The 56535-nt window shown below is 63.3% G+C and carries 52 protein-coding genes, 1 tRNA gene and 1 pseudogene (1 of these 54 only partly in view); 34 read left to right on the top strand and 20 right to left on the bottom strand.

Going from position 1 to position 56535, the window contains the following annotated elements:
- The 6 genes from AC07OK_RS17585 to AC07OK_RS17560 form a co-directional block, all read left to right on the top strand.
- Positions 1-1628 carry the 3' portion of a putative bifunctional diguanylate cyclase/phosphodiesterase gene (locus AC07OK_RS17585; RefSeq protein WP_494691518.1) on the top strand. The gene continues 46 nt to the left of window position 1, outside the view, so 1628 of the gene's 1674 nt are visible here — the last part of the coding sequence; the start codon falls outside the window, past its left edge; its stop codon occupies positions 1626-1628.
- Positions 1629-1632: 4 nt separating this feature from the next.
- Positions 1633-2994: a tetratricopeptide repeat protein gene (locus tag AC07OK_RS17580; RefSeq protein WP_494691517.1), complete on the top strand. Its 1362-nt coding sequence runs from the start codon at positions 1633-1635 to the stop codon at positions 2992-2994.
- A 109-nt stretch (positions 2995-3103) separates the two neighbouring features.
- The gene (locus AC07OK_RS17575) at positions 3104-5929 is read left to right on the top strand and encodes a xanthine dehydrogenase family protein molybdopterin-binding subunit (protein WP_494691516.1); all 2826 of its coding nucleotides are present in this window, start codon (positions 3104-3106) and stop codon (positions 5927-5929) included.
- A complete protein-coding gene (locus AC07OK_RS17570) occupies positions 5926-6477 on the top strand; it encodes a (2Fe-2S)-binding protein (RefSeq protein ID WP_494691515.1) in 552 nt (183 codons plus the stop codon). Before AC07OK_RS17575 ends, AC07OK_RS17570 begins: the two co-directional genes overlap by 4 nt.
- Positions 6474-7688, top strand: coding sequence for a c-type cytochrome (locus tag AC07OK_RS17565; protein ID WP_494691514.1), 1215 nt, complete (start codon positions 6474-6476; stop codon positions 7686-7688). The genes AC07OK_RS17570 and AC07OK_RS17565 overlap by 4 nt, the downstream gene beginning before the upstream one ends.
- A 187-nt stretch (positions 7689-7875) precedes the next feature.
- Complete coding sequence (locus tag AC07OK_RS17560) at positions 7876-8715, top strand: PEP-CTERM sorting domain-containing protein (RefSeq protein ID WP_494691513.1); 840 nt, start codon at positions 7876-7878, stop codon at positions 8713-8715.
- Here the strand turns inward: AC07OK_RS17560 and AC07OK_RS17555 are convergent.
- Together AC07OK_RS17555 and AC07OK_RS17550 are read right to left on the bottom strand one after the other, a co-directional pair.
- The gene (locus AC07OK_RS17555; protein WP_494691512.1) at positions 8706-10469 is read right to left on the bottom strand and encodes an allantoate amidohydrolase; all 1764 of its coding nucleotides are present in this window, start codon (positions 10467-10469) and stop codon (positions 8706-8708) included. The two genes, AC07OK_RS17560 and AC07OK_RS17555, sit on opposite strands and share 10 nt — an antisense overlap.
- 57 nt (positions 10470-10526) lie before the next feature.
- Positions 10527-11462 (bottom strand): LysR substrate-binding domain-containing protein, encoded by a 936-nt coding sequence (locus AC07OK_RS17550; protein WP_217942973.1) that lies wholly within the window; start codon positions 11460-11462, stop codon positions 10527-10529.
- 118 nt (positions 11463-11580) lie between these two features.
- On the opposite strand from AC07OK_RS17550, the gene AC07OK_RS17545 reads away from it, so the two are divergent.
- Genes AC07OK_RS17545 through AC07OK_RS17535 form a run of 3 tightly spaced genes read left to right on the top strand, consistent with a single transcriptional unit; the run spans position 11581 to position 14498 of the window.
- Positions 11581-12798, top strand: a complete 1218-nt coding sequence (locus AC07OK_RS17545) for a urate hydroxylase PuuD (protein WP_494691511.1) — start codon at positions 11581-11583, stop codon at positions 12796-12798.
- Positions 12799-12820: 22 nt separating this feature from the next.
- Positions 12821-14053: a M20/M25/M40 family metallo-hydrolase gene (locus AC07OK_RS17540; RefSeq protein ID WP_494691510.1), complete on the top strand. Its 1233-nt coding sequence runs from the start codon at positions 12821-12823 to the stop codon at positions 14051-14053.
- A 1-nt stretch (position 14054) separates the two neighbouring features.
- Positions 14055-14498, top strand: coding sequence for a thioesterase family protein (locus AC07OK_RS17535; protein ID WP_332851433.1), 444 nt, complete (start codon positions 14055-14057; stop codon positions 14496-14498).
- A 1-nt stretch (position 14499) separates the two neighbouring features.
- Here the strand turns inward: AC07OK_RS17535 and AC07OK_RS17530 are convergent, their stop codons facing one another.
- Complete coding sequence (locus tag AC07OK_RS17530) at positions 14500-15237, bottom strand: substrate-binding periplasmic protein (RefSeq protein WP_494691509.1); 738 nt, start codon at positions 15235-15237, stop codon at positions 14500-14502.
- An 86-nt stretch (positions 15238-15323) separates the two neighbouring features.
- Between AC07OK_RS17530 and AC07OK_RS17525 the strand changes: the two genes are divergently transcribed.
- Genes AC07OK_RS17525 through AC07OK_RS17515 form a run of 3 tightly spaced genes read left to right on the top strand, consistent with a single transcriptional unit; the run spans position 15324 to position 18800 of the window.
- Positions 15324-16580 (top strand): paraquat-inducible protein A, encoded by a 1257-nt coding sequence (locus tag AC07OK_RS17525; protein WP_494691508.1) that lies wholly within the window; start codon positions 15324-15326, stop codon positions 16578-16580.
- On the top strand, positions 16573-18204 hold the full coding sequence (locus tag AC07OK_RS17520; protein ID WP_494691507.1) for a PqiB family protein: 1632 nt from the start codon (positions 16573-16575) through the stop codon (positions 18202-18204). The genes AC07OK_RS17525 and AC07OK_RS17520 overlap by 8 nt, the downstream gene beginning before the upstream one ends.
- The gene (locus AC07OK_RS17515; RefSeq protein WP_494691506.1) at positions 18201-18800 is read left to right on the top strand and encodes a PqiC family protein; all 600 of its coding nucleotides are present in this window, start codon (positions 18201-18203) and stop codon (positions 18798-18800) included. Before AC07OK_RS17520 ends, AC07OK_RS17515 begins: the two co-directional genes overlap by 4 nt.
- On the opposite strand, the gene AC07OK_RS17510 is transcribed toward AC07OK_RS17515, so the two are convergent.
- Complete coding sequence (locus AC07OK_RS17510) at positions 18797-19705, bottom strand: LysR family transcriptional regulator (protein WP_494691505.1); 909 nt, start codon at positions 19703-19705, stop codon at positions 18797-18799. The genes AC07OK_RS17515 and AC07OK_RS17510 overlap by 4 nt on opposite strands.
- A 92-nt stretch (positions 19706-19797) precedes the next feature.
- On the opposite strand from AC07OK_RS17510, the gene AC07OK_RS17505 reads away from it, so the two are divergent.
- From AC07OK_RS17505 to AC07OK_RS17490, 4 genes are read left to right on the top strand one after another with little or no spacing between them, the layout of a single operon-like run.
- Positions 19798-20502 (top strand): histidine phosphatase family protein, encoded by a 705-nt coding sequence (locus AC07OK_RS17505; protein WP_494691504.1) that lies wholly within the window; start codon positions 19798-19800, stop codon positions 20500-20502.
- A 10-nt stretch (positions 20503-20512) separates the two neighbouring features.
- Positions 20513-21745 (top strand): acyl-CoA dehydrogenase family protein, encoded by a 1233-nt coding sequence (locus AC07OK_RS17500; protein WP_494691503.1) that lies wholly within the window; start codon positions 20513-20515, stop codon positions 21743-21745.
- Between the two features lie 52 nt (positions 21746-21797).
- The gene (locus AC07OK_RS17495) at positions 21798-24170 is read left to right on the top strand and encodes a DNA polymerase II (RefSeq protein ID WP_494691502.1); all 2373 of its coding nucleotides are present in this window, start codon (positions 21798-21800) and stop codon (positions 24168-24170) included.
- A gap of 13 nt (positions 24171-24183) precedes the next feature.
- The gene (locus AC07OK_RS17490) at positions 24184-24981 is read left to right on the top strand and encodes an isocitrate lyase/PEP mutase family protein (protein ID WP_494691501.1); all 798 of its coding nucleotides are present in this window, start codon (positions 24184-24186) and stop codon (positions 24979-24981) included.
- Between the two features lie 38 nt (positions 24982-25019).
- On the opposite strand, the gene AC07OK_RS17485 is transcribed toward AC07OK_RS17490, so the two are convergent.
- Positions 25020-25436, bottom strand: coding sequence for a DoxX family protein (locus tag AC07OK_RS17485; protein ID WP_494691500.1), 417 nt, complete (start codon positions 25434-25436; stop codon positions 25020-25022).
- A gap of 25 nt (positions 25437-25461) precedes the next feature.
- Positions 25462-26274 (bottom strand): pirin family protein, encoded by an 813-nt coding sequence (locus AC07OK_RS17480; RefSeq protein ID WP_494691499.1) that lies wholly within the window; start codon positions 26272-26274, stop codon positions 25462-25464.
- A 105-nt stretch (positions 26275-26379) separates the two neighbouring features.
- Between AC07OK_RS17480 and AC07OK_RS17475 the strand changes: the two genes are divergently transcribed.
- From AC07OK_RS17475 to AC07OK_RS17465, 3 genes are all read left to right on the top strand, one after another.
- Positions 26380-27270: a LysR family transcriptional regulator gene (locus tag AC07OK_RS17475; protein WP_494691498.1), complete on the top strand. Its 891-nt coding sequence runs from the start codon at positions 26380-26382 to the stop codon at positions 27268-27270.
- 85 nt (positions 27271-27355) lie between these two features.
- Positions 27356-28954 carry a methyl-accepting chemotaxis protein gene (locus tag AC07OK_RS17470; RefSeq protein ID WP_494691497.1) on the top strand — a complete coding sequence of 533 codons (1599 nt, stop codon included), beginning with the start codon at positions 27356-27358 and terminating at the stop codon, positions 28952-28954.
- A 400-nt stretch (positions 28955-29354) separates the two neighbouring features.
- Positions 29355-30104, top strand: a complete 750-nt coding sequence (locus AC07OK_RS17465) for a PEP-CTERM sorting domain-containing protein (RefSeq protein WP_494691496.1) — start codon at positions 29355-29357, stop codon at positions 30102-30104.
- 58 nt (positions 30105-30162) lie between these two features.
- On the opposite strand, the gene AC07OK_RS17460 is transcribed toward AC07OK_RS17465, so the two are convergent.
- From AC07OK_RS17460 to AC07OK_RS17450, 3 genes are all read right to left on the bottom strand, one after another.
- Complete coding sequence (locus AC07OK_RS17460; RefSeq protein WP_494691495.1) at positions 30163-30963, bottom strand: hypothetical protein; 801 nt, start codon at positions 30961-30963, stop codon at positions 30163-30165.
- 124 nt (positions 30964-31087) lie between these two features.
- Positions 31088-32740, bottom strand: coding sequence for a TonB family protein (locus AC07OK_RS17455; RefSeq protein WP_494691494.1), 1653 nt, complete (start codon positions 32738-32740; stop codon positions 31088-31090).
- Between the two features lie 101 nt (positions 32741-32841).
- Positions 32842-33831: a fused MFS/spermidine synthase gene (locus AC07OK_RS17450; protein ID WP_494691493.1), complete on the bottom strand. Its 990-nt coding sequence runs from the start codon at positions 33829-33831 to the stop codon at positions 32842-32844.
- Between the two features lie 421 nt (positions 33832-34252).
- Here AC07OK_RS17450 and AC07OK_RS17445 point away from each other — a divergent pair, with 421 nt between their 5' ends.
- The 4 genes from AC07OK_RS17445 to AC07OK_RS17430 all read left to right on the top strand — a co-directional run bounded on the left by AC07OK_RS17445 (position 34253) and on the right by AC07OK_RS17430 (position 36065).
- Complete coding sequence (locus AC07OK_RS17445; protein WP_494691492.1) at positions 34253-35098, top strand: fused MFS/spermidine synthase; 846 nt, start codon at positions 34253-34255, stop codon at positions 35096-35098.
- Positions 35099-35222: 124 nt separating this feature from the next.
- Positions 35223-35423 carry a CopG family transcriptional regulator gene (locus AC07OK_RS17440; RefSeq protein ID WP_494691491.1) on the top strand — a complete coding sequence of 67 codons (201 nt, stop codon included), beginning with the start codon at positions 35223-35225 and terminating at the stop codon, positions 35421-35423.
- An 80-nt stretch (positions 35424-35503) separates the two neighbouring features.
- Positions 35504-35695 carry a CopG family transcriptional regulator gene (locus tag AC07OK_RS17435; protein ID WP_494691490.1) on the top strand — a complete coding sequence of 64 codons (192 nt, stop codon included), beginning with the start codon at positions 35504-35506 and terminating at the stop codon, positions 35693-35695.
- A gap of 16 nt (positions 35696-35711) precedes the next feature.
- On the top strand, positions 35712-36065 hold the full coding sequence (locus AC07OK_RS17430; protein ID WP_494691489.1) for a YkgJ family cysteine cluster protein: 354 nt from the start codon (positions 35712-35714) through the stop codon (positions 36063-36065).
- 9 nt (positions 36066-36074) lie between these two features.
- On the opposite strand, the gene AC07OK_RS17425 is transcribed toward AC07OK_RS17430, so the two are convergent.
- The 3 genes from AC07OK_RS17425 to AC07OK_RS17415 all read right to left on the bottom strand — a co-directional run bounded on the left by AC07OK_RS17425 (position 36075) and on the right by AC07OK_RS17415 (position 37555).
- A complete protein-coding gene (locus AC07OK_RS17425; RefSeq protein WP_494691488.1) occupies positions 36075-36860 on the bottom strand; it encodes a fused MFS/spermidine synthase in 786 nt (261 codons plus the stop codon).
- A gap of 43 nt (positions 36861-36903) precedes the next feature.
- The gene (gene rpsK, locus AC07OK_RS17420) at positions 36904-37308 is read right to left on the bottom strand and encodes a 30S ribosomal protein S11 (RefSeq protein WP_494691487.1); all 405 of its coding nucleotides are present in this window, start codon (positions 37306-37308) and stop codon (positions 36904-36906) included.
- Positions 37309-37478: 170 nt separating this feature from the next.
- Positions 37479-37555, bottom strand: a tRNA-Pro gene (locus AC07OK_RS17415).
- Positions 37556-37784: 229 nt separating this feature from the next.
- On the opposite strand from AC07OK_RS17415, the gene AC07OK_RS17410 reads away from it, so the two are divergent.
- The 3 genes and pseudogenes from AC07OK_RS17410 (at position 37785) to AC07OK_RS17400 (ending at position 41622) form a co-directional block, all read left to right on the top strand.
- Positions 37785-40121, top strand: coding sequence for a TonB-dependent receptor (locus AC07OK_RS17410; RefSeq protein WP_494691486.1), 2337 nt, complete (start codon positions 37785-37787; stop codon positions 40119-40121).
- 41 nt (positions 40122-40162) lie between these two features.
- Positions 40163-40507 (top strand): annotated as a pseudogene (gene arsC, locus AC07OK_RS17405) (arsenate reductase (glutaredoxin)); the annotation flags it as partial.
- A gap of 5 nt (positions 40508-40512) precedes the next feature.
- The gene (locus tag AC07OK_RS17400) at positions 40513-41622 is read left to right on the top strand and encodes a hypothetical protein (RefSeq protein WP_494691485.1); all 1110 of its coding nucleotides are present in this window, start codon (positions 40513-40515) and stop codon (positions 41620-41622) included.
- A 43-nt stretch (positions 41623-41665) separates the two neighbouring features.
- On the opposite strand, the gene ispB is transcribed toward AC07OK_RS17400, so the two are convergent.
- Positions 41666-42655 carry an octaprenyl diphosphate synthase gene (ispB, locus tag AC07OK_RS17395; RefSeq protein ID WP_494691484.1) on the bottom strand — a complete coding sequence of 330 codons (990 nt, stop codon included), beginning with the start codon at positions 42653-42655 and terminating at the stop codon, positions 41666-41668.
- 294 nt (positions 42656-42949) lie between these two features.
- Here ispB and rplU point away from each other — a divergent pair, with 294 nt between their 5' ends.
- The 6 genes from rplU to AC07OK_RS17365 all read left to right on the top strand — a co-directional run bounded on the left by rplU (position 42950) and on the right by AC07OK_RS17365 (position 48876).
- Positions 42950-43261, top strand: a complete 312-nt coding sequence (gene rplU, locus AC07OK_RS17390) for a 50S ribosomal protein L21 (protein WP_008445658.1) — start codon at positions 42950-42952, stop codon at positions 43259-43261.
- A gap of 39 nt (positions 43262-43300) precedes the next feature.
- Complete coding sequence (gene rpmA, locus AC07OK_RS17385) at positions 43301-43558, top strand: 50S ribosomal protein L27 (RefSeq protein ID WP_116993343.1); 258 nt, start codon at positions 43301-43303, stop codon at positions 43556-43558.
- Positions 43559-43670: 112 nt separating this feature from the next.
- The gene (gene obgE / locus AC07OK_RS17380; protein ID WP_217942923.1) at positions 43671-44780 is read left to right on the top strand and encodes a GTPase ObgE; all 1110 of its coding nucleotides are present in this window, start codon (positions 43671-43673) and stop codon (positions 44778-44780) included.
- A gap of 202 nt (positions 44781-44982) precedes the next feature.
- Complete coding sequence (gene proB / locus AC07OK_RS17375) at positions 44983-46101, top strand: glutamate 5-kinase (protein WP_494691483.1); 1119 nt, start codon at positions 44983-44985, stop codon at positions 46099-46101.
- 123 nt (positions 46102-46224) lie between these two features.
- On the top strand, positions 46225-47433 hold the full coding sequence (locus AC07OK_RS17370) for an alginate O-acetyltransferase AlgX-related protein (protein ID WP_494691482.1): 1209 nt from the start codon (positions 46225-46227) through the stop codon (positions 47431-47433).
- A gap of 21 nt (positions 47434-47454) precedes the next feature.
- Positions 47455-48876: an MBOAT family O-acyltransferase gene (locus tag AC07OK_RS17365; RefSeq protein ID WP_494691481.1), complete on the top strand. Its 1422-nt coding sequence runs from the start codon at positions 47455-47457 to the stop codon at positions 48874-48876.
- Here the strand turns inward: AC07OK_RS17365 and nth are convergent.
- The 7 genes from nth to fdxA all read right to left on the bottom strand — a co-directional run bounded on the left by nth (position 48873) and on the right by fdxA (position 55502).
- Positions 48873-49520 (bottom strand): endonuclease III, encoded by a 648-nt coding sequence (gene nth / locus AC07OK_RS17360; RefSeq protein WP_494691480.1) that lies wholly within the window; start codon positions 49518-49520, stop codon positions 48873-48875. The genes AC07OK_RS17365 and nth overlap by 4 nt on opposite strands.
- Positions 49520-50230: an electron transport complex subunit RsxB gene (gene rsxB / locus AC07OK_RS17355; protein WP_494691479.1), complete on the bottom strand. Its 711-nt coding sequence runs from the start codon at positions 50228-50230 to the stop codon at positions 49520-49522. The genes nth and rsxB overlap by 1 nt, the downstream gene beginning before the upstream one ends.
- Before the next feature lie 34 nt (positions 50231-50264).
- Positions 50265-52025, bottom strand: coding sequence for a chloride channel protein (locus AC07OK_RS17350; protein ID WP_494691478.1), 1761 nt, complete (start codon positions 52023-52025; stop codon positions 50265-50267).
- Positions 52018-52449 carry a MarR family winged helix-turn-helix transcriptional regulator gene (locus tag AC07OK_RS17345; RefSeq protein WP_494691477.1) on the bottom strand — a complete coding sequence of 144 codons (432 nt, stop codon included), beginning with the start codon at positions 52447-52449 and terminating at the stop codon, positions 52018-52020. The genes AC07OK_RS17350 and AC07OK_RS17345 overlap by 8 nt, the downstream gene beginning before the upstream one ends.
- 106 nt (positions 52450-52555) lie before the next feature.
- Positions 52556-53791 carry a polyhydroxyalkanoate depolymerase gene (locus tag AC07OK_RS17340; RefSeq protein ID WP_494691476.1) on the bottom strand — a complete coding sequence of 412 codons (1236 nt, stop codon included), beginning with the start codon at positions 53789-53791 and terminating at the stop codon, positions 52556-52558.
- 215 nt (positions 53792-54006) lie between these two features.
- Positions 54007-55074 carry an NAD(P)/FAD-dependent oxidoreductase gene (locus tag AC07OK_RS17335; RefSeq protein ID WP_494691475.1) on the bottom strand — a complete coding sequence of 356 codons (1068 nt, stop codon included), beginning with the start codon at positions 55072-55074 and terminating at the stop codon, positions 54007-54009.
- Between the two features lie 104 nt (positions 55075-55178).
- The gene (fdxA, locus tag AC07OK_RS17330; protein ID WP_494691474.1) at positions 55179-55502 is read right to left on the bottom strand and encodes a ferredoxin FdxA; all 324 of its coding nucleotides are present in this window, start codon (positions 55500-55502) and stop codon (positions 55179-55181) included.
- Between the two features lie 242 nt (positions 55503-55744).
- On the opposite strand from fdxA, the gene AC07OK_RS17325 reads away from it, so the two are divergent.
- Complete coding sequence (locus tag AC07OK_RS17325; protein ID WP_494691473.1) at positions 55745-56026, top strand: polyhydroxyalkanoic acid system family protein; 282 nt, start codon at positions 55745-55747, stop codon at positions 56024-56026.
- A 280-nt stretch (positions 56027-56306) separates the two neighbouring features.
- The coding region (locus tag AC07OK_RS17320; protein WP_494691472.1) for an IS110 family transposase at positions 56307-56535 on the top strand (229 nt) is incomplete at its 3' end.

The following is a 56535-nucleotide window of genomic DNA, read 5'->3' as shown; positions in this document are numbered from 1 at the left end:
GCCTGACGGCCACGCTGGAAAGCATCTCCGATGCGGTCCTGATGCTGGACCGCAGTTGGAATATCCGCTACATGAACGGCAATGCGGAACGGCTGCTGAAAGTGCAGCGCCGCGAGGTGGCGGGCAAGAACGTCTGGACGGTATTCCCCGAAGCGATCGACGGCCCTTACTACCGCGCCTATCACCTGGCGGTGGAGACCAACAGCCTGGTGGAGTTCGAGGAGCATTACGCGCCGCTCGACCTGTGGACCGAGATCCGCGCGTATCCGTCGCAACAGGGCGTGACGATCTATTTCCGTGACATCAGCGAGCGCAAGGCCATCGAGGCGCAGATCCACAACATGGCCTTCTACGACAAGCTTACCGGCCTGCCGAATCGCCAGCTGCTGCTGGACCGCGCCGGTCATGCGCTGTCGCTGGGCCACCTGGGCGCCATGCTGTTCATCGACCTGGATAACTTCAAGACCATCAACGACACGCGTGGCCACGACAAGGGCGACATGCTGTTGCAGCTGGTGGCAGCCCGACTGCTTGCCGAAGTGCGCGAATGCGATACGGTAGCCCGTTTCGGTGGCGATGAGTTTATCGTGCTGCTGGAGGATTTGGGGAGCACCGAGAACGACGTCGCCAAGGTGGCGCAGGACATCGCGCTCAAGATCGTCCGCGCGTTCGCCGAGCCGTTCGTTATCGAAGGGATGGAACAATACAGCACGCCCAGTATCGGCATCACGGTTTTCAGCGGCGCTTGCGGCGGTGTGGACGAAGTGCTGAAGCGCGCCGACCTGGCCATGTACCAGGCCAAGGCGGCGGGGCGCAACACCGCATCGTTTTTCGATCCGACGATGCAGGCGCGCGTTAGCGCTCGGGCCGCGCTGGAAGCCGACATGCGGCGCGCCCTGGGCAATGACGAATTCGTGCTGCACTACCAGCCGCTGATGAGCGTAGACGGAACCATGGCCGGCGTCGAAGCGCTGGTGCGCTGGAAGCATCCGCAGCGTGGCCTGGTGCCGCCCGCCGAATTCATCCCGGTGGCGGAGGAATCGAACCTGATCCTGCCGCTGGGGCGCTGGGTGATGCGTGAGGCATGCAGCCGACTGGCGCAGTGGTCCGGCGACACGCGCACGGCCGGACTGGAGGTTGCGGTCAATGTCAGCGCCGCACAATTCCACCGGCCGGACTTCGTCGAACACGTGCTGGAAGTGCTGGCGCAGACCGGCGCCCGCGCCGACCGGCTGCGGCTGGAGCTGACGGAAAGCCTGCTGTTGAAAGATGTCGAGGGCACGGTAGGTAAGATGCAGCAGTTGCGCGCCGCCGGCGTCAGCTTCGCGCTGGACGATTTCGGCACCGGCTATTCGTCGCTGTCCTATCTGCACCGGCTGCCGCTGGACCAGCTGAAGATCGACCGTTCCTTCATCTGGAGCGCAGTCAAGGAAGACAGCGGCGCCGCGATCGTGCGCATCATCGTCTCGTTGGGCAAGGCGCTGAACATGTCGGTGCTGGCCGAGGGCGTGGAGACGCAGGAGCAGCTCAACTTTGTCATCGCCGAAGGCTGTCAGTATTATCAAGGTTATTTATTCAGCAAGTCACTGCCTGAGCCGGAGCTGCTGACACTCATCGCAGGCCTATAGTTCAATGCACTCAGATCCACGGCAAGCCTACCTCGATGGAAATCACCACATGGCCGCCGGCGACTTCGCCGCTGCGGAGCATTGCTTTTTGCTGGCACTGGTGCAGGAGCCCATGCATGGCGCCGCGCGCGCCAATCTCGGCTATCTGAAGGAGCAGCAGGGCGCGCTGGCGGAGGCGGAGTTCCATTATCTCCAGGCGATCTCGCTAATGCCCGACCATGCGCAGCTTTACCAGAATCTCGGCGTGCTGCTGTTGAAGGCGAAGCGCTTCGAGGAATCGGAGGCGGCGACGCGCATGGCGCTGGAGTTGGCGCCGGAATCCTTATCCGCGTGGAGCCAGCTGGGCGTGCTGCTGGCATGCGTAAAGCGTGAGCACGAGGCCGAGCAATGCTACCGCCGCGCGCTGGCGCTGGACCCGGCGCATGCGCGGACGCGCTTCAACCTGGCCTACGTGCTGCTGCGGCAAGGGCGCTTTGAGGAAGGCTTGCCCTTGCTGGAAGAGCGCTGGCAGTTCGATTCGTTGGCCCAGACCTTCGCTTACCCCCGCTGGGATGGTGAGCCTTTGCATGGCAAGTCGGTGGTGATTGTGCTCGAGGCGGGGCAGGGCGACATGATCCATTTCTGCCGCTACGCCGTGGAGCTGAAGGCGCGAGGAGCGTCGCGCGTCGCCGTGATATGCCACGCGCCGTTGAAGCGCCTGTTCGCCACGCTGCAGGACGTCGACCGGCTGTATGCCCTGGGCGATCCGCTCCCGGATGAGCCATGGGACTACTGGACGCATCCGATGCGCCTGGCCGCCACGCTTGGCGTCAGCCTGCCCAGCATGCCGGCCGCGACTCCTTACCTCACTGCGGAGCCAGAACTGGTGCGATTCTGGGCCGGCCGCCTGCCGCAGAAAGGCTTGCGGGTCGGCCTGGCATGGAAGGGCAATCCCGATTTCGAGAACGATGCCGACCGTTCGCTGCCGTCGCTAAAGACCTTGGCGCCGCTGGCCGCCGCGGGATCGGTGCATTTCGTCAGCCTGCAAAAAGGCAGGGGCGAGGAAGAGGCGCTTAACCCGCCCGACGGCATGTCGCTGTACGCGGCCGGCCCGCAGCTGCGCGACTTTGCCGACACCGCGGCCGTCATCGCCAATCTCGATCTGGTGATCAGCGTGGATACGGCGGTAGCTCATCTGGCGGGCGCCATGGGCAAGCCGTGCTGGCTGCTGCTGCCCGACTATCGCTGCGACTGGCGCTGGCTGACGGAGCGTAGCGATACACCGTGGTATCGGGCGATGCGCCTGTTCCGGCAATCCGCAGCCGGCGACTGGGCGCCGGTGATCGAGGCCGTCAGGCGCGAACTGGCCCTGTTGCGCGGCGATTAACTGTAGCGGCGCCCCGTTTGAAAGATGTTGACTCGTCCCCCGCTCTCTGGTCAACTAGATTACTCGAAAAAGAAGAAACGCTTGACCTGACTCTCTGAGAGGTTACAAGATGAATGGGGACATTACACGCCGCAGTTTCTTGAAGGCCAGCGTGGTCGCTGGTGTTTCTGTCTACATCGCGCCCTTGGGCGGCAAAGCGCTTGCCGCCCTGTTCGAGGAAAAAATCCTCACGCCAGTCGCCTGGGACGGCAAGGCCGGACTGGCCAAATTCCGTATCGACGGCCTGTCCAAGGTGACCGGCGCCAAAGTCTTCGCGCGCGACATCCGTTCGCGCGACATGCCGCACTGGCCGCAACAACAAGCCCACGCCCTGATGCTGCGCACGACCCGCACCGACGCGCTGTTTGACGGCATCGATCTGTCCCTGCTGGGGGAGGGCCTGAAGCCGGACCGCATCGTGACGGCGGAAGACCTGGTGCGCGACGGCGTCGCCTTCCCCAGTTTTTATGGCGCCGACATGCTGCTGCCAGCCGGGAAGCAGCCGGCCTATCTGGGACATGCGGTGGCGGTCCTGATCTTCAACGACTTCGCCCGCTTCCGCGCGGCCAAGGACGCGCTGCAGTTCAAGGAGGGCGTGGTGCGCTACGGCGCCGCAGCGCAGCCGATGGAACGCGACCCATGGGGCACCTTCCGCTTCGTGCGGGTGGGTGGCGCCACCTCGGCGGACATGGACGTTTTCTCCAGCCTGAAAAACGCGCCGGTGTTCCCCAGCGCGATGCGCAAGCAGCAGCCGGTCTGGCCGGACGGCGTAGAACACGGCAAGCTGGGCGAGCAGGGCATGTACTACGCCAACCAGATCAAGGAGGAACTGGATCGTCCGCCGGCCGACTGGCTGGTGCTGGAACGCGACTACAACACGCAGTCGGTGGACACGGCCGCGATGGAGCCGGACAACGCCAATTGCTGGTACGACGCCGCCGCGCAAACGCTGCACATGGTGGTGCCGACGCAGTCGCCGCAAGAGGTCATCGACAGCACGATAGAAATGCTCAAGAAGAGCAAGTTCCCGCTCAAGAAGCTGTTCCTACATCCGTGCTACACGGTGGGCTACGGCTCCAAGGATCACTACAATTTTCCGTTCTACGGCCTGATGACGGCGCTCTACGCGAACGGCGTTCCGGTGCGGCTGGCCAACGACCGCTACGAGCAGTTCCAGTCGTCGATCAAGCGCCATGCGTTCAAGATGAAGTACCGCATCGCGGTCGACCGCAAGAGCGCGATGCTGCAATCGTTCCAGGGATATTTTGAGGCCAACGGCGGCGGGCGCTGTAACTTCTCGCCATCGGTGGCGATGGTGTCGGCGACGGCCGCGCAGTCGATCTACTATTTTCCAAAGAACGATTTCGCCGCCGTCGCCATCGCTACGCGCGCCATTGACGCCGGCTCGGCACGCGGCTACGGCACCTTGCAGAGCATGGCCGCGACCGAAATGATGATCGATGAATTCGCGGAAAAGCTGGGACTGGACGCGATTGATTTCAGGCTGAAAAACGCGCTGCGGTCGGGGATGAAGAACACGCAGGGCGCGATTCCGGCCGGCGCGGTGCGGGTCGACGAGGTGCTGCAAAAAGCCAAGGTCCATCCGCTGTGGGCCGGCCGCACTAGCGCCAAGCGCGCGTTCGAGGCCGCGCATCCCGGCCACCGCTACGGCGTGGGCTTCGCCTGCGTGCAGAAGGACTTCGGCACCGGCGCCGAGAGTTCCTTCGCCAAGGTGCAGATCAACGCCGACGGCGTAATCGAGCTATCGCACAGCGGCACCGAGATCGGCACCGGCATGTCGACGTCGCAGGCGGTGGCTTGCGCCAAATGGCTGGGCAAGCCGGCCGGCCTGGTACATACCGCCGTCACCGAATGGGATGACCTGCCGGTGGTCAGCAGCGGCGATCCCTACATCATGAGCCAGGCCGACCAGGACAAACTGTCAGCTAACCCGCGCTGGTCGCCGACCTACAGTTCTCCCGCCAGCGCCACCAACTCGGCCTACTACTTCACGCACAGCACGCGCGAAGCGGCGCGCGTGGTCTTCATGCACGGCCTGTGGCCTGCCGCCATGGCCATCTGGAGCGAGGGCTATGCGGGCGGCCAGGCGGCATCGCTGGTGATACGGGTGGAGGATGCGCGCTGGGTCGACGGCAAGCTGTCCGCCGGCGGCCTGCAGGCGCTGTCGTACGAGCAGCTGGCGAGCAAGGCGCACGAGCTGGGATTGGTGACCGGCGCCACGGTGCACGTGTTCAACCGCTGGCAGTGGACCGAAGCGGAGTTCGACGTCAACGGCGCCGGCGTGCGCCTGCCGATAGACGGTCTGTCGTTGCGCTACGGCGACGGTGCGGACAAGGGCAAGAAGGCCAGCATGAGTTCCACCGGCGGCTACCATGTGCTGAACCGCAAGCGCGTGTTCATCCCGCCGGTGCAGCGCAATAACGCCACTGTCACGTATTACAGCGCGATTGGCACGCTGGTCGAATTGTCGGTGCATGAGGCCAGCGGCAAGGTCGAGCTGCTCAGCCATCATTCCATCATGGAGTGCGGCAGCATGCTGTCGCCGCAGCTGGTGTCGAGCCAGTTGCAGGGCGGGCTGGCGATGGGCATAGGCCATGCGCTATACGAGTACCTGCCGTTGTACGAGGACGGCCCGGGCAACGGCAGCTGGAACTTCAACCGCTACCAGCTGCCGCGCGCGCGCGATGTCGCGGTGTGGCGGCAGACGGCGGAGATCCTGCCGCCGTTGACGGAGACCGATACGCCCAAAGGCATTGCGGAAGTGGTGATGATTCCCGTAGTCGGCGCCATCGTCAACGGCATCGCGCACGCTATCGGCCACCGCTTCACCGACTTGCCGGTCACGCCGGAACATATCCAGGAGGTGCTGGCATGAGCATCGCGACCAAACCAATCACGCTCACCATCAACGGCAAGACGGTCGGCCCGTTGCCGGCGCCGGAAGGTGTGATGATGATCGACTTCCTGCACGAATACCTGGACCTGACCGGCTCCCGCCTGGGTTGCGGACAGGGCGTCTGCCATGCCTGCGTGGTGATCCTGGATAAAGCCGACGGCACCAGCGAGGAAGTCCGCTCGTGCATCACCGGCGCGCATTTCTTCGATGGTAAAAAAGTGCGCACGGTGGAGGGCCACGCCAAGTTGAACGACAAGGGCGAGGTGGTGGCGCTGTCGCCGATCCAGCAAAAATTCCTCGAACATTTCAGCTTCCAGTGCGGCTACTGCACGCCTGGTTTTGTGAACGCGGCCACGGTGCTGCTGGAGCGCTTGAAACGCACGCCGGTCAGCCGCGATCAGATCGACGAGACCATCACCGAAAGCCTGAATGCCCATATCTGCCGCTGCACCGGCTATGTGCGCTATTTCGAGGCGGTCAAGGATGTCGTGCTGAATACACCCGGCCTGGTGAAGGAGGGGAAATGATGAACCGCCATTTCTCCTTACGCGCGTCATTGGCGCTGCTGGCCGTATTGTCCGGCGGCGCGCAGGCTGCCGCAGGCAGCGATGCCGTCGCGCGCGGACGCTATTTGGTCAAGGCTGCCGATTGCGCCGCCTGTCACACGTCGGCCACCGGCGCGCCGTTTGCCGGCGGCGTCGAATTGAAATCCGACTTCGGCACTTTTTACGGCACCAACATCACGCCGGACAAGGAGCACGGCATCGGAAAATGGACCGCCGAGGAATTCTACGCGGCCTTGCGCGACGGCGTGGCGCCGGACCGGCATCTGTATCCGGCCATGCCCTACAGCTCCTACCGCTCGATGAGCCGCGCCGACAGCGACGCCATCTTCGCCTATCTCATGCAGATCAAGCCTGTGGCAGTGGCCAGCAAGGCCGCCGATCTCAAGTTCCCGTACAATATGCGCTTCGGTATGCGCTTCTGGAATATGCTGTTCTTGAAGGACACGCTGCCCGACGCTTCGTCCGGCCAGTCGCCCGCATATCTGCGTGGACGCTACCTGGTCAACACGATGGGGCACTGCGCGGAATGCCATACGTCGCGCGGTTCGCTGGGGCAGATGGATGGCGCAAAGCCGTTGGGCGGCAGCGCGCTGGCGCGCATCGCGGCGCCGGATATCTCGCCGGCCGGGCTGTCGGCCTCCGGATGGACGGCCGCCGACCTGGCATCGTTCCTGGGCACCGGCGTTGCACCGCAAGGCTCGGCCTACGGTGAGATGTTCGCCGTGGTCCACCTGAGCACCCAGCATTTGACGCCGGGCGACATGTGGGCAATGACCACCTATCTGCTGGGCGACAAACCCTTGCCGCCGCAGCCGCTGAAGCCCGCTGCGCCAACCGGCGATGCGGCGATCGATGCCGGCCGGCGTACGTACCTCGCCGTCTGCGCCGGTTGTCATGGCGTCGATGGCGGCGGCAAGCCGCATGTGGCGGTGGCGATGAAGGGCAATACCACCTTGCGCAGCGCCGATCCGCACAACCTGATCGCCGTCACGCTGGACGGCATCGAAGCGCAGCGTTTTGGCACGAAGGAAAACATGCAAGCGATGCCGGGCTTCGCCAACAAATTGAGCGACAAGGAAATCGCCGGCTTGACCAATTTCCTGCGCGTCAGCTGGGGCGGGCAGGCGGGCGCGGTGAGTGAGTCCCAGGTGAAGGAATTGCGGACGCCTTGAAGCCTCTGTCGGCATTCTTGACAATTGAAGGCGTCGCGGCGGCATCCGAAGCGCCAAGCCACTGACTTTATTGGTTTTACGTGTCAGGGCATACTTCCTGCATCGCGTCTCAACGGCCGGCAGTCCCGCCGGCGGTTGACCAGGGAGACGCGACATGAACATCCATTCCAGAATCCGGTGCGGCTGCATGCTTGGCGCAGTGCTTGCCACGATGGCTGCGGCGCTGCCGGCATCTGCCGCGCCGTTCTTCTTCAGCACCGGCGGCCCCGATGGCCGGATCGGCACGGCCACGCGGCCCAGCAGCGCCGGCAAGGTTGAAATCGAAACGGCGGACGATTTTATACTCGGCTCGCACACCAGCATCACCAGCGCAAGCTTCACCGGCCTGCTGACCGGCGGCGCCACGGCGGCCAGCATCGGCCAGGTGGTGGCGGAGATCTATCGTGTGTTCCCAAAGGACTCCACCAATCCGCCCTCTGGCCACGTACCGACGCGTACCAATTCGCCGTCCGACGTGGCGTTCGACAGTCGCGATAGTGGTGGTGGCTTGAGCTTCTCGGTCGCTACGCTGGGCGCCTTCAGCGCCGCCAACAGCGTCCTCAATGGCATCAACCCCTTGCCGGGGCAGACAACCGGTGGCGAAGGTCCGATCAGAGGCACCGAGGTGACCATCACCGTCAACTTTGGCACACCGTTCGATCTGCCGGCCGACCACTACTTCTTCGTGCCGCAGGTCGAGGTGACGGGAGGGGAGTTCTACTGGCTGTCGGCCGCGAAGCCCATCGCGGGCGGCACCGGTTCATTCGTGCCCGACCTGCAAAGCTGGATACGCAACGAACCGCTGGCGCCGGACTGGCTGCGCATCGGCACCGACATCGTCGGCGCGGGCGCCTTCAATGCTTCGTTCTCGCTGGCGGGCGCCACGGCGGTGCCGGTACCTGGCAGCATTGCGCTGCTGCTGGCCGGCGTGCTGCCGCTGGCGTTGGGGCGCCGCCGGCGCGCGCCGGCGGGCAGCGATCAGGCGTAGCTGCGCAGGAAATCCAGCAGCACATGGGCGGCGATGTCGGCATCATCGGCCGTCATCGTCTCCAGCGGATTGTGGCTGATGCCACCGTTTCCGCAGCGGGTGAACAGCATGGCCACATCGGTGATTGCGGCCATCGCCATCGCGTCGTGACCGGCGCCGGAAAGGAGGTCAAACCGCGGCAGGCCGGCGCGCTCGATGGCGGCGCCGAACTGCTGCATCAATCGCGGCGCGCACGGCGCTGCCGAGGCGTCGACGATTTGCTGCATGCTCACTTCCACCTGGCGCCGCGCGCAAATCGCCGCGATGCCGTCCAACACATCCTTCACCGCAGCCAGCCGCACCGCATCGTCGGCGGCACGTATATCCAGCGACAGCTTGCACGCGCCGGGTATCACGTTGACCGAACCGCCGGGCACCTGCAACTGGCCGACCGTGCCCACCAGCGATTCACCTTGCGCGCAGCGCTGCTCGACCAGCAGCACGATTTCCGCCGCCGCCGCTGCCGCATCCTTGCGCATCGTCATCGGCGTGGTGCCGGCGTGGCTGGCCAGGCCGGTCAACTCGACCAGGTAGCGCGAGCTGCCGGCGATGGCCGTTACCACGCCCAGCGCCAGGTCGCGCTCCAGCAGCACCGGGCCTTGTTCGATATGGACTTCCACGAAGCCGAGCAACTGCGACGGATCGCGCGCGATGGCGGGAATGCGCGCCACGTCGTGGCCGGCGGCCAGCAGCGCTTCGCGCATGGTGACGCCGTCGGCGTCGGTCTGGTCCAGCAGCGACAGGTCGAAGCGGCCGGTCACCGCGTTACTGCCCAGGAAAGTGCTCTTGAAGCGCACCCCTTCCTCCTCGGCGAAACCGACGATCTCGAAATGGAAGGGCAGCTTCTCGCCGCGCTGGTGCAGGTGGCGCACGATGGCGATCGGCAGCAGGATGCCGAGACGGCCGTCGTATTTTCCGCCGTTGCGCACGGTGTCGTAGTGCGAGCCGGTCATCAGCGTTTTCGCATCTGGTGCATCGGAGCGGTAGACGCCGACCACGTTGCCGACGGCGTCGATGTGCGCGTCCATGCCGGCTTCGCGCATCCAGTCCATCAGCTGCGCGGCGGTCTTGCGGTGCGCCGGCGTCATGTAGGCGCAGGTCAGGTCGAAGTCCGCGCTGGCGCTGTTGTCGGTGTCGCTCCATGCGCCGATGGTCTCGCACCACTGCATGATGGTCGGGCCGAAGTCCAGCGTTACGCCCAGCAGGTCGTTCAACCGCAGCTCCGCGATGCGCTTAATCTGGCGCAGACACTCGGCGATTTCGTCGGCGCGCTGGTTCTTCAGGCGGCGCGTAAAGGTGGCGATGATGGTGCGGCGCGTCAGCCCTTGTCCGTCCGGGCCTTTGACGGCCAGGATGAAGGGGAAGCCGAATTTGTCGTTGTAGTCCGCGTTCAGCTGGTGCAGGGTGGCGAATTCCTCGGCGCTGCACAAGTGCAGGCCGGACCTGGCTTGCTCGTTGGTGGATTCGGCCGTCAGCTGGCCGGAAACGGCGGCCTTGCCCGCCAGTTCGGGGTGGGCGCGGATCAGGCCCAGTTGCTCGTCCAGCGACGCGGCGCTGACCACCGCCTGCAAGGCCAGCTTGAGCGCGGTGGTGTTGGCGAAAGGCCGCTGCACCGCCGCCCGTTCCGGTATCCACGGCGAGTGCTCGTAGATGCCGCGCAGGCGGTCGGTGAAGGTGGCGGCGTCGCAGCTGTTTAGGTCGGAAAGTGTCGTCATAGCCTAGTGTAATCGCAACTGAGCCGCGCAGTTATATGCGCTATCCGCTAAGGGTTATTATTTGCCGAGCGCCTTGGCCGCCGTGGCGACCTGCTCGCGCAGCCACTTGTGCTCCGGCGCCTGGTGCACGCGCTCGTGCCACAGCTGGTAGAAGCGCATCGGCGGGAACTTGACCGGCACCGTGAACGTCTTCAGCGGCATGTTGCGCTCGTAGTAGCGCACGAACTGGCGGCCGGTGGTCAGCACCAGGTCCGTCTGCGTCAGCATGTAGGGGATCAGGCCGAAGTAGGCCGATTCGACCGCGACGTTGCGTTGCAGGCCCTGGCGCTCAAGGAAGTCGTCGATGACGCCGTGGTAGCCGGGCAGGATCTGCGTCGGCGCCACGTGGGGCAGGGACAGGTAGTCATTGATCGTCATGTCGTCGCTGCCGGTGCGCAGCGCATACGGGCAGTCGGAACGCATCACGGCGATGATCGGGTCCTCGAACAGCTTGGACATGTGCAGGTGCTCGGGCGGCTCGTCCCAGTTGGCGATGACCAGGTCCATGTCGCCGTCCGACAGCAGGCGAACGTAGTCGACGCCGGGGCCCAGGCCGTGGATCTTCACGCGGCTGTTGGGCGATCCGCGCCGCAGCAGCGCCACCAGGTTGGGCAGGAACTGGCTGTCCAGGTAGTCCGGCGCGGCGATGTGGAAGGTGCGCGCCTCTTCCTGCGGCACGAAGGGCGACTTTTTCAGGAACAGGTTCTCGGTCTCGTCGAGGATGCGCTTGGCCGGTATCAGCAGGCTTTCGCCGTGCTGGGTCGGCACCATGCCGCGCGCGCCGCGTACCAGCAATGGGTCACCGGTCAGCTCGCGCAGCTTGCGCAGCGAGGCGGAGATCGAGGGCTGCGGCTGATTCAGTTTGAGGGCGACGCGCGAGACGTTCTTCTCAACCAGCAGCAGGTAGAGGATGCGGATCAGGTGCAGATCCAGGTGTTGCGGCAGGGCGGCCATGAGAGTATTTCTGTTATACGGAATCGGATATGTTTAATATACTCTAATGTTCATGTGGTCGGCGTCAATTCCGTTTATCTTCTGTAAATTAGCCACACTCTTTACCCAGAAAGCTCCCATGGACTTATACGCCTATCTGATCCCGTACGGCCTTGAGTGGCTAAACCTGATCGTGCGCTGGCTGCACGTCATCACCGGCATCGCCTGGATCGGCGCTTCGTTCTACTTCGTCTGGCTGGATAATTCGATCCGTCCGCCCGCTCCAGGTTCGGAGCTGGCGAAGAAGGGCGTATCCGGCGAGCTGTGGGCGGTGCACGGCGGCGGCTTCTACAACCCGCAAAAATACCTGGTGGCGCCGGCCGAACTGCCGAAGGACCTGCACTGGTTTAAATGGGAGGCTTATTCCACCTGGCTGTCCGGCATTGCGCTGCTGACCATCGCCTACTACTTCAACGCCCAGGCGATGATGATCGATAAGTCGGTGGCCGATATCGGCAGCTGGCAGGCGATCGGCATCGGCGTCGGCACGCTGGTCGTCGGCTGGACCGTGTACGACCTGCTGTGCCGCTCGCCGCTGGGCCAGCGCGACCTGTGGTTCGGCGTGGTGGTGTTCGCGCTGATCGTCGGCGCCGCGTATGGCCTCACGCATGTGCTGAGCGGCCGCGCCGCCTACATCCACGTCGGTGCGCTGATCGGCACCATCATGGTCGGCAATGTGCTGATGCTGATTATCCCCGGCCAGCGCAAGATGGTGGAGGCCATGTCGGCCGGCCGCCTGCCGGACCCGATCCACGGCCAGAAGGCCAAGCAGCGCAGCGTCCACAATAACTACTTCACGTTGCCGGTGCTGTTCATCATGATCAGCAACCACTACGCGATGACCTACCGGAACGACCGCGCCTGGCTGGTGCTGGCCTTCATCATGGCAGCCGGTGTCTTCATCCGCCACTTCTTCAACCTGCGCCACAAGGGCCGCGTGGAGTGGCGCTATCCAGCCGTCGGCGTGGCGCTGCTGGTCGGCGTGGCGGTGGCGATTGCCCCGGCGCGTCCGGTCGCGGTGGCGGCTGCCGCCGACCCTGCGGCGCAATTCGGCAAGGTGAAGACCATCATCGACCAGCGCTGCGTGGCCTGCCACTCGGCCCATCCGTCGCAGCCCGGCTTTGCGACGGCGCCGGCCGGCGTCATGCTCGACAGCGCCGAACAGGTCCACCAGAACGCGGAAAAAATCTACAAGCAATCGGTCCAGCTGAAAGCTATGCCGCTTGCGAACCTGACCAATATGACCGATGCCGAACGGGCGCAGATCGCGACCTGGTTCGAGTCCGGCGCAAAATGAGAGAACAGCGGAGAGAACAGCGATGACGACGAACAAAGAACAACTGGCACTATGGATCGACGCGCACTTCGATGAAGAAGTCGGCGTGTTGCAGCAGCTGCTGCGCGTGCCGACCGATACCCCGCCCGGCAACAACGCGCCGCATGCGGACATGGTGGCCGACCTGGTCAAGGCCTACGGCTGGACCGCAGAAAAGCACGCGGTGCCGGCGCAGGTGGTGCAGGACTACGGCATGGAGACCATCACCAACCTGATCGTGCGCCGCCCGTACCAGGCCGGCGGTCCGACCATGGCGCTCAACGCCCACGGCGACGTGGTGCCGCCGGGGGACAACTGGACCTATCCGCCATATGGCGGCGTGGTGGAAGACGGCTACATCTACGGCCGCGCCGCAGCGGTCTCCAAGTGCGACTTCGCCACCTACATCTTCGCCACGCGCGCGCTGGAGGCGCTGGGCGTGCCGCTCAAGGGCGGTCTGGAACTGCACTTCACCTACGACGAGGAATTCGGCGGCCTGCTGGGACCCGGCTGGCTGCTGGAGCAGCAGCTGACCAGGCCGGACTTCGTCATCGCGGCTGGCTTCAGCTACAACATCGTCACCGCGCACAACGCCTGCCTGCAACTGGAAATCACGGTGCACGGCAAGTCTGGCCATGGCGCGATGCCGGAGACCGGCCACGATGCGCTGCAAGCGGCAACCCGCATCCTGAACGCGATCTACGACCAGCTGCCGGAACTGAAAAAGGTCAAATCGAAAATCCCCGGCATCGACTCCCCGACCATGCTGGTGGGCCGCATCGACGGCGGCACCAACACCAACGTGGTGCCGGGCAAGGTCGTGCTGAAGATGGACCGCCGCATGATTCCGGAAGAAGATCCGGTGGTGGTGGAAGCGCAGGTGCGCGCGCTGATCGAGAAAGCGGTGGAAGGACAGCCCGGCATCCGCCTCGAGATCAAGCGCTTGCTGCTGTCGCACGCGCTGCGCGAGCAGCCGGGCACCGAGAAGCTGGTGGCCAGCTTGCAGCAGAACGCGCAAACCTTCATCGGAGAGGCGATCCCCGCACAAGGCACGCCGCTGTATGCGGACGCCCGCCTGTACGGCGAGCAGGGTATCCCGGCGGTGCTGTACGGCGCCGGCCCGCGCTCCGTGCCCGAGTCCAACGCCAAGAAGGCCGACGAGCGCCTGCTGCTGGAAGACCTGCGTAAGGCCACCAAGGTGGTAGCATGCACGCTATTGGATTTCCTTGGAGGGTAAGATGTTTGAGAAGAAGATGATGGCCGGCTGGGGCGATATGGATTTCAACAGCCATATGCGCAATACAGCCTTCCTGGACAAGGCGGGCGATGTGCGCATGCTGTTCCTGTCGGAAAACGGCTTCCCGATGAGCGAATTCATGCGCCTGAAAATCGGCCCGGTGGTGATGAAGGACGAAATCGCCTACTTCAAGGAAGTCATGCTGTTGGAAGAGATCACCGTCACGCTGGGCGTGGCCGGCCTGTCCGAAGACGGCAGCCGCTGGTCGCTCAGCACCGACATCATCCGCGCCGACGGCAAGCTGGCCGCGCGCGTGACCAGCACCGGCGGCTGGCTCGATCTGGCGGCGCGCAAGCTGATTGCGCCGCCGGCCAACTTGCTCGCCACCTGGCAGTCGCTGGGCAAGACGGCGGACTTCCAGGAACTCAACACCAGTATCAAGTAGGCTATTTGGCCTCGTAGAACTTGTGGTGCAGTTGCGCCGGCACGCCGCGCGCAGCGATGCGCCTGGCGGCATCGGACAATACCGGCGCCAGCGCCGCGTTGTCCTTCCCCAGATAGATGTACAGCGGCAGGTCCTCCACCGAGGCGCTGCTATGGCCCTGCGCCAGCAGCGGCCTGGCCTCGGCGCTGATGCCGCCGTCGTCGAACACGCAGGCGTCGTCGCGCGCCGCCAGCACCATCTGCAAACAAGCCGCTTCGCTCTGCACATCGTGCGGCTGGATCGCCGGCTGCAGCGCCTCCAGCCGCTGCTGGTACAGATAGATGCCGCGTTTGTAGCTGACGGTCTTGACGCTCTTCGCCAACGATTCCCAGCTGGTGATGTCCTTGTCGGTGCGCGTGAAGATGCGCGTGCGGGAGACGATGAACGGTTCGTCGAGCCGCACGTAGTCCGGGTGCTTCTGAATGTAGCCTTTGACCCGGCCTACCTCGCCGTCGATATTGCCGGCGGCGAGCATCGCCTCGGCGCGGCGGCCCGGCAAGCTTTGCAGCGCGCAGCGTTGCCGGCCGGCGGCGCACAGTTGCTGAAGGTAGGCGCTGGCGTACAGGAACAGCGGCGAAGTCTCTTCGTGGGAGGTGCCGAACACCAGTTCCTTCCCTGTTTGCGCATGCGCGCAGCCGGCAACGGCCAGCGTTGCTGCGATCAGGATGTTGGACTGGCTGCGGAACATGGTTACCTTCATTGCCGATGCATTTGAGGCGGCGATTTTAGCGGATTATGGTATCGATTGTCGTATCATAGGGCCATTATTGAATAAACGGCCAGCCAGTGCATCGATATGATTTAATCAGTTGTCACGATTGCGGCGTACTGCACAAGCGGCGCCCGGTGCTGCCGCGCGAGAAAGCGCGCTGCGTGCGCTGCCGTTCCATCCTTTATCGCGGCATCCACTCGGACGTCAACCGCATGGCGGCCATCACCTTGGGCGCCATCTTCACCTTCCTGATTGCCCAGTTTTGCCCCATCGTTGAACTGGAGGTGGGCGGCTACTCGTCCAGCGCCACCTTGTTTGGTGCGATACGCGTGCTGTGGACGGAGCAGATGCAGCTGGTGGCGGTGCTCGTGTTTCTGTTCACGACGCTGTTGCCGGCGGTGGAACTGGGCGCGCTGCTGTACGTGACGCTGGCGCTGCACAATGGCATGCGGCCGCGCGGCTTCGACCATCTGCTGCGCGCCGTCGGCGCAGCGCGGCGCTGGGGCATGACGGAGGTGCTGATGATCGGCATCCTGATCACCATCGTCAAGATGACCAGCCTGGCGCACGTAGTGGCGCAACCGGGCCTGTTCGCCTTTGGCGCGCTGACGCTGATGCTGGCGATCGTCACTTCGTTCGATCCGCAGATGCTGTGGAATATCGGCGAGCACTTGCCGGGACCGCGCCGTCCGGCGCAGGCGGAGTTCCGCTACACGGCGCACACCCGCCTGGCCGCCTGCCACAGCTGCGGCCTGGTGGCGCAGCACCAGCCGGCCGCGCACCAGCATTGCGCGCGCTGCGGCGCCGTGCTGCACCGACGCCGTCCCGATAGCGTGGGCCGCACCTGGGCCTTCCTGCTGGCGGCCACCATCCTCTACATTCCCGCCAACCTGCTGCCGGTGATGTACACGCACTCGCTGTTCGGCAAGGAGGACGACACCATCATCAGCGGCGTGGTCTACTTCTGGACCAGCGGCTCGCCGGCGCTGGCGGCGATCATCTTCATCGCCAGCATCGTGGTGCCGGTGCTGAAGCTGGCGGCGTTGTCGCTGCTGGCGCTGACGGCGCAGCAGCGCTCGCGCTGGCGGCCCTTGCAGCGCACCATGCTGTACCGGATCGTGGAGTTTGTCGGCCGCTGGTCGATGCTTGATATTTTTGTGATTACCCTGACGGTGGCGCTGGTGCGCTTCCAGTCGCTGGCCGTGATCACCGCCGGTCCCGGCGCGCTGGCGTTTTGCGCAGTGGTGGTGCTGACGATGATCGCGTCGATGCAGTTCGACCCGCGCCTGATCTGGGACCCAATCGATTCAAATGGAGAGAACCATGCCTGAAAACGAAGGCGGCGCGCCGCCGCTGCCCGAGCCGAGAGTGGAGAAGGCCAATCGCTGGCTGCCTTCGCTGGTGTGGTTGATCCCCTTGCTGGCCGCCTTGATCGGCCTGGCGCTGGTGGCCAAGTCGGTGATGGACCAGGGGCCGACGGTGACGGTGAGCTTCCGTAGCGCGGACGGGCTGGAGCCGGGCAAGACCAAGGTCAAATACAAGGACGTGGATATTGGCCTGGTGCGCACGATCACGCTGTCGCGCGATTTGTCCAAGGTGCTGGTGCTGATCGACATGAGCAAGGAAGCCAAGCGCTTCACCGCCGCCGATACGCGCTTCTGGGTGGTGCGGCCACGGGTGGGCGCGAGCGGCGTTTCCGGCCTGAGCACCTTGCTGTCCGGCGCCTACATCGGCGTCGACGCCGGCAAGTCGGAGGACGTCAAGGAGGAGTTCACCGGCCTGGAAAAGCCGCCGCAGGTGGCCGGCGACGACAAGGGCAGCAAGTTCTCCTTGCATGGCGAGAGCCTTGGCTCCATCGATGTCGGCTCGCCGATCTTCTACCACCGCATCCAGGTGGGGCAGGTGGTCGGCTTCGACCTGGACGAAAAGGGGCGCGGCGTGAAAATGACGGTGTTCGTCAACGCACCGTACGACCAGTACGTCGGCAAGAACACGCGCTGGTGGCATGCCAGCGGCGTCGATGTGCGGCTCGATTCGAACGGCTTCAAGGTCAATACGCAGTCGCTGGCGGCGTTGCTGGTGGGCGGCATCGCCTTCGAGAGCATGAGTGGCCAAAAGCCGGACCAACAGGCGGCTCCCGGCACCGATTTTCCACTGGCCTCCGACCAGGCCAGCGCATTGCGCGAACCGGATGGCGTGCCGATTACCACGGTGCTGTATTTCGACCAGTCGCTGCGTGGCCTGTCGCCGGGCGCGCCGGTGGACTTCCGCGGCATCGTGCTGGGCGAAGTGCGCTCGGTCGGCGTGGAGTTCGATCCGGTGAAGAAGAGCTTCCGCATGCCGGTGACGGTGGACATGTATCCGGCGCGCCTGGGCCGCAGCTTCCAGCAGTCGGTCTCCAGCGACCAGGATCGCAACGCCGGTCCAGTGGTGTTGGAGCGCATGGTGGCGCGCGGCCTGCGCGGCCAGCTGCGCACCGGGAACCTGTTGACCGGCCAGCTGTACGTGGCGCTGGACTTCTTCCCGAGCGCGCCGAAGGTCAGTCTGGATGTGGCGCAGTATCCGCTGGAGGTGCCGACGGTGCCGAACAGCCTGGACGAGCTGCAGACGCAGATCGCCAGCATCGCGCGCAAGCTGGATCAGGTGCCGTTCGGCGAGATCGGCAACAACCTGCGCGACACGCTGAAGAGCGCCAACGTGCTGCTCAAGCAGATCGACGCGCAGGTGGTGCCGGAGATGAAGGACACGCTGGGCGCGGCCCGCAAGACCTTCGGCGAAGCCAACCAGCTGCTGCAGAAGGACTCGCCGGTGCAGTCCGACCTGCGCGAGGCCTTGCAGCAGCTGACGCAGACGCTGCAATCGCTGAACGCGCTGTCGGATTATCTGGAGCGTCATCCCGAGTCGCTGTTGCGCGGGAAGGCGAACAAGCAGGACACCAAGGGAGAACCTAAATGAAGCGCTATTCAACCGCGCTGGCCATGGCGGCCGCGATGCTGCTGGCCGGCTGCGCCGCCGCGCCGCCGGAGCACTTCTACAGCCTGAGTAACGGCATGGGCGTGCCGGCGCCTGCCGTCAAGCCGGCGGGCTACTACATCGAGTTGCCGGCGGTGACGGTGCCGCAGCAGGTGGCGCGCTATCAACTGGTGGTCAGCACCGAAGCGGGGCGCATCGATCTGCTGGAGCATGAGCGCTGGTCGGCGATGCCGGCGTCGGAGCTTGGCCAGGCGCTGTCGCTGGCGATCACCGGTGAGCTGGGAACGGTGGACGTGTTCCGCACACCGACGGTGGACGGCGCGCCGGTCTACCGCATCAGCACCAACGTGCAGCGCTTTGAATCCGCGCCCGGGCAGTATGCGCTGATCGATGCGGTGTGGAGCGTGCGCCTGGTCGGCAGCAGCAAGGTGCTGACCTGCCGCAGCGTCGCCAACGAGGCGGTCGGCGGCGGCTATGACGCACTGGTGGCCGGCCACCGCCGCGCCGTCACGCGCATCGCCACCGATATCTCCAAAGCCATCCGCGCGCTGGCCTCCGGCGCCAATGCAGGCTGCTAGTCCGCAGCCTGCATGGCCTGCTTGATTTGCCCGCGCAGCCATACGCTGGCTGGATCGGTGTCGATGTTGGTGTGCCAGTACAGGTAGATGTCCAGCGACGGCATCGTCAAGGGGAAGGGCAGGATCTGGTTGCCGAACTGCTGGTTGACCACGCGCGCCAGACGCTCCGGCATCGTCAGCGCGAGGTCGGTCTGGCTGACCGCGCGGCAGGCGGCGAAGTAGTGCTGGCAGCGCAGCCGCACGCGCCGCTGCAATCCCATGCGGCTCAGTTCAAAGTCCTCCAGCCCCGGCCCGCGCCGGCGTGAGCTGGTCTGGATGTGCTCCAGTTTCAAATACCCGTCCAGATCCAGCGCGCCGCTCACCAGCGGGTGATCGCGCCGCACCAGCACCACCGTCTGGTCGGTCGCCAGCAGCGTGCGGCGGATGTCGTTCGACAGCGGCAGCAGGATGTCGATGGCGGCATCCAGGCTGCCGGCCGCCAGTTCGCTTTCCAGCTCGCGCCGGCCTACCTGCATGGTGTTCAGTCCCACCGTCGGCGCTTCGTCGGCCACGCGCGCCATCAGCGGCGGCAGCACGCTCGCCTCCAGCACATCGCGCAGCGCCAGCGAGAAGGTGCGTTCGCTGGTGGCGGCGTCGAAACGCTCGGCGCCGTTCAGCGTCACTTCAAAGCCGCGCAGCGATTGCCGCACCGGGTCTATGATGGAGCGGGCCAGCGGCGTCGGCACCATCACGTGGCCCTGGCGTTCGAACAGCGGATCGTCGAACAACTGGCGCAGCCGGTTCAGCGCGTGGCTGATGGCGGGCTGGGTCAGGTTCATCTTCAGGCTGGCGCGGGTGATGCTGCCTTCCGCGTAGATCGCCTCGAAGACAATGAACAGGTTGAGATCGACCTTGGATATATGCATGAAATTTATTCGGCCCAATTAAAACTATTCATTTGATGAATTATAGGCCGGACGTTAAGCTGGTGCTTGTTTTGATCTGGAGCTGGAAGAAAATGGGACAAATTTATCTGGTGCGCCACGGGCAGGCTTCGTTCGGCAGCGCCAATTACGACCAGTTGTCGACGCTCGGCTACGAGCAGGCGCGCTTGCTGGGGCAGTGGTATGCCAACAGCCGCCAGTCCTTCCAGCGCGTGGTGGTGGGCGGCATGGCGCGCCATCGCCAGACCGCCGACACCTGCCTGGCCGAGCTGCCGAAAGCGCAGCTGGTCGATACCGACTGGATCACCGACCCCGGCTTCGCCGAATTCGATCACCTCGAAGTCTTGCGGCGCCACTGCCCGGAGGTGGACGACGCCGCCGCCTTCCAGCAGATGCTGGCGCAGCACGAAGCGCCGCAGCGCGCGCTGGAGCATCTGTTCCGCGCCGCCATGCAGCGCTGGATGAGCGGCTGGCACGACGACGACTACAGCGAGACGTGGCCGGAATTCCGCCGCCGCTGCGTGGCTGCGCTGGAGCGGCTCGATACCGAAGGCAGCAAGCAGGCCACCATCGTGTTCACTTCCGGCGGCGTGATCGCCACGCTGATGCAGCACCTGCTTGGCTTGCAGGACTACCAGGTGATGGAGCTTAGCTGGGCATTGGCCAATTGCGCCGTCACCAAGCTGCTGCAGCGTCCCGGCCAGTTCACGCTTAATTACCTGAACAACTACTCGCACCTGGAATGGCTGGGCCAACCCGGCGCCGTCACCTACCGATAAGGACCGCATCATGGACTTCGATTACAGCCCGAAAGTAAAGCAACTCCAGGCCCGGCTGACGGCCTTCATGGACGAGCATATCTATCCGAACGAAGCGCGCTTCCACGCCGAGATCGACGCCAACCGCGCCGCCGGCGACGCCTGGGTGCCGACCGTGGTGATGGAAGAACTCAAGCTCAAGGCGCGCGAGGCGGGGCTGTGGAACCTGTTCCTGCCCGATTCCAAGCACGGCGCCGGCCTGACCAACCTGGAATACGCGCCGCTGTGCGAGATCATGGGTCGCGCCGTGTGGGCGCCGGAAGTGTTCAACTGCTCGGCGCCGGACACCGGCAACATGGAAGTGCTGACCCGCTACGGCACCGAGGCGCAGCAGCGCGAGTGGCTGGAGCCGCTGCTCGATGGCCGCATCCGTTCCTGCTTCGGCATGACCGAGCCGGACGTCGCCTCGTCCGACGCCACCAACATCGCCAGCTCCATCGTGCGCTCGGGCGACGAGTATGTGATCAACGGCCACAAGTGGTGGTCCTCCGGCGGCAACGACCCGCGCTGCAAGGTCTTCATCTTCATGGGCAAGAGCGATCCCGATAACCCCAACCGCCACGTGCAGCAGTCGATGATACTGGTGCCGCGCGATACGCCGGGCGTGAACGTGCTGCGCCACCTGCCGGTGTTCGGTTTCGACGACGCGCCGCATGGTCACGCCGAAATCGTGTTCGACAACGTGCGGGTGCCGGCCTCCAACCTGCTGCTGGGCGAGGGCCGCGGTTTCGAAATCGCCCAGGGCCGGCTCGGGCCTGGCCGCATCCACCACTGCATGCGTTTGATCGGCCTGGCTGAGCGCGCGCTGGAGCAGATGTGCAGGCGCAGCTTGAGCCGCGTCGCCTTCGGCAAGCCGGTGGCCGAGCAGGGCGTGACGCTGGAGCGCATCGCCGAGTCGCGCATCATGATCGACCAGGCGCGCCTGCTGGTGCTCAACGCCGCCCACATGATGGACACGGTGGGCAACAAGGTGGCGGCCAAGGAAATCGCCATGATCAAGGTGGCGGCGCCGGCGATGGCCTGCAAGGTGATCGACTGGGCGATCCAGGTGCAGGGCGGCGGCGGCATGGCCGATCCGTTCCTCGCCTCGGCCTACGCCGGCGCGCGTTCGCTGCGCCTGGCCGACGGCCCGGACGAAGTGCACCGCAGCCAGATCGGCAAGATGGAGCTGGCGCGCTACAAGGCGCCGCGCGCTGCCAAATAGGGCAATCTGCGCCCGGCTAGCGGGCTGTATGTGCATACAGTATAATTCTGGCATGACGCATACCGCCCAACACGGCTTTATCCTGACTCGCCACTGGCGAGACGCGGCTAATGGGACGGAGATCGACTTCTGGCTGGCGACCGACGACGGCCCGAAAAAAATCCGCCTCACCGCGCAAACCTCGGTGGCTTTCGCCGAGGCCAGGCAGCGTTCGGCCATCGAGGCGCTGATCGGCGATCAGTCCGGCATCGAACTGCGCGAGCTGGCGTTGAAAACCTTCCAGCAGGAGCCGGTCGTTGGCATCTACGCCTCCCGCTACAAGCAGCTGACCGCGCTCGAGCGCACCTTGCGCGAGCACGGCATCAAGATGCTGGAGGCCGATATCCGCCCGCCCGAGCGCTATCTGATGGAGCGCTTCATCACCGCCGCCGTGCAGTTCGAGGGCGGCCGCGCGGAGGGCGCCGCCGTCATTCACAACTGCAAGCTCAAGCCCGCGCCCGACTACCGCCCCAAGCTGAAGATGGTGTCGCTCGATATCGAAACCAGCGCCTTCGAGGATTTGTATTCGATCGCGCTGGAAGGCTGCGGCCAGCGCCAGGTCTACATGCTGGGCGCGCCGCAGCAGTCGTCGCAAGAGATCGACTTCGACCTGGAATACTGCGCCACGCCGCGCCAGCTGATCGAGAAGCTCAACGCCTGGTTCGTGCGCCACGATCCCGATGTGCTGGTCGGCTGGAATGTGGTGCAGTTCGACCTGCGCGTGCTGCAAAAGAACGCCGACAAGCACAAGATCCCGTTGGCGCTGGGCCGCGAAGGCAAGACCATCGAATGGCGCGAGCATCCCGGCAAGCAGGGCTATATGTTCGCGCCGGTGGTCGGCCGCATCGTCCTCGACGGCATCGACGCGCTGAAGGCGGCGTCGTGGACCTTCCCGTCCTTCAGCCTGGAGAGCGTGTCGCAAGCCATGCTGGGCGAGGGCAAGGACATCGGCGACGTCTACGACAAGATGGCCGAAATCGAACGCCGCTTCCACCAGGACAAGCCGGCGCTGGCCCACTACAACCTGAAGGACTGCGAGCTGGTCACGCGCATCTTCGACCAGGCCAATCTGCTGGCCTTCATGATCGAGCGCGCCACGGTGACCGGCTTGCAGGCCGACCACCTGGGCGGATCGATCGCCGCCTTCGGCCACCACTACCTGCCGCGCATGCACCGCGAAGGCTATGTCGCGCCCAGCGTCGGCGACGTCTCCGGCGGCGCTTCGCCGGGCGGCTTCGTCATGGACTCCAAGCCCGGCCTGTATGACTCGGTCGTGGTGCTCGATTACAAAAGCCTGTATCCGTCCATCATCCGCACCTTCCTGGTCGACCCGGTCGGCCTGGTGGAAGGCGAAAACGCGGCCGACCAGTCGACCGTGGTGGAGGGCGTCAACGGCACCGTGTTCTCGCGCACGCGCCACTGCCTGCCCGAGATCACCACGCAAATCTGGAAGCAGCGCGACGCCGCCAAGCGCGCCAGGAACGAACCGCTGTCGCAGGCCTTGAAGCTGCTGATGAACTCCTTCTGCGGCGTGCTGGGCGCGACCGAATGCCGCTTCTTCAATCCGCGCCTGGTCTCCTCGGTCACGCTGCGCGGCCACCAGATGATGAAGCAGACCCGCGAACTGGTCGAGGCGGAAGGCTACGACGTCATCTACGGTGATACGGATTCCATCTTCATCTGGCTGAAAAAGGAGTACGCGAACAGCGAGGCGCTGGCCATCGGTGTAGGTCTGGCGGACAAGATCAACAGCTGGTGGCGCACCATGCTGATGGAAAAGCACGGCCTCGAATGCCACCTCGAAATCGAATTCGACACGCACTATCAGAAGTTCTTCATGCCGACCATCCGCGGCACGGAAATGGGCAGCAAGAAGCGCTACGCCGGCCTGACCATCAACGCCAGGGGCGAAGAAGAGGTCATCTATCGCGGCCTGGAGGTGGCGCGCAGCGACTGGACGCCGCTGGCGCAGCAGTTCCAGCAAGGCCTGTTCAAGCGCATCTTCAAGGACGAGCCCTACCAGGAATTCGTGCGCGACTACGCCCGCAAGACCATGTCCGGCGACTACGACGAGCTGCTGGTGTACCGCAAGCGCCTGCGCCAGCGGCTGGACGAATACAAGGTCAACGTGCCGCCGCAAGTGCGCGCCGCGCGTCTGGCCGATGAGTACAATCAGGCGCAGCATCGCCCGCTGCGCTACCAGAACGGCGGCTGGATCAGCTATGTGATGACCACCAGCGGACCCGAACCGACCGAGGTGATGCGCTCGAATATCGACTACGAGCACTACCTGACCAAGCAGCTGCAGCCGATCGCCGATTCGATCCTGCTGCCGATGCACGATAGTTTTACCAACCTGACCACGGCGCAAGCCAGTCTTTTCTAAACACGGAGATAGCATGAGCGATTTCAAGAAACTGCACGACGGAAGTAAACTGCTGCACCTGCCGAACGCCTGGGACGCCGGCAGCGCACGATTGTTCGAAAGCCTGGGCGCACCGGCCATCGCCACCACCAGCGCCGGCGTGGCCTGGGCCGCCGGCTATGCCGATAGCAACAACATGCCGGTCGACGTGGCGGTCAACGTCGCCGCCAACATCGCGCGCGTGTTGACGGTGCCCTTGTCGGTGGATTTGGAAAACGGCTATTCGGATGATGCCAACGCGGTCGCGCAAACGGTACTGCGCCTGATCGATGTCGGCGTGGCCGGCATCAACCTGGAAGACGGCAACGCCGCGCCGCAATTGCTGGCCGCGAAAATCAGCGCGATCAAAAAGCTGGCGGCGCAGTCGGGCAAGGACATCTTCATCAACATCCGCACCGACGTCTACCTGAAAGGCCAGGCGCCCGAAGGCGAACGGGTGGCCGAAGTACTGAAGCGCGCGGCGCTCTACAAGGAGGCCGGCGCCGACAGCCTGTTCGTGCCGGGCATCTGCAAGGTCGACGAGATCAAGGCGGTGGTGGCTGGCGCCGGCTTGCCGGTCAATGTGATGGACTGGCCGGGCGTGCCGTCCGCCGACGCGCTGCACCAGCTGGGCGTGCGCCGCCTGAGCGCCGGCTCCGGCATCCCGCAAGCCTTGTGGGCGGTTGCCGCCGACATGGCCAGGGACTTCCTGGCCACCGGCAGCGCCGGTCCACTGATCGAGAAAGCGATGCCGTACGGCGAGCTGCAAAAACTGTTTATCGGCGCGCGCTAGCGGCAGGCGCGGCGCTCGATGAGCGCTCAACGTGCATGCTAGGCCGGTTGACGGCCGCCGCTGACGGCGCGGCGGTTATCGAAGCTGTAGGCGCCGGCGCCAAAGGCCAGCACTTGCAGCAGGCCGCCTGCCATCGCGATGTTTTTCAGCAGGTGGATCATCTGGTTCTGGTCGCCCACCGCGTGGTGGAAGGCCAGCCCGGTGACGATGGAAAACGCCGCCAGTCCCGCCGCGACCAGGCGGGTCTGGATGCCGAACGCCAGCAGCAGGCCGCCGCCCAGTTCCACGGCGATCGCCACGACCAGGGCCAGCATCGGCAGCGGCAGCCCGGATGAGGCGATATAGCCCATCGTTGCGGCCGGGGCGGCCAGCTTGCCGATGCCGCTCATGACGAAGATGGTGGCCATCAGCACGCGGCCGACTGCTGGAATGACGGAGGTGTTAGTGTTGTTCATGATCGTTCCTTTGCTATGAGTGGGATTACATCAAGTTAGCCGAACGCAGTTGGCTGCCGATGCGTTCGATTTCTGTTTCGCCCTGCGCCAGTGCGGCCTCGCTGGTGTGTACCGAGTAATAGCCCGTGACCAGTTCGTGCGGATGCTTGACCGCCGAGCCGAGCACGAATTCCGTCTCGCCTTCGGCGACGAAGTCGATGGCCTGGCCGCCTTCCTCGAACACCGCCAGCTCGCGGCCGATCACGGCCTCGCCCACCCGCAGCGCACCGTCCGCCAGCGCGACCCAGGCCACGTCATGGCCGGCGGGTGGCTGGTAGCTCCAGCGTTCGCCGTCACGCAGCTTCACGTGCAGGTAGGTGAGCGATGCACGCGGCTGAATGCGGCTGGCGGCGTCGCCGTAGCGGCCGAGGATCACCCGCGCCGGGCCGCTGCCGGCCACATGCTCCGCCGCCAGGTACTGGCTGTGCGCCGGGCCGTTTTCATCTTCCGGCGGCAGCGCCAGCCACAGCTGGAAGCCGTGCACCGGCACGTTTTCGGCGGGACCGCCGTCGTGCCAGACGCCATTGCCGGCGTTCATCCACTCGACGCCGCCGGTGTGCAGCACGCCTTCGCTGCCGGTGGTTTCGCGGTAGGCCATCGCACCTTCCAGGATCACGGTGGTGGTGGCGATGCCGGAATGCGGATGCATGCCCATCTTGCCGCCGCGGCCCGCTTCCATGCGGAAGCGGTCGAGGAAGACGAACGGCTTGATCAGCTGGCCCACGTCGCCGGGACTGGCCAGGCGGGTGATGGGGCCTCGGGTGTTGCCTTTGGTGCGGAATGCGATGTTGCGGTTCATTTGCTTGCTCCTTGTTGGTTGCAGTGCATGGAGAGCATCTTAGGCCGGCGCTATCCATCTGAATAGCCTATATAATTGGATGGATAGTATCCAAGGAGTAGATGCATGCTTGACGCCATGTCGTTGGACCAGCTGCGCACCTTTATCGCCGCCGCTGACGAAGGAAGTTTCTCGGCCGCCGGCCGCAAGCTGCGGCGGGCGCAGTCGGTGGTCAGCACCACGCTGGCCAACCTGGAGCAGCAGGTGGGCTTCGCGCTGTTCGAGCGCACCGGCCGCTACCCGCAGCTGACGGAGGCGGGCACGGCCTTGCTGGAACAGGCACGCGCCGCCGTCGGCGGCATGGATGCGTTCAAGGCCAAGGCGCGCACGCTGGCAGAAGGGCTGGAGCCGGAACTGGCGGTGGCGGTCGACGTGATGTTCCCGATCGCCACGCTGACGGCGGCGGTGCAGGCGTTCAAGGCGGCCTTTCCCACCACGCCGCTGCGGCTGTACGTGGAAGCGCTGGGGGCGGTGGTGCAGCCCTTGATCGCCGGCAGTTGCCGGGTGGCGATCATCGGCTCGCTGCCGGAAATCCCGCCCGGCTGCGCGTCGGAATTCCTGCTCAGCGTGAAGGCGGTGTGCGTGGCGGCGCCCTGCCATCCGTTGGCGGCGGCGCCAGGCCAGATCCCGCAGGCGGAGGCCGCGCAGCACGTGCAGCTGGTGCTGACCGACCGTTCGACGCTGACGGCTGGCCGCAACTTCGGCGTGGTGGCGGCGCAGACCTGGCGGCTGGCCGACCTCGGCGCCAAGCATGCCTTCCTGCGCGCCGGCCTGGGCTGGGGTTACATGCCGCTGCACATGGTCGAGGATGACCTGCGCACCGGCAAGCTGGTGTGCATCGCGCTGGAGGCGCACGCGCCGCTGGGGCCGGGATTTTCGATGCACGCCATCCACCTGCGCGACCATCCGCCGGGGCCGGCCGGGCGCTGGTTCATCAACCAGCTGAAGCTGGTGTAAGGCGTTGCTAGCATACAACTAGTGCAACTTGGCATTTCACATGCGTCGGAGCATCATGGACAGCTCAACAATGAAGGAGCTCTCCATGAATCTGGCGAATCTCAGGATTGCGGTGCGGCTGGGCTTGCTGGGTGGCTTTGTCTTTGTCGCGCTGGTCGCGGTGGGCGTGGGCGGCTGGAGAGCCATCGCGTCCGGCAACGCCCGCAGCGCCGCCGCGCTCGAGCGCGCCAGCATCCTCAGCGACGCCATCGACACCACCCGCAGCGCGCAGGTGGAATTCAAGAACCAGGTCCAGGCCTTCAAGAACATCCTGATGCGGGGCGCCGAGGCGGAGAAGTACACGGCGGCGTTCAAGAAGTCCGCCGCTCTGACCGACTCCGAGCTGGGCAAGGCCAAGGAATTGATGGCCAAGGTCGGCGTCGATACCGCGTTGGTGGACGACACGCTGCACGCGCACCAGGAAATGAGCGGCAAGTTCTTGCAGGCGCTGGCGCCGTACCAGCCCGACTCGCCCGACAGCGCGCGCGCCGTCGATGCATCGGTGCGCAGCATCGACCGGGCGCCGACCAAGAAAATCGACGACATCGTGCTGTTCATCGAGGGCGAATCGCACCGCCTGCTGGCCGGCATGGCGGAGGAGCGCGAGGGCGCCCAGCGCCGCTCGGCCATCATGTTGTTCGGCGTGGTGGCCACCACGCTGGTGGTCGGCGGGCTGGCCGTGGCCTGGCTGGCGCGCAGCATCACGACGCCGCTGAACGCCGCCATCGCCATCGCGCAGACCGTGGCTAGCGGCGATCTGAGCGCGGAGATCGATGTCTCCAGCACGGATGAAATCGGCACCTTGCTCGATGCGCTCAAGCACATGCAGGACAGCCTGGCCGGCATCGTCAGCAAGGTGCGGGCCGGCACCGAGGCGATCGCCAACGCCTCGCAGGAAATCGCCAGCGGCAACCTCGACCTGTCGGCGCGCACCGAGGAACAGGCCAGCTCGCTGAGCGAGACCGCCGCGTCGATGGGCCAGCTGACCGCCACCGTCAAGCAGAACGGCGAGAACGCCAACCAGGCCAGCACGCTGGCCGGCAACGCCTCGCAGGTGGCGGTGCGCGGCGGCGAGGCGGTGGCGCAGGTGATCGACACCATGGGCTCGATCAATGAGTCGTCGAAGAAGATCGTCGACATCATCGGCGTGATCGATGGCATCGCCTTCCAGACCAATATCCTGGCGCTCAACGCGGCGGTGGAGGCGGCGCGCGCCGGCGAGCAGGGGCGGGGCTTCGCGGTGGTGGCGTCGGAAGTGCGCAACCTGGCCCAGCGTTCGGCGGCGGCGGCCAAGGAAATCAAGGAGCTCATCAGCGATTCGGTCGCCAAGGTCGAAACCGGCAGCCGGCTGGTCGGCCAGGCCGGCAGCACCATGGACGATGTGGTGGCCAGCGTGCGCAGCGTCAGCACCATCATCAGCGAGATCGCCGTCGCCAGCGGCACGCAGAACGAAGGCATCGACCAGGTCAACCTCGCCATCGCCCAGATGGACAGCGTGACCCAGCAGAACGCCGCGCTGGTGGAAGAGGCGGCGGCCGCCGCAGAGGCGATGCAGCAGCAGGCGCTGAGCCTTGCCGAAGCGGTGAGCGTCTTCAAGATCGCCGGCCACCAGCGCAATGCCGTGGCGCTACGCGGTGCGGTCTGACGGCGTCGGTCGTTGTAGCAAAAAACAAACATTGTCCCGTTGCCCCCGGCTGTCGCAGGCGACGGCGTTTGTTCCTTTCCACGCGGTCAAATTTCCTTGACGTTTAAATTATTTCCTCATAGGAGAGCGGCGTTGTTTCGCCCTCCTGCTAACTGCCAGTTACAAGTTTCCACTAGGAATAGCGGTTGCATACTGAGAAACTTGGTTACATTTTCCTTACAATTTAGTGTCGTGTTGTCTTTGACAGACGGGTTCGCCGATCACAGAATCGGCCTCACACCGGCTTACAAAAACGCCAATTTTTAGGCGTTTTCAACCTTGGCAACGTGCTACCGCGCGTGGCCGAAAGGGCGGTGTGGTGTTAGCGGTATCCCTCTAACCTGTGTGTAAAGGAAAAACCATGACTTTGAATAAAGCAATGATGGCCTTGCTGCTGTCCCTGGCCGGCGGTGCCGCGATGGCCGTGCCACATTCCGCAACGGTCGACTTCTCCAAGGGGCTGGAAGGCTGGTCGGGCATGCAGCCCCTCGACGGCAACGGCGGTTCCGGCATCGACACCGGCATGGGCCACGGCGCGCCTGCGCTGCGCACCGTGATGGAGAACTTTGGCGTGGACTGGCGCACCAGCAGCAACCAGGCCTTCCTCGGCGACTACACCAAGCTGTCGGGCGTGACCTTGGGCCTGGACATCTCGGCGCAGCAGATTTACTTCTTCAACCGCGAGGTGTCGCGCAACGTGATCGTCGAGCTGCGCGACTACGACAACACGCCTGCCGGCTTGCCCTACACCAGCGTGTTTTACAACCTCGGCAGTATCGACTCGACCAAGGGCTGGCAGCATCTGTCGGTGACTATCGGTGACACCAATGCGACGGCGCTGCCTGCCGGATGGGGCGGATACGGCGGCCCCGACGGGCACGGGCCGACGCTGCCGGCCGGTCGCACCTTCGCCAGCGTGCTGGCCAGTGTCGACGAGGTCGTGTTCACGACCTTGCAGCCCGGCTATGTGTACGGCTACACCAACTTCGACATCGCGATCGACAACGTGAGGATCACCGCCGTGCCGGAGCCGTCGACCTACGGCATGCTGCTCGGCGGCATGGGACTGGTCGGCTGGATGGCGCGCCGCAAAGCGCGTACGGTGGCGTAAGCCTGCTGCATCGTTGTCGGAGAGTGGGGCCCCGCCCTCCGATCGATGCGTGGCGGATCTATTTGGCGGCGGGCGGCGGCAGCTCCGAATACTCCTTGAGCAAGGCGGAGAATTCCCGCACGCCGGCGGTGCCCAGCCAGGTCCACATTCTCTCCACCTGGGCGGTATGGGCGGCGTAGTAGCTGGTGCTGGTAGCCAGCCAGACATGGTCGGAAAAAATCGGCTGCGTCAGCCTGACGATGGCGCCTTTGTAGGTTTGGGCGATGTAAGCGTCCATGTCGTTCGGCGAGGTGACGGAGACCGCGAAGCCGTCGATTCGGTTGAGCTTGAGCTTCTCGAAATTGCGCGCGATATCGACCGCGCCGCTGTCGACTTTCAGGCCCAGGCCCAGCATGCGGGCCTTGTAGCTCGATCCCAGCGTGATGCCCAGCGAGCGGTTTTGAAAATAACTGGCGGGGTCGGTGGCCGGCGGTATCCGGTCGGCGCTGCGGACGAACACGACGATGTTCAGCGCCAGTGCGCGCGCAATGTCGGGCTGATGGTTTTTGTCGAGCGGGAAGACGATGCCGGCAGCGTCCGCGGCGCTGGAGTCCATTGGGGCGAACGCTATCTCGCCAGCGACCAGGGCCGGCTTGATGCGCATCACCGGCAGGCGTTTCAAGTCCGCCTGGCATCCCGCGCTGGCCGCGAAGCGCTGCACCAGTTCCGCCGACGCGCCGGGCTTGGCGGGCACGGCGGTGCCGGTTCCCAGCCAGTACGGCGGTCTTTCCTGGTCAAGGTAGCCGATTTTTACCGGTTCGCAGGCCGCCGCGCCGCCCGCGCTGAGGGCGAAAGTCACCGCGAAAATGCCGAATTTCATGAGTCGTCCAGATGCCAACAATAGTTATTGCCAGCATTATGACAGTAGCTATCCGGATACGCTGATTTGCACACGACAAACGGACGAGCGGCCGACGCCGTGATGCGGCATCGGCGCCAGGCTGTCAGTCCAGCGTCCACACATAGGTCATCGTGGCCCAGACCGGTTCGCCCTGGCCGTCGCTGCCGGCCGGTTTGAACCTGCACTGCGTGAGCGCCTTGCGCGCCGCCTTGTCCAGATCGGGGAAGCCGCTGGACTTCTGCACCTTCGACTCGATTACCCTGCCGTCATTGCCCACCAGCAGCGCCAGCAGGACGGTGCCGCTTTCGCCGCTCAGGTAGGAATTGGCCGGATATTTGGGCGGGACGCAAGCTCGGGCATCGACGATGACGGCGGTGCGCGGCGCGGCATGGCTGGCGCTGGCCGCATTGGTGCTGGCGGCGGGCGGCGCGCTGGCCCGGCTGGCGTCGGCCACCGCCTTGGCGTCGCTGCGCGCAGGCTCGGCCGCGACCGGCCGCTCAGCCTCCCGCACGGTCTCAGGCGCTGCTGCGGGCTTGGCCGCCAGTGCCGGTGGCGGGGCGGAACTTGCTTTGGGCGCCTCGGCCGCCTTGACCGGTTCGGCTGCTTTCGCCGGCGGGGGCGACTGCTTGGCGTTGGATGCCTGGGTAGGCACGTCCAGCTTGTGCAGGCCCAGACCCATGCTCTTTAACATGGCGGTCAGGCGCTCGTATTCGGATGCCTTGGTGGCGGCGGGGCTAGCCGCCGGCGGCGCTTTCGGCGCCGCGGCAGGCTTGGGCGCCTCGGCGGAATCCGCACCCGGGCTGGACCGCCCCGGCACCTGGGGCGCGCTGACAGCAGACGACGTTGTTTTGGAGTCATTGTCCGTGGCTGGCGCCAACGGTTCAGGGGCCGGGGCATACATGGCCGCCTGTTCAAGGCGCATCATCGATTGGTTGTCTTTCCAGACTATCCATAAGATGACGGCGACGGCCAGGACGATGAAACCGACCAGCAGGGTGGTATTGCGTACCCCGCGGCCTTGCGCGTGCTTGCGCATGAAGGCGAGCCAGGTATCCAGGCTTTTTCGCGGCGTGCGATCCGACGTGTCCGCCGCCGGGCGGCCAGTCCGGCCCGACTCATCCATGTCAAACGGCGTATAGACAACGGTGGAGTCGGGCAGATCGACGGTGCTTTGAAAACCGTAATGCCTCTCGCGGGCGCGCTGCTCGCTCAGGATCTGCAAATCGTACAGTTCTCGTTGATCCGCATCAGACAACACGCTGTAAGCGGCGTTCAAGCGCGCCATCATTTGTTCGGCTTGATGGTTCCCGATATTTTTATCCGGGTGATGCTTTTGCGATAGCGAACGATAGGCCGCGCGGATGACCTCTTGGGGCGCGTCGCGGGTGACGTTGAGACTCTCGTAATGGCTGTGAAGTTTTGTCATCGGATATGGCTGCAACGATTGATTTCTGGCGCCCCAGAGGACTGGGAACTTGCAATTTTGTTCAGTGATGCAAGATACTATATTGAAATCATTGTTGAAATGCAGTTCCGTGCCCAGGTTTTGAAAAAATGGCTTAAATACAACAGTTGTGGAATGCACACAGTTGCACTTGGGGCTGTTGCAAGCCTGGCGCCGTTCGTTCTTGCGCGTGGCGGCCAGCCGGCGACGAAGCGCCCCCTCCGGCAGCAGGTCCGCGCAGAAGGGCTGCAACTGGCCGCGCTCCCGGTACACTGCCGGGGCAAAATGGTTACTCAGCGTTTCCGGTGTCACTTGCCCGGCGCCAGACCGATTTGACTATCTACCGCGCCGACTCGTCTCATGCTGTTCTCGCCGGCTTGAGTTTTCATCGTTTTAATGGGGAAATTGCCGAACTATTTGGCGAACGCGGTTTTTGGTCGAAGATTAATTGCCTTTTGTTCAGCCAGAATACGCTGAGCCGTTGCGCGCAGGATCACTGGGTGCAATTTCGTCAGCTGTAGCATCCGTTTTTGCAGTATTCCCCTGTCTAATTTCATCGCGTCGCCTTTGGCGGCGAAGGCGATCATATTCAAGGAGTCAAGCGCATTGATCGTAATGACTGAATCACCAAAACTGCTGCGCATACGGTCTACATAAATTTCTGTCTGCCACAAATCGCCGCCGAGAAGATTCACTACCATCAGGCCATCGGGCGCCAAAGCCTGGTGGCAGTCCTGGTAGAATCGATGGCTGCATAATTGAGCCGGCTGTCCGTCGTTGTCAAATCCATCGACTAGCAATACATCAAACTCGCCGTCCGCGCCGCGCACGAATTCCGCGCCATCCACGCATGCCACGTTAAATCGCTCGTCGTCCTTGGGGACGAAGAATTGGTCGCGCAAATCGATCACTTTCCGATCAATTTCCGCGACCGAGATGATGGATTGGGGGAGGTGGCGATAGCAAAATTTAGCCAGGGAACCGCCACCCAGGCCTATCATGCCGATGCTCTGCGGATTTGGTTTAAATAACAGAAAACCCATCATGGACTGTGTGTAGGCCAAGACCAGATCGTCGGGGTCGTCCAGATTCATTTCACTCTGGATTGAGATGCCATCGAACATCAGCGCCAAAGATTTTCGCTTTCTGTAAAGCATTGGCTGGTCGTCGCGGGCGAGGGTAAGTAAATCTGTGAGTTTTTCCAGAAGTAAAACAACGCAATTATTGCGAGGGGGGAGTTTTTCGGCGATTAATGTGGCGGAAATATAAAATTCCAGACCCCGCATCAGATGCGGCGGAGGAATCATCTGAAAATATCGAAGCGAAAGTCTTGCGAGTATGGTTTTTACCTGCAACTCAAAAAAAGGCGACGGGCAGGGTTTTCGCATTTTTCGGTATAACATTTTACTCGGCTGGTTTGTTGTGGGCGCCATCGACGAAATCAATTGATTGAACTGATGACTTCGCACCTGTGCTCTGCGCAGAAATATTCACAACTGGTCTTCAGCATGCGCTTGCTATATTCCTTGATGGTAAGGGGCCGGACCTGCCAAACATGGTCCGTATCCGCCTGCCTGGGACATTGCGTCACGGTGGAAGCCATCGTCGAGTGATTTTCAATTTTCTTCATGTTCGTCCAGACGTTTTTATGCTGTATTGATGCCCCCATGCAAGCTGGGAAGATGGGGCGGCTCGTCGGTATACATTACCATAGTATGATAATGTGCATATCATAGAATTCATGTAGAATGCTTGTTTTATGTGCACCCTCACCGCCGCTTCCCTGTTCGGAATTGAGGAATTTATAGTCTTGGCTGGGATCAAATGTTGAACTTGAACGATGACTACGCGATGCACTCGAATCGTTTTGCTGAGGTGCTGGCCTGCAGCCAGGGCAAACCCTTCGCGTTTGATCATGGCGGCATGCGTACCTTGCATTTCGACGGGCGCTATATTCAAAGCGCCATGCGCATCGTTGCGCCTGATGAGTTGCTGTTGAGTTATACGCGGGCGATGATGGCTTTTTTGCTGGCCAAGCAGTCGCCACGTCATATCTTGATGATAGGCTTGGGCGGTGGCTCGTTGGCCAAGTTTTGCTACCGCCACTTGCCGGCAACGCGCATAACCGTGCTGGAATTGGACCGCGATGTCATCGCGCTCAGACGGCAATTCGTTTTACCTGAGGACGATGAACGCTTCCAGATCGTTCATGTCGATGCGGAGCACTATCTGTCCAGCATGCAGCATACGGTCGACGTCATTTTGCATGATGGTTTTGTGGCGGACGGACTGGCGCCTGAACTCAGCACCGAAAAGTTTTATCGGCGCTGTAGCGAGGTGCTCGATAGTGACGGTGTGCTGGTGTCGAACGTCTTTGGGACGACGGATGATTTGATGCCCGTGATGACGCGCATGTGGAAGGCTTTTGGGCCGAAGTTATGGTGGGGCGACCCGTCCGGTTGCATCAATCGCATCATCCTTGCGACGAAGGACGTGGGCCTCATGGCGCAGCGTTCGGCGCTGGTAAAACGGGCTGAACAACTTGACCTGCAGCATGGCCTGGCGCTGGGCGAATTTGTCGACAGGCTGAAAACCGCACACAACAAGAGTGACGCGGAATTTGATGCGATCGCCGGCTATGATGCTGGCGCCACCTTCATGCCATATTGATCGCCTGGGCGTGGCCGAGGCGGGTGCCCGCACCGTTTTCGGGCATTACGCCGCGCCGGCGGTTTTGGAATGGGATGCTCATTCAATTATAATATCGCCATTCTCAGCGGCTTAGGACATGATCATGGAAAGCAAAACGGCGCGGATGACCGTGCTGGTCGACCCGATAAAGAAGCAGGCATTCGAACGACTGTGCGCGAGCCAGGATTTGACGCCGTCACAAGTGTTGCGTCAGCTTATGCGTGACTATATGGAAAGTTTCGGTGTCGACTACAGTACCAAAAGTCGAATTGGCAAGAAGCAAGTTGAAGAGGAAGCCGCCTAGTCGCGCCTCCCGCAAGTCAGGTCCTCATGGAATTGAATTATAATAAAATTATAATCAACTAGCCGATCTCCGCATAGACCATGGAAACCAAGTCCGCCCGCATGACTATTTTGCTTGATCCCGCCAAGAAAAAAGCATTTGAAGAGTTGTGTGCTGCCCAAGATCTGACGCCTTCCCAAGTTCTGCGTCGACTGATGCGCGAATATCTTGAACAGCATGGCGTTGCATACAGCACGAAAAATACACTCGGTTTGCCCTCGCAGAAAAAATAGACCTTAGGTGTACGGTATGGCTGGGCATAGTCAAAAAATTAAATTCTTCCGTCAGCAAATACCGCAGTTTGACTGCGTTCCCGGCTGTCACGATTGTTGTGGGCCGGTGCGCACTTCGACGGAGGAGATCGCCAGGTTGCCGGTAAAGAGCGACGCTGAGCACGACGCCGCGCTCGCCGCGTGGAGTTGCCCCTATCTGGGTGACTGCGGCTGTGAAGTGTACGCCGAGCGCCCCCTGATTTGCCGTTTGTTCGGCACCACGCCGCAACTGAAATGTCCACGCGGCCGGCGGCCGGTGGAAATGATTTCGCCGGTAGTCGAGAAAGAAATATTCAGCTACTTTACTGAGGTGCGTCACGTGCTGCTTTGAGCGCGAGCGTCAACCGGATGCGGCTTCCTGGTGCTGCGCGGCATAGGCACCTGGCAGGGTGGCGTGGCGACTGCTGTTTCCAGCGAATATGACGCAGTTATTGCTGTCTGGCACATCGCTTTGCCACATATGATCGCCAAATTCCGCGAGCAGTCGCGTCATCAAGTGCCAAAAGTGTGATCCGTCTCGTGAGAGATTTGCGACCAGCATCCCATCGGGAGTGAGCAGCTGGCGGCACTTCTGGTAGAAGCCAGCCGAGCTGAGTTCGGCTGGCTGGCCATGGGCGTCAAAACCATCCAGCAGCAGCACGTCGACGTCGGGCGTAGCCGTCGCGACAAAATCGGCGCCGTCGGCATGCACCACTTGAAACCGCTCGTTGTCCGGAGGAATCATGAACTGGTCTCTCAGGGCAATCACGTTCGCGTCTATCTCCACCACCGTGATTCGTGCCGAGGCCAGGTGCCGATAACAATACTTCGCCAACGAGCCGCCGCCTAGTCCGATCATCAGGATATGCTGTGGCGAAGAGATGAATTGCCGGAAGTTCATCATCACCCGCGTGTAGCTGAGCGCAAGCGCAGTCGGGGCCGACACCCACATTGCGCTCTGTATGTATTTTTCCTCGAAATGCAGGGAGCGGACATTTCCCTCATTAAATACAAACGGCCTGCCATTGCTTTCTTTTAGCAACTGCTCGAAACGCGGCTGAGGAATCTCGCCGGCAGGCAATTGTGGCGCCGTGTGGTGATCGGCGTTGGCCGAGCATGCGCCATGTTTCAACAACGTAGCAGGCAAGTTCTATCCTTCGCTGGACCTATGCCTGGTCGACACCGCCATATCAGATGCGACGCCGCTTGGGCGGACGGCAGCCGTTATGCGGCATGGGGGTCACATCCTGGACCTCGAGTATCTTTATGCCGAGACTGTTCAAAGCGCGTACCGCCGATTCGCGACCAGGTCCGGGACCTTTGATGCGCACCTCGAGGCTTTGAACGCCATACTCAATTGCAACTTTCCCAGCTGCGTCGGCGGCAACCTGGGCTGCAAATGCGGTCGATTTGCGCGAACCTTTGAACCCTGCGCCACCGGACGTTGCCCAGGAAAGGGCATTGCCTTGGCGATCAGTGATGGTGACGATCGTGTTATTGAACGATGCGTGCACATGCGCGACCCCGGCGCTGACATTCCTGCTGGCCTTCTTCCGGGTGCGTGCCGATGCTACTTTGCTGGTCGATTTTGCCATATTCCTCCTCGTTAAGCGTGCATCTTATCACTCTTTAATGTAAATTTCATGATAATGCCATTATCATGAAAGATGAGCTGAATGTTCCAGGTCGCCGCCGCCGTCAGGGGCGCGAAAGAAAAGGCAGGAGTTTTCACCGGTGCTGGTGGAATGATGCGGGCGGAGAGTGGTGGTCGGGGTGAGAGGATTCGAACCTCCGGCCTCTGCGTCCCGAACGCAGCGCTCTACCAGGCTGAGCCACACCCCGACTCTGGAGTAATTACATCAGAATTTTGCGCGTTTTTCAACTGTATGCGGGCGGCAGGGACTTGCTCGATATCAACCCGTTTACCACTCATTTGTGACTAAATGCCAACGCCAGCCGCACGAATGGCCGGTTTCTTGCTTTGCAAAAAGATCAAGATGGTTAATATGGTCAAATATATCAATACGCATTATTTTGGGGCGGCGCCCTCACTGACATGGGAAGATCTGACATGAAGATACGGCAAACGATGATGTGCAGCGCGGTGGCTGCGGCGATGGCGGCGATGGCGGGCCCGGCGTGGGCGCAGGTCAAACCGTCCGACGAGATCGAAGTGGTCAAGGTGACCGCGCAAAAGCGCAAGGAAGATCCGGCCAAGGTGGCCATGAGCATCACCGCCGTCACCGGCGCCCAGCTCCAGGCCGAGCACGTGAACGACTTCACCGACCTGACCCGCGTGGTGCCCAACATCTCCTTCACCGCCGCCAGCGGCAACGGCGGCGCCGGTCCCGGCACCGAGAACATCGAGATCCGCGGCATCAGCTCGACGGCCGGCGCGGCCACGGTCGGCATCTACCTGGGCGATGTCTCCATCACCGTCGGCAATGTCTACACCATGGGCACGGTCGAGCCGAAGTTCTTCGACATCGACCGCGTCGAAGTGCTGCGCGGGCCGCAGGCCACCTTGTACGGCGCCAGCTCGATGGGCGGCACCATCAAGTTCGTGCCGAACGAGCCGGACCTGAAGGAGCGCGAGTTCACCACCTACGGCGAGCTGTCCAACACCAAGGGCGGCAGCGGCAACTACGCGGCCAATATGGTGGCCAACTTCCCGCTGATCCAGGACGAGCTGGCGCTGCGCATCGGCGTGCAGGCCCAGCACACGGGCGGCTACATCAACCAGGTCGACGGCGACGGCAACGTCCTGGCCAACAACATCAACAAGCTCAGCGACCAGGAAATGCGGGTGGCGCTGAAGTGGAAGCCGATCCGTTCGCTGACGATCACGCCGTCGGTCTACTATCAGAAGGTGGATGCGAAAGACATCGCCGCCTTCAACCTGGACCGGCCTTTCTACCAGGCGCAGAAGCAGGTGCGCGAACCGTCCAAGGATACGCTGCTGACCCCCAGCGTGACCGTCAACTGGGACCTGGGCGCGATGGACCTGACCTCGGCCACCAGCTACTTCGAGCGCAAGTTCGACCGCACGCAGAACGGCTCGGCCTACAACAGCTATTCACTGTCGACCTTCCTGACCTCGACCGAGGACGGCGGCAAGGCGCCGCCGGAACTGATCGCGGCCATTGCCGGCCTGCCGTCGGCGGTCTACCTGAACAACCAGGTGCGCCAGGCGTCGCAGGAATTCCGCCTCGCCTCGCGGCCGTATGATGCCAGCGTGTCGCCGTGGACCTGGCTGGCCGGGACTTACTTCTCCAACCAGCACACCAACATCATCGAGAACGATCCGATCTTCGGCGTGACCGACACCTTCAAGAGCTTCGGCTTCGACATCGCCGATCCGGACCTGCTGCCGGACGCGCGGCCCGGCCAGTTCCCGAACGATAACTCGTTCGCCGGCGCCTTCCACTTCCGCGAGAAGCAAAGCTCGATCTTCGGCGAGGTCAATTACTACTTTACGCCGACCGTGCACGCCACCGTCGGCGCGCGCTACCTGAAGGCCGACTCCACGCTGGACCAGCGCAACGGCAACTACCTGGCCGGCGCCGGCAACAACAGCAGCGCCAGTTCCTCGTCCAAGGCCTTCACGCCGAAGTATGCGCTGACGTGGGAAGTCAATCCGACCAACACCGTCTACACCAGCGTGGCCAAGGGCTTCCGTCTGGGCGGCAACAACATCTACGTGCCGCCGACCACCTGCTCGCAAGACCTGGAGGCGAACGGCCTGACCAAGGGCCCGGATGCGTATTCGTCCGACAGCCTGTGGAGCTACGAGGTGGGCAGCAAGTCGCGTTTCCTCAACAACCGCGTCACGGTCAACGCCGACGTGTTCTATGTGAAGTGGAAGAACATCCAGCAGGGCGTCTACCTGCCGACCTGCGCCTACACCTACAACGCCAACGCCGGCGACGCCACCAGCAAGGGCTTCGAGTTCGACATCAAGGCCAAGCCGCTGCCGGGCCTGACCTTGACCGCCTCGGCCGGCTACGTCAAGGCCGAGCTGTCCAACGACGAGGGCTCGCGCAACGGCGTGGTCGGCGCGGTGGCCGGTGCGCAGGTGCAGGGCGTGCCGAAATATAACGCCGCCTTCAACGCCACCTACAACTTCGCGGCGTTCGGCGACAAGAGCGCCTACGTGATGGGCGGCATGCAGTGGGTGGGCGCCAGCAAGGGCTCGCTCAATCCGGCGCAGACCGACTACGAGCGGCCGGCCTACCACAGCACCGACTTCAGCGCCGGCATGTCCTTCGACCGCTACAACGTCAGCCTGTTCGTCAAGAACGCCTTCGATACCGACACGGTGATCCAGCATCCGCAGGTGGCGTCCATCGTGCAGGGTTACCGGCTGGCGCCGCGCAGCATAGGCGTGAGCGTGGCGGCGAAGTTTTAAGCGATAATGCTGCCTTTGAATTGACACGCAAAGGCAGCATCATGAGCATCACGATTTATCACAACAACGCCTGCGGCACTTCGCGCAAGACGCTGGAAGCGATACGTGCCACCGGCGTCGAGCCGGAGATCGTCGACTACGTGAAGAGCCCGCCGTCGCGCGAGGCGCTGAAGGCGATGATCGCCAGGGCCGGCCTGACCGCGCGCGCCGCCATGCGCGACAAGGGCGAGCTGTACGACGAACTGGGTCTGGCCGACACCGCGCTGTCCGATGACGCATTGCTGGACGCGATGATGGCCCATCCGATCCTGATCAACCGCCCCTTCGTGGTGACCGACAAAGGCGTGCGCCTGTGCCGTCCATCCGAGCTGGTGCTGGAACTGCTGTAACCATGCGGCCGCTGCGCTGGCTATTCCGGTTGATGCTGGCCGCCACGATCGGCGCGGCGCAGTTCGCGCATGCGGTGCCGATCCCGGAAGGCTGGGACCTGACGTTCAAGGCCCAGCGGGCGGAGGCGCCGCCGATCCGCAGCGGATGGAACGATGTCTTCAATCTGTATCAGGAGATCGACAAGCGCGGCTGGCAGATGCGCTATCTGTTACAGCAGGTGCCGCTCGATAGCCTGGACGCGGCCGTCTTCGTGCAGGGCGACTTTCGCCGGCACGGCCTGTTCGTGCAGGGCGAGCGCGCCTATCTGATGCTGGAGCGCGGTTATGCGTCGTTCGATGTGCGACCAGTCAACGCCGACGACGCGCGCCGCCTGATCCGCCGCTACGCCGAGCACGACGGCCCGACGACGACGAACAACCTGGCCTCGATGGACGCCATCCATTGCACGTCCAAGGTTGCCAGGTCCGTGGTCAGTCTGCTGGTCGATGGCAAGCCCCGGCAGTATTGGCTGTCGGGCGCGGACTACTGTGAAATACCGGTCGATCTGCTGGCGCCGGTCAAAGAGATGATGTGCGGTGGCCACTGCTACGCCAACAAGATGGTCGACCGCTGGGCGGGCGCGCTGGAGCGCGATGTCCAGAACCTGCCGGCCACCGGCCCTGTGACCGGGGCGGCGCCGGGCGACGCCCGCACCGGCCTGACCTCGCGGGCGCCGGTGCTGCGGGACGCGGCCGCCGTATTGCGCGACGGCGGCACGCCGGAAGCCATGTGCTACCAGCTCAATCAACTGCTGGACTTGCCTTCGCCGAACGCCAAGGGGCGCGGACGCGATTACAGGGATGGCGACGACGACGAGATCACCGCCGCCATGTTGGCGCTGCTGGGACGGCTCGATGCGACGTGCACCTACAGGACCGGATCGCCGATGCTGCACGTACTGGTGCGCCGCAGTCCGGTCGCCGTGATCGAGCTGGCGCTGCAGCGCGGTTTTCCGGTGAACCAGATCACTGACCACTCGCCGCTCGACGAGGCGATTTTCGAGAAGCGCGAGGACGTCCAGCAAATCCTCAGGCGTGCCGGCGGCGTGCAGCACACCACGGCCGGCAAGTAGGCGCGGCCACAAACAAAAACGGCGCCCGAGGCGCCGTGGTCGTTTAGTGCGTGCGGTGGACCGAGAAGTGGGCCAGCTGCAGCAGCGATTCCTTGTAGACGCTGTCGGGCAGGTCGGCGATCGCGGCGGCGGCGCGTTCGGCCGCCGTCACGGCTTGCTGGCGCGTGTAGTCCAGTGCGCCGCTGGTGGTGATCGCCGCCAGGATGGTGTCGAAGTGCTGCTCGTCGCCCTGCTCGATGCAGCTGCGCACCAGCTCGCGCTGTTCCGGCGTGCCGTTTTCCATCAGGTAGATCAGCGGCAGCGTCGGCTTGCCTTCGCGCAGGTCGTCGCCGACGTTCTTGCCGATTTCGTTGGCGTCGCCGGCGTAGTCCAGCACGTCGTCGATCAGCTGGAAGGCCGTGCCCAGCGAGCGGCCGTATTCGCCGGCCGCGTCGATCTGCGCGTCGTTGCAGCCGGAGATCAGCGCGCCCAGCTCGGCCGCCGCTTCGAACAGCTTGGCGGTCTTGGAGCGTATCACTTGCAGATAGCGTTCCTGGCTGACGTCCGGGTCGTGCATGTTCAGCAGTTGCAGCACTTCGCCTTCGGCGATGACGTTGGTGGCGTCGGACAGGATCTGCATCACGCGCATATTGTTCAGGCCGACCATCATCTGGAAGGCGCGCGAGTACAGGAAGTCGCCCACCAGCACCGAGGCGGCGTTGCCGAACAGGGCGTTGGCGGTGGCGCGGCCGCGGCGCAGCGACGATTCGTCGACCACGTCGTCGTGCAGCAGGGTGGCGGTGTGGATGAATTCCACCACCGCGGCCAGCTCGTGGTGCGCCTGGCCTTGATATGCGTAAGCGTTGGCCACCAGCAGGACCAGCACCGGCCGGATGCGTTTGCCGCCGGCACTGATGATGTATTCAGCAATCTGATTGACGAGACTGACCTCGGAATGCAGTTTCTGGCGGATCACCGTGTTGACCGCGTCCATGTCGGCGGCGATCGTGTGGGCGATATTGTTTTGAGTGGCGTTTTGGGTAGCGGCAGACAAGGCGAACCTGTGCGGTAGACTATGGGTGCCGCGATTATACGTCATGCCCTCGCGGAGAGGGGCCTCGGCCCCTGATCCTGACAACATGTTTGTTAAATATGTAAGGTATCGGCCACTGCGCGGCGGCGGCAAAATTGTCGACATACCACGCCAGCTAGCATTTGTGAATAGTTTTTGACGCGAAATCCCATCCCATGTATAATCAGCGGTTCCCCGGTTTTCATGCCTGCCTCGCAAGGGTCTTGCGCGGACTCCGGACGAAATTTTCTTAAACATTTGATGAGGTTTCAAATCATGTACGCGGTCATAAAAACCGGTGGCAAACAATACAAAGTTGTCGCTGGCGAAAAACTTAAAGTAGAACAGATACCGGCAGACATTGGTTCCGAACTCACCATCGATCAGGTCCTCGCCGTTGGCGAAGGCGAAAGCATCAAATTTGGTGCTCCTCTGGTTGAGGGTGCAAAGGTACTGGTTACTGTTGTGGCACACGGTCGTCACGATAAAGTGAAGATTTTCAAGATGCGTCGTCGTAAGCACTACCAGAAGCATCAAGGCCATCGCCAAAATTACACCGAAATCCAAATCGTATCGATCAACGGCTAATCGCCGTTTGCCCGAGAATTAGTATCCAAGGAGTCTTAAATGGCACACAAAAAAGGCGGCGGCACAACGCGAAATGGTCGTGACTCAGAATCAAAGCGCCTCGGCGTTAAGGTTTATGGCGGTCAATCGATCAATGCTGGTGGCATCATCATTCGTCAACGCGGCACGCCAGTGCGCGCCGGCGAAGGTGTTGGCATGGGCAAAGACCACACCCTGTTCGCTCTGGTGAACGGCAAGGTCAAGTTCGTAGTCAAGGGCGAAGGTTCGAAGCAATTCGTTACCGTAGTCCCAGCGTAAATAACGCTACCAGCCCGGTGCGCTAGTCGCACGGGCTGTTTTGTAAGGCGCAAGCCTTCAATCGAAAGGCTCTGCCCACGGTAGAGCCTTTTTAGTTTTATGGTGGTGCATCATGAAGTTTATCGACGAAGCAAAAATTGAAGTAATCGGTGGTGACGGCGGCAATGGTTGCGCCTCGTTTTGCCGTGAAAAATTCCGCCCGTTCGGCGGCCCTGACGGCGGCGACGGCGGCAAGGGTGGCTCGATCTGGGCCGTAGCGGACCGTAACATCAATACCTTGGTCGATTTCCGCTTCTCGAAAGTCCACCGCGGTAAAGACGGCGAATCCGGCCGTGGCGCCGATTGCTACGGCAAGGGCGCGGACGACATCCACCTGCGTATGCCGGTCGGCACCCTGATCATCGACGATCTGTCGGGCGAAATCCTGGCCGATCTGACCGAACATGGCCAGATCGAACTGCTGGCCAAGGGCGGCGAGGGCGGCTGGGGCAACATCCACTTCAAGACCTCGACCAACCGCGCCCCGCGTCAAAAGACCGAAGGCAAGGAAGGCGAACGCCGCGACATCCGTCTGGAACTGAAGGTACTGGCCGACGTCGGCCTGCTGGGCATGCCGAACGCCGGCAAGTCGACCTTCATTTCGGCCGTATCGAACGCGCGTCCAAAAATTGCCGATTACCCGTTCACCACCCTGCACCCGAACCTGGGCGTGGTCCGCGTGTCGCACGAGAAGAGCTTTGTGATCGCCGACATTCCCGGCTTGATCGAAGGCGCTTCCGAAGGCGCCGGCCTGGGCCACCAGTTCCTGCGTCACCTGCAGCGCACCGGTCTGCTGCTGCACATCGTCGACCTGGCGCCGTTTGAAACCGACATCGATCCGGTCAAGGAAGCCAAGGCCCTGGTCAACGAACTGAAAAAGTACGACGAAGCGCTGGTCGACAAGCCGCGCTGGCTGGTGTTGAACAAGCTCGACATGGTGCCGGAAGAAGAGCGCGTCAAGCGCGTCAAGGACTTCGTCAAGAAGTTCGGCTTCAAGGGCCCGGTGTTCGAGATCTCCGCGCTGAGCCACGACGGCACGCAGGAGCTGGTCAACGCCATCCAGAAACACCTGGAAGCGAAGCGCCACAGCGAGCAGCGCGCGGAAGAAACCCAGATGACGGAAGAGGCGCGCGGCATCTCCTCCATCGATCCGGACGATCCTCGCTTCAAGATCCTCGACTAATCCTCGACGTTTCCTCGGTATTACCGGCATAATCTGTTATCAGCTGATTATGCCTTTCCATCTCGGCGCCCGTCCTGCCACCGCAGGGCCGGCGACTGTTAGCGGCAAAGCAGGGCAACCCGCCCACCACAATCACAGCACTGAACGTTCCAGGCCCCTGGCCGGAGATTGATCGTCCGTTTGTTTTGAGAGTTGTCGCGTCATGAATTCTGTCATCCAAAAAGCTACCCGCATCATCATCAAGGTCGGCTCGTCGCTGGTCACCAACGACGGCCGTGGGCTGGACCACGCCGCCATCGCGCGCTGGGCCGCGCAGATCGCCGGCCTGCGGGCCTTGGGCAAGGAAGTGGTGCTGGTCTCGTCCGGCGCCATCGCCGAAGGCATGCTGCGCCTGGGCTTCGAGCAGCGCCCCACCGACATCCACGAATTGCAGGCCTGCGCCGCCGTCGGCCAGATGGGCCTGGCGCAGATCTATGAAACCAGCTTCCGCGCGCACCAGCTGGGCACGGCGCAAGTGCTGCTGACGCACGCCGACCTGGCCGACCGTGAACGCTACCTGAACGCCCGCTCGACCCTGACTACTTTGCTGCGCCTGGGCGTGGTGCCGATCATCAACGAGAATGACACCGTCGTCACCGACGAGATCAAGTTCGGCGACAACGACACCTTGGGCGCGCTGGTGGCCAACCTGATCGAAGCCGACGCGCTGATCATCCTGACCGACCAGCAAGGCCTGTTCAGCGCCGATCCGCGCAAGGACCCGGCGGCGGTGCTGATCCAGCAAGGCCGCGCCGGCGACCTGGCATTGGAAGCGATGGCGGGCGGCGCGGGCAGCAGCCTGGGTCGCGGCGGCATGCTGACCAAGATCCTGGCGGCCAAGCGCGCCGCCAAGTCGGGCGCGCACACGGTGATCGCCTACGGCCGCGAGGACAATGTGCTGGGGCGCCTGGCCGGCGGTGAAGCCATCGGCACCGAACTGGTGGCGCAGACCGGCCACCTGACGGCGCGCAAGCAGTGGATGGCCGATCACCTGCACACGGCGGGGCAGGTGGTGCTGGATGCGGGCGCGGTGCAAAAGCTGAGCAAGGAAGGCAAGTCGCTGCTGCCGATCGGCGTGGTGGAAGTGAAGGGCGAGTTCGGCCGCGGCGCGGTGATCACCTGCGTCGGCGCGGACGGCGCGCCGGTGGCGCGCGGGCTGTCGAACTACACCAGCGCCGAAACGCGCCGCATCATGCGCAAGCCATCGAGCGAGATCGAAGCCATCCTGGGCTTCGTCGAAGGCCAGGAACTGATTCACCGGGATAACCTGGTATTGGTCTGAGATCGTGGCGACCGAGGCGGTGCTCGATCGTGCATTTGTTATGATGCCAGGACGATATATAATGTGAAACCTTGTTAAAAAAGTTTTCGCCTTATGAGTTCATTATCCCGTCCGCAGGCCGTAGTGGCATCGGCAGTTGCCCTGAGACCTGCGAGGGCGCGTCCGCAGAGCCTCTTCCGTAACGTCTTCCTGCTGCTGATCTTCACCATCAGCCTGGTGCCCGCCATCGCCACCGTCTGGAGCGGTGCGCGCAGCGCCCCGGACTCGCTGGAGATGCGGCCGCTGGCGGGCCGTTGGTTCGACTTCAACTTCCCGGACTTGCTGGAGATGCGGCCGCTGGCGCCGTTGCCGACCCACTGGGAAGGCCGTTGGTTCGACTTCGACAGGAACTACCGCAATTTCGAAAAAGGCTATTCCGACCACCTGGGTCTGCGCAACCTGATGATACGCACCAAGAACGAGCTCGACTTCCGCCTGTTCAATTCGTCACGTCGCGTGTACTTCGGTAAAAAAGACGAGCTGTATGGACACAATATGTCGGACCTTGAGCTGCCGACCACGGAGTCCTTTCTGGCGCAGCCCGCCAACGCCGAGGCGGTCTACCAGGGCATGGTGAAATTGGCGGCGCAGCTGCAAGCGCAGGGCACCACGATGGTACTGATGACGCCGGTGAGCAAGCAGTATTTCACGCAGGACCGGATTCCCTTCTTCATGCCGCGCATCCAGCAGCCGTCGCATTTCATGGAGCTGTACCAGCGCTTCCAGCAGACGCCGGCCTTACACTTCATCGACGTCTATGGCATCCTGGCCCAGTCGCAGGGCAAGTTCCCCATCTTCTTTCGCCAGGATTTCCACTGGACCGATTTGACGGCGCTGACGGTGGCGGCTGAAGCCACCAACCGCATCGCCAGCCTGGAGGGGCTGCCGCCGGCATGGCGCCACCAGCTGTCCTACCATGAAGAGCCCTTCAATGGCTCGGAGGCCCGCTTTGCCGCGCGCCTCACCACCAAGCTGCCGCTCGAGCCGCAGCTGGACAAGACCTGGCAGGACGTGCACCAAGTGACGATGATGGACGCCCGCCAGACCGGTTTCGAATCCATCAGCGACACCGTGAGCGATCGCGGCCTGCTGCCGCCGACCTGCCTATACGGTAACAGCTTCAGCGACGGCATGGCGCGCGCGGGCCTGGCCGACCACTACCAGCAGTTCATCCGGCTCGACCGCGCCATGGGGCTGAAGGACACGCCGGCCCTGATACGCGGCCGCTGCAAATACCTGATCGTCCAAGTGCTCGACAGCGCGCCAGGCTCATGGTTCTCGCTCACCCAATAAATACATAGTACTGGATTCACCATGGTCTTTTCTTCGCCGGGATTTTTATTCCTGTTCTTCCCGTGTTTCTTCGTCCTGTACTGCCTGCTGCCCAAGATGTGGCGCAACGGTTTCATTCTGCTGGCCAGCCTGGCGTTCTACTTGCTGGGCGCGGGCGCGCTGACCGTCGTCGCGCTGGTGCTGGTGCTGGTGAACTGGCTGCTGGCCGGGCTGATCGGCGCGCTGCGGCGCGACGAGTCGCGCCGGCCGAAGGCGAGGCTGGCCATGGCGCTGGCGCTGGTGCTCAACCTGGCGCCGCTGATCGCCTATAAATACCTGGGCTTCCTGGCGCAGCTGCTGGCCGATGTCAGCGGCTTGCGCCTGCTCGACAGCGTGGCCAGGCTGGGGCTGGTGCTGCCGTTGGGGATTTCGTTCTACGTATTCCACTTCCTGTCTTACCAGGCCGATGTCTACGCGCGCCGCATCCAGCCTGAACGCAGCCTACACAAGTTCGCGATCTACATCTTCCTGTTCCCACACCTGATCGCCGGACCGGTGGTGCGCTTCGCCGAAGTCAAGGAACAGCTCGCAACCAAGCGCCGCGCCCTGGTCGGCAGCGACGTGTTCTGGGGGCTGAACCTGTTCATCATCGGCCTGTCGAAAAAGCTGCTGATCGCCGATCCGTTGGGCGCCGTGGTCGACCTGATGCACCGGCCCGATTACGCCTTGAGCACTTATGCCGCATGGCTGGGCGCCGTGTGCTATTCGTTCCAGATCTACTTCGATTTTTCCGGCTACACCGACATGGCGATCGGCATGGCGCGCATGATGGGTTTCCGCTTCCCGCGCAACTTCAACCGTCCGTATGCGGCCACCAGCGTCACCGAATTCTGGCAGCGTTGGCACATGACCTTGTCACGCTTCTTCCGCGACTATGTCTACATCCCGCTCGGCGGCAACCGCACGACGACCTTCAAGACCTACCGCAACCTGTTCGTGGTGTTCGGCCTGTGCGCGCTGTGGCACGGCGCCGCCTATACCTTCCTAGTGTGGGGCATAGGCCATGGCGTGCTGATCGCACTGGAGCGAGCTGGCGTGCTGAACACGGCCAAATGGCGCCTCGGCAGCCTGCCGGTGTTCCTGTGCGCGACGGTGCTGTGGGTGCCGTTCCGCGCCGACAGCATGGAGCAGAGCGGCAAGCTGCTGCGCGTGATGGTCGGCCGCGAGCCGTCGGTGCCGCTGTGGGCGCACGCCAACGTGGCACTGGCCGATCCCAAGGTGATTTTCCTGCTGCTGCTGTCGACCGTGATCTGCCTGGCAGGCGACAAGCTGTTCTACCGCTTCCGCCATATGAGCTTCCGTCGTCCCAAGCTGGTCGGCGCCTATAGCGCGGTGCTGTACGTGCTGGCCTGCCTGTCGGTGGTGGAGGGCGGTTTCAACCCCTTCATTTACTTCCAGTTCTAAACGCCGTCCGGCGCCGGGGTCTTGCTGCGGTAGTCGCACAGGTCCTGCTGCATGCAGTTCCAGCATTCGGGCTTGCGCGCCTTGCAGGTGTAGCGGCCGTGCAGGATCAGCCAGTGGTGGGCGTCCTGTAAAAACTCCTTCGGCACAAACTTCAACAGCTTCTGTTCGACGATGTCGACGTTCTTGCCTGGCGCCAGGCCGGTGCGGTTGGAGACGCGGAAGATGTGCGTGTCCACCGCCATCGTCGGTTCGCCGAAGGCCGTGTTCATCACCACGTTGGCGGTCTTGCGGCCAACGCCCGGCAGGGCTTCCAGCGATGCGCGGTCGCGCGGCACTTCGCCGCCGTGCAGCTCCACCAGCATCCGGCAGGTCGAGATGACGTTCCTGGCCTTGGTCTTGTACAGGCCGATGGTCTGGATGTAGGTCTTCAATTCCTCTTCGCCCAGGTCCAGGATGGCCTGCGGCGTGTTCGCCACCGGGTACAGCTTGCGCGTGGCCTTGTTGACGCCGACGTCGGTCGCCTGCGCCGACAGCAGCACGGCGATCAGCAGCTCGAACGGCGTCGTATAGGCAAGTTCGGTTTCAGGCTTGGGATTGGCGGCGCGGAAGCGCACGAACATTTCGTAGCGTTTGGCTGGATTCATTATTGTTTTGACTGTTCTACTTTTTTCAGGCGCGCGCGCTCCATCGCGGCGGCGATGATGGCGCGCTTGCGTTCCTTCTCGGCTACACCAGCGGCGTCGGCCGGATCGAGCGCATGCACCGCCGCCATCTTGGCTTCGGCCTTGGCGGCCAGGCGGGCGTCGTTCTCGTCCTTGTCGCGCTGCAGGCGCACGGCGCGGAAGTCGTGCCGTGCGCGCGCGGCGTCGGCGTCGGCCTGGCGCCAGGCGTCCCAGCCGGTGGTCTCGGTGACCGGGTACATGACGATGCAGTCGACCGGGCAGGGGTTGACGCACAGGTCGCAACCGGTGCACAGATCGGGCACCACGGTGTGCATCAGCTTGGCCGCGCCGACGATGGCGTCCACCGGACAAGCCTGGATGCACAGCGTGCAGCCTATGCACAGCGACTCGTCGATATAAGCCACCGCGCGCGGCCGTTCCAGGCCGTTGACGGGATTGAGCGGAATGACCTTGTGGCCGGTGACCGCCGACAAGCGGGCGATGCCTTCGGCGCCGCCGGGTGGACACTGGTTGATCGCCGCCGCGCCGGCGGCGATCGCCTCGGCATACGGACGGCAGCCGTCGTAGCCGCACTTGGTGCATTGCGTTTGCGGCAGGACGTCTTCGATGCGGTCGGCTAAGGTGGTGGGGGCGGTGGGCTGCACGGCGAACTCATTGCGATAAAACGTCATTATCCGATATCTGCACCGCGCGGCGCCAAAAACCTTAGTCGGGACGCGGTTTAGCCGGCCATACGCGGCGCACGGTCTGCCGCTCCAGTTCTTCCGCGTGCAGGCTCAGCGCCGGCTTGATCAAATCGCTGCGGCTGACGAGGCCGATCAGCCGGCGCGTGTGCGCGTCGCTGACCACCGGCAAGCGTTCCAGCTGGTGCACCGCCAGCCGCGTCGCCAGCGCGCGGCAGGTCTCGTCGGCCAGCGCGAAGATCGGCACGTTGACGCCGAACAGATCGCCCACGCAGACGGCGCCGGCGGCGCGCTCGCTGGCCAGGCCGGCGCGGTCCAGCATGCCGAGCAGGGCGCCGTCGCGCGTGACCGGGAAGGCGCGGTGGCGCTGCTGCGCGCCGAAGTGCGTCAGCAACACCTCGGCCAGCGGCAGCCGCGCGTCGATGCTGGTGGGCGCCACCGTCATGACCTCGGCCACGCTGTGGCGCTCCATCGGATCGATGCCGTATTCGCGGTAGATGTGATGGCCGCGGCGGGCGATCTTCTCGGTCAGGATGGAGCGGTGCATGGTGATCACCGTGAACGCGTAGGCCACGGTCGACGTGGCCAGCACCGGCAGCAGGGCGTTGACGTCGTGCGTCAGCTCGAACGCGAACGCCACCGCCATCACCGGCGCGCGCATCATGCCGCCCAGGGTGGCGGCCATGAACACCAGCGGCCACACGGCCGGCGCGCCGCCCGGTAAATAGGGCCCGAGCAGCGCGCCCAGGCCGGCGCCCAGCATCAGCAGCGGCGCCAGCACGCCGCCGGAAGTGCCCGAGCCCAGCGCCAGCAGCCAGATCACGGCCTTGACGATCAACAGGCCGGCGATGGCGCTGGCGGCCAGGTGGTTGTTGAGCAGGTCGGCGATGACGTCGTAGCCCACGCCCAGCGCGCGCGGCTGGAAGAAGCCGCCGATGCCGACCGCCAGCCCGCCCAGCGCCGGCCACCACATCCAGTGCAGCGGCAGCTTGTGGAAGCCGTCCTCGACGCGGTACAGCGCGGTCGACAGCAGCCAGGCCAGCGCGCCGCACAGCACGCCGCCGATCAGGCAGGACAGCAGCGCCGCCGGCGGCAGCGCCTCGGTATGCAACGGGAACAGCGGTCCGCTGTCGAGCAGCAGCGGCCGCAAGAAGCCCGCCACCGCGCACGCCACGGCCACCGGCGCCAGGCTGCGCGGACGCAGTTCGAACAACAGCAGTTCCACCGCCAGCAACAGCGCGGCGATCGGCGTGCCGAAGATGGCCGTCATGCCGGCCACGGCGCCGGCCACCAGCAGCGTCTTGCGCTCGGCGCCGCTGAGGTGGAAATGCTGGGCGATCAGCGAGCCGACCGCGCCGCCGGTCATGATGATCGGCCCCTCGGCGCCGAACGGGCCGCCGCTGCCGATGGCGATGCCCGAGGCCAGTGGCTTGAGCACCGCCACCTTGGGCGACATGGTGCTGCTCTTGAACAGGATGGCTTCGATCGCTTCCGGGATGCCGTGGCCGCGTATCGCCTCGGTTCCGTAGCGCGCGATCAGGCCGACGACCAGGCCGCCGATCACCGGCACCGCGATGACCCAGGCGCCCAGCGTGTGCGTGGCCGGCGAGGTGAACGCGGTGGAAAACCTTTGGAAGAAGAACAGGTTGGTGAAGAAATTGATCGCATGCAGCAGCAGGTCGGCGGTCAAGGTGCTGAGCGCGCCCACCACGGCGGCGATGGCGGCGATCAGCACCAAGCGGGAACTGCCGTCGAAATCGCGGCGGGCATCGTAGTTATTCATGGTCGTCGTCCAGGCTCAGTTTAGGGATGGTGAAGACGCCGTCCAGCGACAGCAGTTCGGTGCGGTGCTGCTCGGCCAGCTGGCTGAGCATCGCTTCCCCGTCCGGCAGCAAGTGGACCTCGACCCGGCGGCGGTCGCTGCTGCTGTGGCGGCGCTCGACCAGGCCGGCGGCCTCGCAGCGCGACACCAGCGCCACCACGCCGTGCGGCTTGGCTTGCAGGCGCTCGGCCAGCTCGCCGACGGTGGCCCAGTCGCGGCCGGGATAGCCCTTGATGTGCAGCAGCAGCAGGTATTGCAGCGGCGTGATGCCCCTGGCCTGCACCACGTCTTCGGAAAAGCGCTCGAAGCGCCGCATCTGGTAGCGGAATTCGGACAGCGCGGCAAAGTCGGACTTGGCCAGCGGCGGAGGGGAGCGTGAGGGCATGGCGTTGGTGCAAGGTGTGAAAGCGCGTAATATATCACGACATGATATATTTTGCCGAGGCAAAAAAAATCCCCGCCGAGGCAGGGATCTTGTGGAGCCGTGGCGTTTAGCCGTGCTTCTTGATGAAGTCGGTGATCTTCGGGCACACCATTTCGCGCCAGCGGCGGCCGGAGAAGATGCCGTAGTGGCCGGCGCCCGGCGCCACGAAGTCTTGCTGCATGTCGGCCGGGATGCCCGAGCACAGGTCGTGCGCGGCCTGGGTCTGGCCGGCGCCGGAGATGTCGTCCAGCTCGCCTTCGACGGTGAACAGCGCCACCGTGGTGATGTCCTGCGGACGCACCAGGTTGCCGCCGACCATCCACGTGCCCTTGGGCAGCGCGAAGTCCTGGAACACGGTCTTGATGGTGTCCAGGTAGTACTCGGCCGGCATGTCCAGCACGGCGTTGTACTCGTCGTAGAACTTGCGGTGGCTGTCGGCCGGCTCGTCGTCGCCCTCGACCAGGTGCATGTAGAACTCGCGGTGGCTCTGCGCATGGCGGCCAGGATTCATGGCGATGAAGCCGGCGTGTTGCAGGAAGCCTGGGTACACCTTGCGGCCGAAGCCCGGGTAGTTCGGCGGCACCGCGTAGATCACGGTGTTTTCAAACCACGAGAATTTCTTTTCGGTGGCCAGGTTGTTGACCTGCGTCGGCGAGCGGCGCGGGTCGATCGGGCCGCCCATCATGGTCATGGTCTTCGGCAGCTTCGGATCCTTGGCGGTGGCCATCAGCGCAATCGCCGCCAGCACCGGCACGGTCGGCTGGCAGACGGAAATCACGTGCACGTCCGGGCCCAGCTGGCGGATGAAGTCCTGCACGTAGAAAATGTAGTCGTCCAGGTGGAACGCACCTTCCGACAGCGGCACCATGCGGGCGTCGGTCCAGTCGGTGATGAAGACGTCGTGGTCATGCAGCAGGCCGCGCACGGTGTCGCGCAGCAGCGTCGAATGGTGGCCGGACAGCGGCGCCACCAGCAGCACGGTCGGCTGTTTCAGGGCCTTGGTCTTCTTGTCGTCCAGGTCTTTCTTGAAGTGGATCAGGCGGCAGAACGCCTTGTTGGTCACCACTTCCTCGATGATGCCTATGGTTTCGCCCTTGACTTCGGTACTGTCGATTTCAAACGCCGGCTTTTCGTAGTCCTTGCCCAGCCGGTACATCAGCTCGTAGCCCGCGGCGATGCGCTGCGAAAACGGCGTATGCGCCAGTGGCGACACCGGATTGGTGAACATCTTGGACGAGGCGTCGGCCCACTGCATCAGCGGGGTCAGGAGCGAGCGGTGCATTTCGTGCAGGTGGTAGAGCATATTTATTCCTGGGGTCAAGAGCTTGGTGCGATGCACCAATACCTTACATCATAAGCCAAATTATAGAATAATTGTTTGTGACGTAAAGCATTCCAAAGTACCGTCGGGCAAGCCTACGTATTATCCACAATGCGGCCGTGGTCAAATAATAATACTGCCGAACCAAGAAAAAAAGCAGCGTTTCCGCTGCTTTTGTGTAGGACACTTGCTGATGCTTAGTCGAACACCGGGGTTTCGACACCCAGCACCTTGTGCAATTTAGGCGACGTGGTGGTGTATTGCATATGGATCTTCTTGTCGGGGAAGATGTAGGGCGCGGCGCCGAAGGCGGCCAGCGCGGCTTCGTGGAAGCCCGACAGGATCAGTTTTTTCTTGCCCGGATAGGTGTTGATGTCGCCCACCGCGAAGATGCCCGGCACATTGGTCTCGAATTTCTCGGTGCTTTGCACCTTCAGCTGGCGGCGCTCGATGTCCAGGCCCCATTCGGCGATCGGACCGAGCTTCGGCGACAGGCCGAAGAACACCAGCAGCATGTCCAGCGGCACGCGGCGGGTCACGCCGTCGGCGCCGGTCACCTTCAGCTGCGACAGCTTGCCGTCGGCATCGACTTCATGGCCGGTGGCCTGGCCGATGATCAGTTGCATTTCGTATTCATCGCACAAGGCTTTCATCTTGGCGACCGAGGCCGGCGCGGCGCGGAAGTCTTCGCGGCGGTGCAGCAGAACCACCGATTCGGCCTTGCCGACGAAGTTCAACGCCCAGTCCAGGGCCGAGTCGCCGCCGCCACAGATGACCAGGTTCTTGCCTTCGAACTGGGCAGGATCCTTGACCTTGTAGTGCAATTGCGAGCCTTCGAACACTTCGATGCCGTCCACCTTCAGCGTGCGGGCCTGGAACGAGCCGACGCCGGCGGCGATGAAGATGGTCTTGGTGATGAAGGCGGTGCCGGCGCTGGTCTCGACGTCGAAGCGGCCGTCGTCGCGGCGCGCGACCTTGGTCACTTCCTGGCCCAGGTGGAAGGTCGGCTCGAATGGCTCGATCTGCTTGAGCAGGTTGTCGGTCAGTTCCTGGCCGGTGCACGAGGGCACGGCCGGGATGTCGTAGATCGGCTTGTCCGGGTACAGTTCCACGCACTGTCCGCCCACCGCGCCCAGCGAATCGATCACGTGGGCTTTGATTTCCAGCAGGCCGAGTTCGAAGACCTGGAACAGGCCGACCGGGCCGGCGCCGATGATGACGGCATCGGCTTCGATGACGCCAGGGGAAGTGACAGTGCTATTCATACGTGGTTTCCTGTTATTTCAATAATGGTTAGGCAACACCGGGCTGCGCGGCGGCTGTTGCCAGCGTTCGCGGAAGGCGCGGGCTGCCTCGCCAGACGGGCGTCTTAGCGTACCAGCAGGTGCAGTTTTTCTTTGACGTCCTTGAACTGGTCCGCTTCCGGCAGTGGAGCGATAGTCTTGGTAATCGAAGGCCAGTTGCGGGCGAGGTCGACGTTGATCTTGATGAATTGCTGCTGGTCGCCAGGCACGTCTTCTTCGGCGAAAATCGCGTTGACCGGGCATTCCGCCACGCACACGGCGCAGTCGATGCACTCGTCAGGGTCGATCGCGAGGAAGTTCGGGCCTTGGCGGAAACAATCTACCGGGCAAACATCGACGCAGTCCGTATAGCGGCAGCTGATGCAAGATTCGGTGACAACGTGGGTCATAACAGTCCTATCAATGTTGGTGTGCAGCGGCGTCGGCGGCGGTGGGATGGCCCGGCTAACCTCAGCAAAGCACTGTATTTTAAGGTAATTCGCTATTTCTCACAAATTGCGCTTATATACAATACCTATAAGCAAATGCGTTGCGGTGCGTGCGGGGAGGCCGCCGGGTCCGGCGCGGCCGGGCTGGCGCGCCGGGCGCGCAACTGGCATCATGGCGCCTTTTCTATCTTTGAGGATGCCGGATGGCTGATATCAACATCGTCCAGGCGCACCACCTGGCGCTGGAACCGGCCCGCGCGGCCGCCCAGCAAGTGGCCGACAAGCTGGCCGAGCAATTTGATCTGGAATGTGTGTGGGATGGCGATGTGCTGCGATTCGAGCGCAGCGGCGTCAGCGGATCGCTGAGCTTGTTGCCGGAAGAAGCGCGCCTGCATATCGCGCTGGGCTTCCTGTTCAGCGCGTTCTCGGCGCAGATCGAGGCCAAGGTGGCCGACAAGATGCGGCGCGTGTTCACCGCCGCATAAGCAACCCGGGGTCAAGTCTGACATTCGGACACGAGCTCTGCTGTAGCAATCGCTACGGCAGAGCACGTGTCCGAATGTCAGACTTCGTATATTGAGCATACCGCATCTCCATTGGATAATAAGGAGGTAGGTGCGGCCGGGCGGAGTGACGCTGATCAGACTTAGTGCCGTGGAGCACGTGGGTCAGATAGGTGCCTCTGCCTGTTTCATTTGATAAGTCCGAACGGTATCTTGGGCCATCGCGTCAACGCGTAAGCCTGCATACGAGGAAGGTCAAAAAATGGATACGATATACGCAGCGGTAGGTATTGATGTCAGCAAGAAGAAGTTGGATATTGCACTGCTGGTCAATGGGAAGACCAAGACCAAGGTGCTGGAAAATTCCATCGAAGGCCACCGAGCGTTACTCGATTGGCTGGGCAAATCCAAAGTGCCATTGTCTGCCTTGCATGTTTGCATGGAAGCGACCGGGGTCTATTCCGAGCCGGTGGCGCTTGCCTTGCACCAGG

Source organism: Duganella sp. GW821-FHT07G03 (genome assembly GCF_059418605.1).
This window is presented reverse-complemented; position numbering and strand designations above follow the sequence as displayed.

Coding starts and splice junctions, on each gene's coding strand:
- AC07OK_RS17540 (WP_494691510.1), top strand. CDS start 12,821: ATGACGACGAACAAAGAACAACTGGCACTATGGATCGACGCGCACTTC.
- AC07OK_RS17560 (WP_494691513.1), top strand. CDS start 7,876: ATGCTTGGCGCAGTGCTTGCCACGATGGCTGCGGCGCTGCCGGCATCT.
- AC07OK_RS17550 (WP_217942973.1), bottom strand. CDS start 11,462: ATGGCCGCCCTGCCGCAACACCTGGATCTGCACCTGATCCGCATCCTC.
- AC07OK_RS17410 (WP_494691486.1), top strand. CDS start 37,785: ATGAAGATACGGCAAACGATGATGTGCAGCGCGGTGGCTGCGGCGATG.
- rplU (WP_008445658.1), top strand. CDS start 42,950: ATGTACGCGGTCATAAAAACCGGTGGCAAACAATACAAAGTTGTCGCT.
- nth (WP_494691480.1), bottom strand. CDS start 49,520: ATGAATCCAGCCAAACGCTACGAAATGTTCGTGCGCTTCCGCGCCGCC.
- AC07OK_RS17515 (WP_494691506.1), top strand. CDS start 18,201: ATGAAGCGCTATTCAACCGCGCTGGCCATGGCGGCCGCGATGCTGCTG.
- AC07OK_RS17480 (WP_494691499.1), bottom strand. CDS start 26,274: ATGAACCGCAACATCGCATTCCGCACCAAAGGCAACACCCGAGGCCCC.
- AC07OK_RS17460 (WP_494691495.1), bottom strand. CDS start 30,963: ATGAAATTCGGCATTTTCGCGGTGACTTTCGCCCTCAGCGCGGGCGGC.
- AC07OK_RS17445 (WP_494691492.1), top strand. CDS start 34,253: ATGTTGAACTTGAACGATGACTACGCGATGCACTCGAATCGTTTTGCT.
- AC07OK_RS17495 (WP_494691502.1), top strand. CDS start 21,798: ATGACGCATACCGCCCAACACGGCTTTATCCTGACTCGCCACTGGCGA.
- AC07OK_RS17485 (WP_494691500.1), bottom strand. CDS start 25,436: ATGAACAACACTAACACCTCCGTCATTCCAGCAGTCGGCCGCGTGCTG.
- AC07OK_RS17440 (WP_494691491.1), top strand. CDS start 35,223: ATGGAAAGCAAAACGGCGCGGATGACCGTGCTGGTCGACCCGATAAAG.
- AC07OK_RS17400 (WP_494691485.1), top strand. CDS start 40,513: ATGCGGCCGCTGCGCTGGCTATTCCGGTTGATGCTGGCCGCCACGATC.
- AC07OK_RS17565 (WP_494691514.1), top strand. CDS start 6,474: ATGATGAACCGCCATTTCTCCTTACGCGCGTCATTGGCGCTGCTGGCC.
- rpmA (WP_116993343.1), top strand. CDS start 43,301: ATGGCACACAAAAAAGGCGGCGGCACAACGCGAAATGGTCGTGACTCA.
- fdxA (WP_494691474.1), bottom strand. CDS start 55,502: ATGACCCACGTTGTCACCGAATCTTGCATCAGCTGCCGCTATACGGAC.
- AC07OK_RS17500 (WP_494691503.1), top strand. CDS start 20,513: ATGGACTTCGATTACAGCCCGAAAGTAAAGCAACTCCAGGCCCGGCTG.
- AC07OK_RS17335 (WP_494691475.1), bottom strand. CDS start 55,074: ATGAATAGCACTGTCACTTCCCCTGGCGTCATCGAAGCCGATGCCGTC.
- AC07OK_RS17325 (WP_494691473.1), top strand. CDS start 55,745: ATGGCTGATATCAACATCGTCCAGGCGCACCACCTGGCGCTGGAACCG.
- AC07OK_RS17505 (WP_494691504.1), top strand. CDS start 19,798: ATGGGACAAATTTATCTGGTGCGCCACGGGCAGGCTTCGTTCGGCAGC.
- AC07OK_RS17570 (WP_494691515.1), top strand. CDS start 5,926: ATGAGCATCGCGACCAAACCAATCACGCTCACCATCAACGGCAAGACG.
- AC07OK_RS17450 (WP_494691493.1), bottom strand. CDS start 33,831: ATGTTATACCGAAAAATGCGAAAACCCTGCCCGTCGCCTTTTTTTGAG.
- AC07OK_RS17490 (WP_494691501.1), top strand. CDS start 24,184: ATGAGCGATTTCAAGAAACTGCACGACGGAAGTAAACTGCTGCACCTG.
- AC07OK_RS17365 (WP_494691481.1), top strand. CDS start 47,455: ATGGTCTTTTCTTCGCCGGGATTTTTATTCCTGTTCTTCCCGTGTTTC.
- AC07OK_RS17535 (WP_332851433.1), top strand. CDS start 14,055: ATGTTTGAGAAGAAGATGATGGCCGGCTGGGGCGATATGGATTTCAAC.
- rpsK (WP_494691487.1), bottom strand. CDS start 37,308: ATGGCAAAATCGACCAGCAAAGTAGCATCGGCACGCACCCGGAAGAAG.
- AC07OK_RS17520 (WP_494691507.1), top strand. CDS start 16,573: ATGCCTGAAAACGAAGGCGGCGCGCCGCCGCTGCCCGAGCCGAGAGTG.
- obgE (WP_217942923.1), top strand. CDS start 43,671: ATGAAGTTTATCGACGAAGCAAAAATTGAAGTAATCGGTGGTGACGGC.
- AC07OK_RS17435 (WP_494691490.1), top strand. CDS start 35,504: ATGGAAACCAAGTCCGCCCGCATGACTATTTTGCTTGATCCCGCCAAG.
- AC07OK_RS17345 (WP_494691477.1), bottom strand. CDS start 52,449: ATGCCCTCACGCTCCCCTCCGCCGCTGGCCAAGTCCGACTTTGCCGCG.
- AC07OK_RS17510 (WP_494691505.1), bottom strand. CDS start 19,705: ATGCATATATCCAAGGTCGATCTCAACCTGTTCATTGTCTTCGAGGCG.
- AC07OK_RS17430 (WP_494691489.1), top strand. CDS start 35,712: ATGGCTGGGCATAGTCAAAAAATTAAATTCTTCCGTCAGCAAATACCG.
- AC07OK_RS17350 (WP_494691478.1), bottom strand. CDS start 52,025: ATGAATAACTACGATGCCCGCCGCGATTTCGACGGCAGTTCCCGCTTG.
- AC07OK_RS17545 (WP_494691511.1), top strand. CDS start 11,581: ATGGACTTATACGCCTATCTGATCCCGTACGGCCTTGAGTGGCTAAAC.
- AC07OK_RS17580 (WP_494691517.1), top strand. CDS start 1,633: ATGCACTCAGATCCACGGCAAGCCTACCTCGATGGAAATCACCACATG.
- AC07OK_RS17465 (WP_494691496.1), top strand. CDS start 29,355: ATGACTTTGAATAAAGCAATGATGGCCTTGCTGCTGTCCCTGGCCGGC.
- AC07OK_RS17475 (WP_494691498.1), top strand. CDS start 26,380: ATGCTTGACGCCATGTCGTTGGACCAGCTGCGCACCTTTATCGCCGCC.
- AC07OK_RS17470 (WP_494691497.1), top strand. CDS start 27,356: ATGAATCTGGCGAATCTCAGGATTGCGGTGCGGCTGGGCTTGCTGGGT.
- rsxB (WP_494691479.1), bottom strand. CDS start 50,230: ATGACGTTTTATCGCAATGAGTTCGCCGTGCAGCCCACCGCCCCCACC.
- AC07OK_RS17530 (WP_494691509.1), bottom strand. CDS start 15,237: ATGAAGGTAACCATGTTCCGCAGCCAGTCCAACATCCTGATCGCAGCA.
- AC07OK_RS17340 (WP_494691476.1), bottom strand. CDS start 53,791: ATGCTCTACCACCTGCACGAAATGCACCGCTCGCTCCTGACCCCGCTG.
- AC07OK_RS17575 (WP_494691516.1), top strand. CDS start 3,104: ATGAATGGGGACATTACACGCCGCAGTTTCTTGAAGGCCAGCGTGGTC.
- proB (WP_494691483.1), top strand. CDS start 44,983: ATGAATTCTGTCATCCAAAAAGCTACCCGCATCATCATCAAGGTCGGC.
- AC07OK_RS17555 (WP_494691512.1), bottom strand. CDS start 10,469: ATGACGACACTTTCCGACCTAAACAGCTGCGACGCCGCCACCTTCACC.